Source organism: Caballeronia udeis (assembly GCF_001544555.2).
GTDB classification, from domain to species: Bacteria; Pseudomonadota; Gammaproteobacteria; order Burkholderiales; family Burkholderiaceae; genus Caballeronia; species Caballeronia udeis.
The window spans coordinates 1-57,671 of sequence record NZ_FCOK02000018.1; the positions used below are offsets into that span (position 1 = coordinate 1).

Genomic DNA, 57,671 nt, shown 5'->3' on the forward strand with positions numbered 1-57,671 from the left:
GCGCCGCACCAGCGCTTCTTTTCTTTCTGCTGAGTAGGTTTTCATTCACTCTGATTTTACCGCCCCCGGACCATGTCGATAAGAATCAGATAACACGACAAGTAGTCTGACGCCGGGGGGTTACGGATCCGATAAACTTCATGTACGGTAACTTTGGAACCGGCAAACTAGACTTGATGGTGAATGTTTGGGGTCCAAGCACTGTGTCAGGTGCGTGGACGTTGACCAATGACCGCACATTCCGAATTTTCTTGCACAAGTAGCACTTTTAAGGTTCAGCCCGGCAATTGCCGGGCTTTCATCGTGTGCAGATCGTTTGCTGAAGCGGCGACGTGATCGCCACATTGAAAGAGACCACTTCAAAGTACGTCGTCTGAACTTGCACGTCACCAGGCCATCGCGCCAGACACCCATCAGGCTCAAGCGAATATCCACCGCCCGTCAGCCTGGTTTTAGGGGTTCGATGTGCTGAGTAATGTTGCTCTGCCAGTATCATTGGCTGACGCTGCCAACGACAGTCCGACTATGGCCGAGCCGGCGTTGACTCAGATCAAGGTAGATCTGCGCGGGAAATGGCACAAGCGTGAATATCGATGAGCTTATCTCTCGCCTGCGCCAGGCACCGCATAAGATGGCGATTCACGAGCTAGTTCGCGCAAGCAGGGTTGACGCATCGAGAATCCTCAGCGGCTTATGGTTGATGCAAGTCAAAGATGCGGTTTTGCGTGGGGCATAGGATTAAATCAAACAGGACGTGTCGACGCTGGAGAATCCGGCAATTCTCGATCAACTCCGCCAAGCCCGATTCGGGCACGAGTTTTGTGATCACGGAGTTTCGCCGCGGATTGCCCGCAGCTTTCCGATATCTTCAGGAGGCTGACAATGAACAATGCAATAGCGCAAAGGAAACTAGCGAATCCGGCGCCGCTGGGTCTCGCTGGGTTCGCGCTGACGACATGGTTGTTGAGTGTGATCAACGCAGGCTGGTTTTCAAGTGATTCAACAGGACTGGTACTCGCGTGCGCACTCTGCTTTTGCGGTACCGCGCAAGCCATAGAAGGTGTGATGGACCTACCGCGAGGCAACACGTTTGGCGTGACGGCGTTTTTGGCCTATGGAGCGTTCTGGTGGTCATTTGCCCTGTTCGTCCTGTTTCTCCATGGCAAGGTACCGGCCGCGTTCGTTGGCTGGTATCTGTTCCTATGGGGCGTGTTCACCTTCTATATGTGGCTCGCTACGTTTCGTTCACCGCGTGCACTACAGCTGATTTTCCTGACGCTCTGGATCACGTTCGTCCTGCTTGCCGGCGGTGAGTGGACGGGTTCGACCGCGCTGCGTGCTGCCGGTGGTTATGGCGGCCTTCTGACTGCGGTGTTCGCGTTTTACCTGTCTGCGGCCGACGTGATCAACGAAGTCTACGACCGGATCGTATTGCCCATCGGCGAGGCGAAAGCCTTCAATACCACGGCCGTCTTATGAAGGTTCATGCTGAACGCGGGTAAGGAAACATGGCGGACGTCGCCGTCCGTTGTATCGCTTAATCAATAGTCCAAGGGAGATTTATCATGGCAACAGCTTTTAATCCGATCGCCGACTTCAGCAAGATGCTGGAGAGTTTCAACTTTCCCGGCGTCGATAAGACGTCGCTGATCGATGCACGACGCAAAGACCTCGAGGCGCTCGGGGAAGCTAACAGGCTAGCGTTCGAAGGAATGCAGGCTGTGGTGCAAAAGCAGGCAGAAATGTTGAGTGCGAGCGTGCGGGAGATTCAGGCCGCCGCACAGCAAATGACCGGTGGCAGCCCGACGGACGTGATGGCGAAGCAGGGGGAATTCGTCCAGCACTCGCTAAAGAAGGCTGTCGACAACATGCGAGAAATCGCCGAGGTCGCACAAAAATCACAGGCCGATGCATTGGCGGCGATCACCAAGCGTGCAGAGCAAAGCATTGAGGAGGCTAAGACGTTATTGCCACGCACGTGAGTGCTGCTCAAGCGCTCGTTGTTAATAACACCACGCCAAATCGTTGCGAATCATATTGATGATCGCCGTCGCGAGTCCCGGCTTACTTGAATTCGGTGAAATCCCAGATTCCGGATCCGCCTGAATGTCGAATGTCGGCCAGGAGGTTTCGCGGCGTCATTTCCTGCCCAAGGTGCCTCCGGCACACGCGCATGGGCGTTTTTGTCATTTCCACGATTCGACGCAAAAAATAAGGTCTTTAAAAAGAATTACCTTTGCGTGCGTGATTTGTGTTCCCCTAAAGGAGTTACCGGCTGCGCCGATATCAGTCGCGGGTGCTGGTCTTGCAGCTCGCCATTTATACGGGGCGTTCCCGTTTTCTTCCCAACCCCTTGATCGATGTTCTCCGGGCGCCGGGGAACGCCGGCCATAGGGCGTCGTAGTTTTCACCAGGTTCAAACGCTCACGTCGACTTTGACGTGCGATGCGCGAGGAATGCGTTGTCGCTTGCCTCTTGCATCCCCGAATCCATTCCCCACGCCAGCTACGCAGCTTCGCGCACCATGCCGATAGTTCGCCAGTCTGCAATTTTGGACAATGATGGCCTTTTCCCGTTCGTATTTACCGCCCAAACTTGATTCGCTTCTGGGGGCGTTGGCCCGATGGAAGACCGCATCTCGCCGCTTGCCGCAAGAACCCGCGCTGCGTGCCGAGCTGTTCAGCGCGGACCAGATGGAACTGCACGGGGTGCGGCTTGCGGCGCAGCATCGGTTAAGCACAGGTGCAGGGCTGGATCATCTGCTGCCACGGCTCACGAATAATGAAGCGACGCTGCTGAGCGCGTACGAACGTCTCACGAAAGCAACGCTCAACAGCTACCGGGTAACGCCTGCCGCCGAGTGGCTGCTCGACAACTACTACCTGATCGCCGAACAGATCCGGATCGCGCGGCACCATCTCCCGAAGGGTTATAGCCGCGAACTACCGCGTCTCGCCGATGGCCCGTCCCACGAATTGCCGCGCGTGTATGGCATTGCACTGGAGACAATCTCGCACGGCGACGGCCGCGTCAATACCGAAAGCCTGACTCGCTTCATCACGGCCTATCAGACCGTTACGCCGCTCACGCTGGGCGAGCTTTGGGCAATTCCCATCATGTTGCGGCTCGCATTGATCGAGAATCTGCGGCGCGTGGCAAGCCGCGTGACGACCGATCTCGACGATCGCAACCTTGCTGGGCAGTGGGCCGACCGCATGACCGAGACCGCTGGGCACGACCCTAAAAGCGTGGTGCTGACGGTGGCTGACATGGCGCGCTCGAACCCGCCGATGGCCAGTTCCTTCGTAGCCGAGCTGGCTCGACGCCTGCAGGGCCAGAGCGCAACGCTGGCACTGCCGCTGACGTGGATCGAACAATTGTTGTCTGAGTCGGGTCTGAGCATCGAGCGAATGGTGCAACTGGAGGCGCAGCAGCAGGCCGCGGACCAGGTGTCGATCAGCAACAGCATCAGTAGCCTGCGCCTGCTCTCGGCGACCGACTGGCGTGATTTCGTCGAAAGCACTAGCATCGTGGAACATATCCTGGGCGAAGATCCGGCCGATATCTACCAGGCGATGGATTTTGCCACGCGGGACCGTTACCGGCACAGCGTTGAACGGCTCGCGCGTGCGAGCCGGCGCCCGGAAGAGACGGTGGCGCGCGCCGCGATCGATCTCGCCAGGAGTGCGGTTGAATCGGACACGGGCCGGGGTGTTGAACATCACGTCGGCTTTTATCTGTTGCGCGATGGTGTTGACGGGCTTGAGCGGCACGTCGAGGCGAAGGTGAATGCGCTCGAAGCGTGGCGGCGCATCTTGCGCCGTGCGCCATTGCCCATCTATCTGGTACTGGCGGCGCTGATCACGATCCTGTTCGGATGGCCCTTCCTCGACGCAGCGCGTCACCACGGATGGCCGGGCGGTTTGCTGGTTGTGCTCGCTGTACCGGTGCTGCTGATGACCAGCCGCGTTGCCGTCGACTTTGTCAACTGGTTCATCACGCTAACGGTGCAACCCGACTGGCTGCCACGCCTCGACTTCAGCAGGGGCATTCCGGCGCAGATGCGCACGCTCGTTGTGATCCCGTCGCTGATCGGTGACGCACAAGACGTGGACGACCTGGCCGAAGGACTTGAAGTACGCTTCCTTGCGAATCGCGATCCGCATCTGCATTTCAGCTTGCTGACCGACTTCATGGATTCGGCCTCCGAGAGCTGCGACGAAGACGCCGGATTGATGTTGCGCGCGCGGCTGAGCATTGAAGTCTTGAATGAAAAATATCCCGATACCCAGGGCGACCGTTTCTTCCTGTTTCATCGCCCGCGACGCTGGAACGCCGTCGAAAAGATCTGGATGGGGCATGAGAGAAAGCGCGGCAAGATTGCCGAACTCGATGCGCTGCTGCGCGGCACGGGACGCGATCGTTTCTCTCTGATCGTGGGGGACATCGCGGCGTTGCCACGCGTGCGGTATGTGATTACGCTCGATACGGACACCCAGCTCCCGCGCGATGCCGCCAGCCAATTTATTGGTGCAATCGCTCATCCGCTGAATGCGGCCGTCTACGACGCGGACAAACAGCGCGTAAGTTCGGGGCATGCGATCCTTCAGCCGCGCGTGGGGATCAGTCTTCCGAGCACGGCACGCTCGGCATATGCACGCCTCTTTGGCGGCGATGCCGGTATTGATCCCTATACAAGAGCCGCTTCGGACGTCTATCAGGATCTGTTCCACGAAGGGTCATTCATCGGCAAGGGAATCTACGAACTCGATGCGTTCGAGCAGGCAGTGGAGGGGCGTTTTCCTGACAACCGTATCCTGAGCCATGACCTTATAGAAGGTTGTTACGCACGAGCGGGCCTCCTGAGTGACGTGTACCTGTACGAGGAGTATCCGGCCCGCTACAGCGCCGACGTCAACCGGCGGCACCGGTGGATCCGCGGCGACTGGCAACTGCTGCCGTGGATCTTTCCCTGGGCGCCGACTGAACATGGCGGCCTGGCGCGCAATCCTCTTTCCTGGCTGTCGCGCTGGAAACTGTTCGACAACCTGCGCCGCAGCGCCTCGCCTGTCGCTCTACTCGCCATGGTGTTGATGGGGTGGATAAGCGGATGGCAGCCTCTCGCCTGGACCATCGGCGTCATGGCGTTGACGTTGAGCATGCCGCTCGCAGCAGGCCTGATCGAGCTCCTTCAGAAGCCGCACGATATGCCGCTGCGCCGGCACATGGCGCTCACCGCTCAATCGGCCGGCCGTCATCTGGTGCGTGCGCTGGCGGCGCTTGCATGGCTGCCTCACGAGGCGCAGTACAGCCTGGACGCCATCGTGCGCACACTCTGGCGCATCGGGTTCGGCAAGCACAAGTTGCTTCAATGGAACGCGTCCCGCGAAGTGGAGCGGGTGGCAACCAACGATCCGAAGGCGCTGTACCGGCTCATGTGGATCGGCCCGCTGCTCGGTGCAGGTCTTGCCTTGTCGTTCATCAGGATGCCCGGCACATTCGTGGTGCTCGCGCCGTTCGCACTTCTGTGGATTCTGTCTCCGCTGCTTGCGTGGTGGATCAGTCGGCCTCCTGTCCAGGACCGGGGTGCCCTGGCTATCGGCGAGGCGCGTTTTTTGCGCGGACTTGCCCGTAAGACTTGGGCATTTTTCGACGACTATGTCGGACCACAAGACCACTGGCTGCCGCCCGACAATATTCAGGAGGTACCCACCACGGGCGCCATGATCGTGGCGCGTCGCACGTCTCCGACCAACATGGGCATGGGCCTGCTCGCGCACCTGGCCGCTTTCGATTTTGGTTATCTGAGCGCCGGGCGAATGCTCGCGCGCATCGGCGAGACACTCGCGACCATGGATGGCCTTGAGCGTTATCGCAATCACTTCTTCAACTGGTACGACACGGGCACATTGCAGACGCTCGCGCCGCGTTATGTATCGACGGTCGATAGCGGCAATCTCGCCGGCCATCTGATGACCTTGAGCCGCGGGTTGCTGGAGGTGGCGGACGAACCGGTGTTCAGTCCGCGCATGTTCGCCGGTCTCGCCGATACCCTCGACGCTTATCGCGCGGTGGCACACGTAGCAGGGTTCGGCCTCGATACATTTGCACCGCTCGAGACTCAATTGAGCGCAGCGTCGGCAAGCCCGCCGCGCACTTCAGCCGAAGCAGTTGCAATCATGCGGCAGGTATCGGCCTTGGCCGCAACCCTCGCGCATGAGATCAAAGGTCCCGCGGATAGCGATCTTTTCTTCTGGTCACAAGCACTGTCGGCGCAATGCCGTGACGTCGCCGATGAGCTCGGCCGTTTCGACCTGCGGCCAGCCGTCGATGCCCCCCCGGGTTTGCCGACGTTCCGGCAGCTTGCGCTGCTCGACGTGAACCTGTGGCCCGACTCGGCCACGGCACGTGCCATCGAAGTACGCAGCGCGGCGATCGATCGCATCGCGCAAATCAACCGGCTGGCAGAGCTCTCCGGGGATATGGCGGCAATGGATTTCAGGTTCCTCTACGACGTCAATCGCGAGTTGCTAAGCATTGGCTACAACGTGGACGAGCGGCGCCTTGATGCCGGCTTCTATGACCTGCTCGCGTCCGAGGCGCGCTTGACCAACTTCGTGGCGATCGCGCAGGGCCAGTTGCCGCAGGAGAGCTGGTTCACACTGGGACGTCTGCTCACGAGTACGGGCGGTGTTCCGGTCCTGCTCTCGTGGACCGGTTCGATGTTCGAATACCTGATGCCCATGCTGGTCATGCCTAGCTACGAAGGTACCTTGCTCGACCAGACCTGCCGCGCGGCGGTCGCCCGGCAGATCGAGTACGGCCATCAACTGGGCGTGCCATGGGGCGTGTCCGAGTCGGGCTACAACGTGCTCGACGCCCAGCTGAACTACCAGTACCGTGCGTTTGGCGTTCCAGGTCTCGGCCTGAAGCGCGGACTCGGTGACGACGTTGTCATCGCGCCGTACGCCACGGCGCTCGCGTTGATGGTAGCGCCGCAAGCCGCTTGCCGTAACCTGCAGCGTCTGGCAACAACGGGGGCAGCCGGTCGCTACGGCCTGTACGAAGCCATCGATCACACTCAGGCGCGCGTGCCGCGCGGCCAGACCTCGGTGGTGATCCAGTCATACATGGCGCATCACCAGGGCATGAGCTTGTTGTCCATGGCGAGCTGCCTGCTCGGGCAACCCATGCAGCGCCGCTTCGAATCCGACCCGCAGTTCAAGGCCACGACCCTGCTGCTGCAGGAACGCATTCCGAAGACCGCGACCGAATATCTGCCGACGCCGGGCCTGCCTGTCGTCGATGCAGCCGCGCTCATTGCGGAGAGCAAGCTGCGTATCTTCACTGACCCCGACCGCCCGAGGCCTGCCGTGCAACTGCTGTCGAACGGCCGCTATCACGTAATGGTCAGCAGCGCGGGCGGCGGCTACAGCCTCTGCGGTGATTTATCAGTTACACGCTGGCGCGAGGACATCACGTCCGACAATTGGGGCATGTTCTGTTACCTGCGCGATGTGGCAAGTGGTGAGTTCTGGTCGAGTGCGCACCAGCCAACACTCAAGCGTCCCGATCTTTACGAAGCTATTTTCTCTGACGCACGGGCCGAGTTCCGCGTGCGTGAACGCGACTTCGACTCGCATACCGAGATCGTGGTGTCGCCGGAAGACGATATCGAGTTACGCCGCCTGCGCATCACGAATCGCGCGCGGGTGCGGCGCACGATCGAGCTGACCAGCTATGGCGAGGTGGTGTTGGCGCCAGCGGCGGCTGACGCTGCGCATCGCACCTTCAGCAACCTGTTCGTGCAGACCGAACTGCTGGAGCCGTTGCAAGCTATTCTATGCACGCGACGCGCTCGTTCGAGCAAGGAAGCTGTGCCGTGGATGTGTCATCTGCTGGCGGCGCACGGTGTGGATATCGACGCGATTTCCTACGAGACCGACCGGGCGCGGTTTATCGGCCGGGGGCGGACCGTGGTTCATCCCGCCGCGATGGATGACGGCTCCGACACCCAGGGCCGGCTCTCGAACAGCGTCGGGTCGGTGCTTGATCCCATTGTTTCAATTCGCTGCCGGATCACGCTCAATCCCGGGCAGTCGGCGACGATCGACTTCGTCACCGGCGTAAGTGACAGCCGCGACGGCTGCTTGCACCTGATCAACAAATACCGCGACCGGCAACTCGCCGACCGTGTATTCGACCTGGCCTGGACGCATAGCCAGGTCTCGCTGCGGCAGATGAACGCCACGATGTCCGATGCGCGGCTCTACGAGCAGATGGCTGCATCGATCGTCTACGCAAACGCGTCGTTGCGTGCCGAGGCTGGAGTATTGGCCGCCAACCGGCGCAACCAGTCCGGCTTATGGGGCCAGTCGATCTCTGGTGACCTGCCTATCGTCCTGCTGCAGATCACCGACATGGCCAACATCGAACTGGTCCGGCAGATGGTGCAGGCGCATGCCTACTGGCGCCAGAAAGGGCTCGCCGTCGATCTGGTCATCTGGAACGAGGACCATGCCGGCTACCGGCAGAATCTGCAGGACCTGATCATGGGCCTGATCGCCTCCGGAACGGAAGCGAACCTGATAGACCGGCCCGGCGGAATCTTCGTTCGGCCAGCGCAGCAATTGTCACGCGAGGACCGTGACCTGATGCAGGCGGTGGCGCGCATCATTGTCGCCGACACCCGTGGCAGCCTCGCCGAGCAAGTCGAGCGCCGACGCCCGGATTCAACCGCCGCCCCGTTCGAGCCGGTGAGCGCCCATGTCGCCATCCGCTTGCCCGAAGCGCACGCACGGCCGCGGGCGGACGCGTTGATTCTGCAGAACCCGTACGGTGGTTTTTCGGCAGATGGCACCGAGTACGTCATCAAGCTGGAGCCAGGTCACACGACCCCCGCTCCATGGGCCAACGTGCTTGCTAACCCGGGCTTCGGCACAGTCGTCTCGGAGAGCGGAGGGGCCTATACGTGGAGCGAGAATGCACACGAGTTCAGACTGACTCCGTGGGCGAACGACCCGGTCGGCGACACCAGCGGCGAAGCCTTATACCTGCGTGACGAGGAGAGCGGACATTGCTGGTCGCCCACTCCGTTGCCCCGGCGCGGCAGCGGTACATACACCATCCGCCACGGCTTTGGCTACAGCGTATTCGAGCACGAGGAAGACGGCATCCGTTCCGAGCTGTGGGTGTACGTCGCGCTACACGCATCCGTTAAATTTTCGGTGCTCAAGATCCGCAATGTTTCGGGACGCGCGCGACGTCTTTCAGCCACCGGCTTCGTCGAGTGGACGCTTGGCGATCTGCGCGAGAAGTCCGCCATGCACATAGTCACCGAGGCCGATCCGCTTAGCGGGGCGCTCTTCGCCCGCAACGACTATTCGATGGAGTTCGGTGGCCGCGTTGCGTTCTTCGCGATTGACGACACAGTGGCGGGCTTCACCTGCGATCGCCGCGAATTTATCGGTCGCAACGGTAGTCTGCGCGCGCCCGCTGCCATGCGCCAGGCACGCCTGTCAGGACGCGCGGGCGCCGGGCTCGACCCGTGCGCGGCGCTCAAGGCCGACTTCGATCTGGCCGATGGCGACAGTCATGAGGTCGTTTTCCGGATGGGTGCGGCGCATGACGCGATGTCGGTGCGCGGCATCGCGAAAGAGTTTCGCGGCGCGGCTGCGGCCGCCAACGCGCTCGATGCGGTGCGCAAGCACTGGCAGGCAACGCTCGGCCGCGTACAGGTCAGGACGCCAGAACCGGCAGTTGACGTGCTGGTGAACGGCTGGCTGATGTATCAGGTCATAGCCTGCCGGTTCTGGGCACGCAGCGGTTATTACCAGTCTGGCGGCGCGTTTGGTTTCCGGGACCAGTTGCAGGATTCCATGGCGATGATCCATGCCATGCCGCACCTTGCCCGCGAGCATCTCTTGCTCTGCGCAGCCCACCAGTTTTCAGAGGGCGACGTGCAGCACTGGTGGCATCCGCCGCTCGGCCGCGGCGTGCGTACCAATTGCTCCGACGACTATCTGTGGCTGCCGGTAGCAACCAGCCGCTACGTGAGCATCACTGGCGACATCAGCGTGCTCGATGAACGCGTCGGTTATATCGAAGGGCGGCCGGTCAATCCGGGCGAGGACTCTTATTACGACTTGCCGGAACCTTCGGCCCTGGTCGAAACCCTTTACGAACATTGCGTGCGAGCGATCGAACATGGTCTGACGCAGGGTGCGCACGGGCTGCCCCTGATCGGCTGCGGCGACTGGAATGACGGCATGAACCGCGTGGGGGCACAGGGTCGCGGTGAAAGCGTGTGGCTTGGCTTCTTCCTCTACGACGTTTTGCTCAGATTCGCCGACACGGCAAAGGCTCGCGACGATACCGTCTTCGCAAGCCATTGCCAGAACCACGCGGTTGTCCTGCGAACCAACCTTGAATCCCATGGCTGGGATGGCGAATGGTATCGCCGTGCGTATTTCGACGACGGCACCCCGCTCGGATCAGCCAGTAATGAAGAATGCAAGATTGATTCGATTGCGCAAAGCTGGTCGGTGCTGTCGGGAGCGGGTTCAGACGAACGACAGCTTGAGGCGATGGCTTCGCTCGATCGCTATCTCGTCAAGCGTGACGCCGGGCTGATCCAGCTCCTCGATCCTCCTTTCGACCGCTCGGCCCTCGATCCAGGCTATATCAAGGGATACGTCCCGGGCGTGCGCGAAAACGGCGGTCAATATACGCACGCGGCAATCTGGGCGACGATGGCTTTCGCCGCGCTGGGCGACCGTGAGCGCGCCTGGGAACTGCTGCGGATGATCAACCCTGTCCTGCACGGCAACGACGGGCCCGCGATCGAGCAATACAAGGTCGAACCGTATGTGATGACAGCGGATGTATACGGCGTAAGCCCGCATGAGGGCAGGGGCGGGTGGAGCTGGTACACGGGTTCGGCGGCCTGGATGTACCGGCTGCTGGTTGAATCTTTGCTTGGGCTGCAGGTCAGGGGCGATCGCTTGAGTGTCACGCCGCTGCTGCCGGCCAGCTGGGAGTCGTTTGAGATGAGCTACCGCTTTGGCAAGACGCTCTTTCGCGTGTCAGTCAACCAGTCCACAGACGATGGCCTGCAGCGCGTCGTTCTCGATGGCGTGCCGCAACCCAACGGAGGAATACACCTGATCGACGATGGGCGCGAGCACAGCGTCGCAATCGAGATCCCACGGATAGCGAGCGCAGTTTCGTCGACTCTCGCCTGATGATTCACGCGAGGGGGTCTTGGCTGTTCAAATGCGCCAAGGCAGTCCCTCTTGAGATCAAGAGTAGATTGTGTGATGTGCATAATGAGTTTGTTTTACGTATCCCGGACGTCGAACTTGTGGAAATGTCTCGCTGATCACGCCAGCGAGAACCGCAGTTCCTCCCGGCTCCAGCACCAGCTGGAGATGCTATCCACCGGGAGTCCAATTCGCAGTATCTCGATGGACGCCATTGCTACCAGGTGATCCGTCATTTTGTCCTCGAGACCTTTTGAATTACCTGCTACCCAAATACCCTGTGCTCACGAAAACAACACCACAATTGGCCACAAAAAAATATTCGTAAATGATGGACAGGTCGCCGAACGGTTGCAAGAACTGCTTGTATGTGCGGTGGCCCGTATACGGCATTAGTTACTGAAATATAAAGCAACAATTAAATGTAAAACAAGCTAGTCTCAGTCAACCGGCCGCAAAGAACTGTGCGAAATCAGGTCTGACCCGATAGTAGTCACTCTATAAGCGAACGCAGGCCAATTGGTATCCTTTCCCTCAATACGAATTAGACCAAGTCGATTTGAAATCCGTATAAAAACGAACACCACGAATAGTGGAACCCGGTTAAGGGCAGGGGAAAGCTGCTTGCGCGATATGGCGAAAAATCGGTGGCTCTCGCCCCTGGAGAATCAATGGATAGCCTTCGTAAATGACTCAGAACTCGACGGTATCCACAGCCAGAATAAGAGGGGCGTTGGAATCGTTTTATGCGAAACGGCCGGGAATATCAAAGTTAATGGAGGTGGCGTATGAGGATGAACATTGCTGTTCGTGAAGCGCCTCCCGCGATCTGGCGGCTGCTAAAAGTCTATACGCAACTGTTGCTGATCGGGTTTGCGCTAGTCCCCGCTTGTCTGATCGCCTATCTGTATTTCGCACAAGATCCGACTCTCAAATTCGAGAATCACATATTCCATGAAATCGCCATCGCGGCCGCCACGCTTGAGGGCTTTTTCGTCACCTATGTGACATGGACGTGCTACCGGTCCTCGGGTGAGCCCCTGCTACGCTGGCTCACATTGGGTTTTCTCGGCTTCGTATTGATCTATGCATTGCATGGCGCATTCACCGGCCTGGCGCATCACAATATGTGGCTGTTTCTACTCTATGGACCGGCTTCCCGCCTCGTGATGTCGATCCTGCTGTTTGTCGGACTGCTCTCGTACCATCGTCCGCCCGAGCGGGTCGAGAAACGCTCGAACGCTCGCGACTGGATGATGTGGGTCGGGTTCTTCGTGCTGGTTGATATCGCGGTCGCTTACGTGGCGAACTCGGCCGTCGCCAGCAGCCCGATGGTGCGTCTATCAATGGAAGGGGGTGCGCTGGTTTTTTCCATATTGAACGTGACGACGTTGATGTTGCGCCGGATTCGGTCGCCGCTCATGGTGATCTATGGCATTTCGATCGTATGGTTCGCGCTATCTTCACTCGCATTCATTCTTGGGCGACCGTGGAATCATATGTGGTGGCTTGCGCACGCCATCTTCGCCGCGGGGTTTTTTCTGCTCAGCTATGGCGTTGTGGAGGCTTTCCGCACCACACGCTCATTCTCGACCATTTACAGCCAGGAGGAATTGACTGCCCGGCTGGCCGAGGCAATGGCCCGTACCGAAAGCGCGTTGCAGGAACTGCAGCACACTAACCAAAAGCTCGAGCGTCTTGCCGGCACCGACCCCTTGACCGGCGCTGCGAATCGACGTCAGTTCATCGAAAGCGTCGAGGCCGAGATCGGGCGGACCAAACGAGGCGGCGCTCCCTTTTCCCTGCTGGCACTTGACCTCGATAACTTCAAGGCGATCAATGACTCGTACGGCCACCAGATCGGCGACGAGGTCTTGCGGCGCTTCGTACAGACGTGCCTTGAGGCGATCCGCCCTTACGACGGTTTCGCTCGCGTAGGTGGAGAGGAATTCATGGTGCTGCTTCCACAGTCGCTGCTCGAAGCGGCTCGCACAATCGGCGAGCGTGTTCGAGTGGCCATCGCACGCAGTACATTCGAGGCCGGGATCGGGCACCTGGTCGAGGTCACCGTCAGCATTGGAGTCTCGCAGTTCGGGCACGATGGCGACACGATCGATACGCTTCTTCGTGTCGCTGACGAACGACTCTATCGCGCAAAACACCAGGGCCGCAACTGCGTGGTTGCGGCGTAGGGGCGACGCCCGTCAAACCGCCCATAAGACTCCCGCAGAAGCAAGAAGTAGCGGGGGGCATACCGAGCTCCTCAAAAAGGAGCCAATCCGTTAAAGAGAGTTGAATGTTTGCGGCTTCTGACCATTGCGTTTAAACCTCCCTGTCAACGCAAGCGTTATGCGGCATCCATTTAAGGGGAGCACGGTCATGAGCGGTATCTATAACCCTTTACTGGTTTTTCTTTCACTCATCGTCGCGTTCCTCGCCTCCTATACGGCATTGGAACTATCAGGGTGGATCTTTTCGTTGCAGCAGGAACGGCAACGTGTGCACTGGCTGCTCGGCGGTGCAATCGCAATGGGAATCGGTATCTGGTCGATGCACTTTATCGGCATGATGGCTTTCGCGCTGCCCATCCTGGTTGGATACGATCTTTCCTTCACAGCAGCTTCGTTTCTACTGGCTGCCGTGGTTTCGCTCCTCGCCCTATCCACTGTGACCCGGGGAAAACTCTCCTCCGTGCGCATCGCCTTCGCCGGCACCGTCATGGGGTTGGGGATCGCGGGCATGCATTACACCGGGATGGCTGCGCTGCAGATGTCTCCGCCAATTCGGTATACCTGGTGGATCGTGATTGCGTCGATTGCCATTGCGATTGCAGCATCGATTGCCTCGCTGTGGCTCGCCTTCACGCTGCGCACGTCCGCGCGGCAAAGCATCATCGCCAAGCGTCTTGGTGCCGCGATCATCATGGCGCTGGCAATCACAGGCATGCACTACGCCGGTATGGGCGCGGCCAACTTCGCGACGGGAAGCATCTGCCTTTCTGTCAACAAACTCGACACGAACTGGTTCGCGCTGGCGGTGTCGGCGAGTTCGTTGACAGTGCTGATTGGAACACTCGCTTTCCTCGGATTGCATACAAGCAGCCTGTCCAACTCCCTGCGGCGTGCAAACAGCCAGTTGGACCATCTCGGCACGCACGACACGCTGACGGACCTGCCCAATCGGCTCTGGCTCACAGCCCACATCGAGCGAGCGATGGAGGCCTGCGCCCGGAGAGGTTCGATGATCGCTGTGCTGCTTGTCAACCTCGATGGTTTCAAGACCATCAATGATTCGCTTGGCCATGCCGTTGGGGACGATTTCCTCAAGACCTGCGCGAGCCGGCTGGGCCAGAACTTGCGGCACGACGATATGGTCGCCCGTATCGGCGGGGACGAATTCGTGATTGTCGTGGGCGGATTGCTCGACCCGTCAGTCGCCGGACAGATCACCGATAACGTGCTGCGCGAGCTCTGCCGCGAAATAGTCATCAATGGCGTACGGCTACGGGTGAGCGCGAGTATTGGAATCGCGGTGTTTCCGCGCGACGGTGATGACGTCGCTACGTTGTTGCACAACGCGGATGCAGCGATGTACGACGCCAAGCAGAGTGGCCGCAATACCTTCCGTTATTTCGAGCCTGCCATGAGTACTACCGCGCTCAGCACGCTGATCCTGCAGCGTGACCTGCAACGCGCTTTCGAGCAGGGGCAACTGAGCCTGTCTTTTCAGCCGAAATTCAAGATTGCCAACTTGTCCCTGAGCGGGGCTGAAGCGTTGATTCGATGGCAGCATCCGGAAATCGGCGACATTCCTCCCCTGGAATTCATTCCTGCTGCCGAGCGCTCCGGGCAGATCGTCCAGATCGGCAATTGGGTCATTGCAGAAACGTGCCGCCTGATCGGCAGGTGGGACGCGTTAGGATTGCCGGCGGTCCAGATCGCGATCAACCTGTCGCCGGTGCAGTTCAACGTACCGGACCTGGTCGACCATATCGACGCCATAGTACGGAGCGCGGGCGTCGCGCCCGAGCGCGTGATGTTCGAAATCACCGAAACCGTCGCGATGCAAAACGCCGACAAAACGACCGCGATCATCCAGAAATTCCAGTCACGCGGCTTTGACATGGCCATCGATGATTTTGGAACAGGCTATTCGAGCCTGGCATACCTGCAAAGGTTTCGAGTCAGACAGATCAAGGTGGATCGTTTTTTCGTCAACGATCTGGATGTTCACGAAAGGCAGGGGAGCGCGCTCTTGTCGGCGATCGTGACACTTGCGCGCGCGCTGAACATGGAGGTGGTGGCAGAAGGTGTCGAAACAATAACCCAGTTGAACAAGCTAGCCTCTCTGAATTGCGATCAGGCGCAGGGCTTCTTGTTGAGCAAGCCGTTACCTGCCGCAGCCTTTCAGCAATTCTTGAACGGCATCGACAGGATGTCGCATGGCAAACCAGAAACGCGAGCTGTCGTTGAGCCTGGTTAGCGGGCTCGGTCAAGCGAAGTGTCGTGGTGGAACACTCTCGCCCGACGGAGCGCGAGTCGCGTGGCAGTCCGTTGCCCTTATCTCGCATGACCGCTAACTTGCAGCTGCAACGTATTTGCCGTCGCCGCCAGAGTTTGCGCCCATGCGTTTTGCACCATAAAACCCCCGGTATCGTGCTTCATTCGCCAACGCGTCTTTGTCATGATGCGAGAATTAATACTTTGCAATGCAGATTGTTTTCCGGAAGACGCATAGGGCATTTTCCCTACATATTGCCGTTACAAATTTTCCTGACAAGCTTGGATTTTTGCCCGGCTATTAAACTTTTCCCTGCAAACGTCGTTATTAGATTAAGGATCACCATCGGGCTCAGCGCGATTGGCGCTTTGAACAATGTGCTTTGCCCGTGAGGCGGTGATCACTGAGTTTGTCGTCGTGTCCTCAGCAACATGCTTTCAATATTGAAAGCAATCCGCACGGCTTTTTGTGGACACCACAACACCGTAGCCTCAGTCCCACAAGACGATGCGGCGGGCGACGGCGAGTTCTAAAAGACAAACACGGACCATTGGTTCGCCGGTTGAACGAGTACGGGTCGAAACTGCTCTTCAAGAAATGCGGCAAGCTTCCGCGCGAAGTGCGGACCCCGCCACAGTGAGGAGAGCGCTCGTCTCCATGCTCGATTCAGTCGGCTATATCAATGAAGTTGAGGCGGCTGCAAGCGTCAAGGTGATGCTGAGTTCACCAGCCGGGCGTCTTCGTCGATAACTTCCGACGGTCCGCGCGCTAGTGACTTGAACAGGAAGGAATAGCGGCCATGCAGAACCGGAGCAGGCATCATGCGTCTCGTTACACGAAACCTGGATAGCACGGGCAGTCGCATCGAATTGACAGGTCAGGGTGTAATGGCCGCTCAGGTCATCCGCCTGCGTCGGTTGGGTGCGAAAGTGCGTCCTGCACTTCGGCGTTTGCTCGAAGCCTACGTGCTGTTCCCGCTATTTGCGGCAATGCTGCTCGTGCTCGCGTGGACGGCCGTCATTCATCTGGTCACTGTGGAACACGCCGTTGCCCGGGGTGCCGCGGTGGAATTGAGCCGCGAACTCGCCGATACCTATGAAGTGCAGATGGTGCGTGATCTCGTCGCCATAGACCAGGCGCTCAAGACGGTCAAGTACGTGTACGAGACGAGGGGCAGTGTGCGGTTGTCGGAGTTGCAGGAGCAGGGCCTGTTGCCCTTCGCGATCGTGTTCAAGGTAGCGATCGCTGGCAGCGACGGCCGTCTTCGTGACGCGACACGGGTGCAGGCGCCCACGACCGTAGTAGACCAGCCGTATTTCACCGTGCAGCGCGATCGCGCCAACGACAGTCCGGTGCCGTTCGTAAGCGGGGTCACTCGCAACGCCACGACCGGCGTCCCGGAAATTATCTTCAGCCGGCGACTGAAGAACGCAGCCGGGGGATTTGCCGGGATCGTCATGCTCTCTGTGAACCCCGGATATTTCACGAGCAACTACGACCACTCGCGCATGGGTAACGAAGGCGTATTGGCGCTGCTCGGCACGGATGGCGTGATGCGTGCCGAGCGAGTGGGCGAACGGTCCTCGTGGGGCGCGGTCCTCTCGAGGACGGCCATGCAAGCCGCCGAAGCATCGTCCGACCTGCCCGCCGTGCAGCCGTGGGATCATGGCGTGCGCCGCTATACGAACCTGCGCCAGTTGCAGGACTTCCCGCTCATCGCGATAGTCGGTCTTGGTCAGGAGGAGCAACTCGCGCAGTTCCGAAGTCACCGGCGTGCTTACCTGCTATGGGCAAGCTCCGGCAGTGCGGTGCTAATCCTGCTGGCAGCTGCACTTAGCCGCTCGAGCTGGCAGCTCGCGGTAAGCCGGCGGCGAGCACGGCGGGCACAGCAGACCTACTACGCCGCGTCAGAAGCGAGTCTCGACGCCTTTTTTGTCCTTCGCAGTCAACTAGACCCGAACGGCAAGATTATCGGCTTCATGGTGCAAGACACCAACCGGCGTGGTGCAGACCTGTCCGGACTACCGCGCGACGGCTTGATCGGCCAGTCACTCGACGTGGCGTTTCCTCGATCCCATAACGACGGCATGCTTGATGAGTTTGCGAGCGTCGCGAGGACGGGCGTGATCGAGGAGCGGGAGTGGGTCCACGAGCGGCGCGATGCATCGTCGGCATGGCTGCAGCGGCAGGTCGTGCGCGTGGAGGGCGGCGTGGTAGTGATGATGCGCGACATCAGTTCCCGAAAACACGCCGAAGTCCGGCGCGAGGAGCAGAATCGGGTACTGGAAATGATCGCCACCAGCACACCATTGGCAGACGTGCTGTCTTCCATGATCCGGCTCCTCGAGTCACAGATCACAGGGGTGGTGTGCACCGCCTTGCTGTGTGATGACGACGGCCGGCACTTGAAGTTGGGCGCTGCGCCCAGCTTGCCAGAACGCTATGGCAAGCAGATGCGCGGCTCGCTGATTGGTCCGGATGCGGGGCCGAGCGGTCGCGCGATCCATTGGCGCCAGCCGGTGTACGTACTGGATGTGACGCAGGATGCGCATCTGGGTGTTCAGATGGAAAGCTGCGGCATGCATGGCTACGGCGCATGCTGGGCGCAACCCATTCTGTCGCATGACGGCAGCGCGCTGGGTGTACTTACGTTGTTCGTACGGCATCCTCATGAGCCGACATCGGACGAGGGACAGGCCATCGCAATGGCGACGCGCATTTCCGGCATCGCGATCGAGCGCAGCCAGGCGGAGCAACGTATCCGGCACATGGCGAACCACGACGCGCTAACCGGCTTGCCCAATCGTACCTTGCTCTCCGATCGTCTGAATCAGGTCTTGCTGCACGCGCAACGCTATCAGCGCGGCGTGACTGTGGTCTTTATCGACCTCGACAATTTCAAGCTGATCAACGACAGCCTCGGTCATCGCGCCGGCGATAACCTGTTGAAGATCGTGGCCGAGCGCATGGCGCGGTGCGTACGGCGCACCGATACCGTGGTGCGGCTCGGTGGTGACGAGTTTGTGGTCGTTCTGTTTGACCAGGTACAGGACGGAGGAAGTTTTACGGAGGTCATCGAAAAGATTCGCGATACGATTCGCGCGCCGGTCGAGCTGAACGACCAGATTTTTCAGATGACGTGCAGCATGGGGCTCGCGAGCTATCCAAACGACGGTGTTGACGCGGAAACACTGCTCATGAACGCTGATGCCGCGATGTATCGCGCAAAAGAAATGGGCCGCAACAACTATCAGTTGTACACGTCCGAGATGAACATCAGGGTGCACGCGAAACTGCGGCTTCAGGAACAGTTGCGGCACGCGCTCGCGAACGAGGAGTTTCGGTTGGTGTATCAGCCGCAGGTCGATTTGCAAACCGAGAAGATCTTTGGCGTGGAAGCGCTGTTACGCTGGGATCATCCGACAGAAGGGCTGGTCTCGCCAAGCACGTTCATTCCGCTTGCGGAGGAAACAGGACTGATTGTGCCGATCGGCGACTGGGTGCTGCATACGGCCTGCCACCAGAACAAGGCGTGGCAGGACGCGGGGATGCCGCCCATGACCATTTCTGTCAACGTCTCGGCGCGGCAGTTCTTGCAGAAGGAATGGGTGGGACGGGTGGCGCATGCGCTGGCCGTGAGCGGGCTCGATGCACAGTATCTCGAGCTCGAGCTCACGGAGAGTCTCATCATGCAGGATCTCGATGGCGCCATTGCTGTCATGACGCTGCTGCAGGCCATGGGCGTGCGCCTGTCTATCGATGACTTCGGCACCGGCTACTCCAGCTTAAGCGCGTTGAAACACTTTCCGATCGTGCGCCTGAAAATAGATCAGTCGTTTGTGCGCGAACTACCTGACGGCGAGGATAACCGCGCCATCGCGCGTGCCGTTATCTCGCTCGGGCGGCAATTGAATCTCAAGGTGATTGCAGAAGGCGTCGAAACGGAGAAGCAACTTAATTTCCTGCGCGACAACGACTGTCACGAAATCCAGGGCTATCACTACAGCAAGCCGGTTACGCCGCGCGAGTTGGAGCAATTGCTGAGGGCACCTTTCGCTTGGCCCTCGGATGAGGTCGCCGAATATGCGTCTCTCCAGCCGTCAAAGCGACCTGAAAGGACGTGAAGCCCTGATGAGAGGTCTTGAGAGGCAGGTCAATTCCAGCGCCAACGCACCGGCTCTTTCGAATTTGGCACGGAACAGCCCTGAGTTCAATGAGATATGCCACGGCGAATCGTTTTTAGTCCACGACAAAACTCAGCTCTAATGCAAATCCCACCCGGCCCACCATATTGGTGTTTCAAGAAGTCCGATGACTTCCTCGAAGCCCGCGCCCAGCGGGCTTAATGAGATGGTCACTCCCACCCTACACGCGAGTTACGCTGCAGGGTGTTTTGTTTCTGGAGACCATCCTGCAAAGTGTGACGCTGGTTGGAATCGATCTGGGTATTGGTGACGGTATCGTTGATTCGCAAGAAGGCGGGAATTTCCTCCCCGCAAGGGTGTAGCCATCGGATTGACAATCGAGTGGGTAACGTCAACTGGAATATCCGACTCGACCATGCGCAAGTTGACGGCATTTGAGTTTGCCAAGTGTCGTCAAACGATGCTCGGCAACAGGCTAAAGGGCTGGTACTTGGTTGCGGATAAACAGATCTAATCTTAATGGCCAATTATTCAGTTATGCGAACCAATTGGTTGGCTCCTGCATCGAGTAGAGTCCAAACTCCAATGAAAGCATGTTAAGTCTGTGAATCACATGACACAGCGGTTCATAAATCACAAGGAGGGTGGCGGTGCCGGGCGGTGAAATCGGCGGAAGCATAGCGCTAGCGTGGAACCCCGAGTGTCGTGGGAGGTGCTGACGTCCGCACGGTGAGAATGCTTCGGATGGTAGCTAGAGATTGTTCGGCCGCCGGACTTGGCGCTTCTCGGCGTGGAATCGAAAACTTTTGACTCCCAAGCGCCTGCAAACGGCGGAGATATAGGGCTTGCCCGGTGTGGCGCATCGTTCGACGGCAAGAGCAATGGCTGCGTCACCGACATGCCGACACAGCCATTCGAGCGTTCGACGGTCTCTCTCGTTGTATAGCCTGACCAAGTGCTCCATTTTTGCTCCTGGAAATACTGTTCAGACATACAGTGCTGGTAATATATACAGCATTATCGAAGATGCAAGCTCGCCACCTGTCGCGTGGTTGTGCCCCCGCGCATCGCGCCACAAGGAACAGCGAGGCAAGATTCTCTCCGCGCTGCGGAGAGAATTGACGATCGGTAAGGCGGGGTTCCGCACCTGCATGGTTTCCGGTAAGGTGGCCCCTCGATCCGTCCGCGTTGCACGCAACTCCTTTGGCTTTTACGTATGACTGATTTGATTTCCGGTTCCTTGCTCGACGACGTTCGACAGCTTATCGATGGCGCACGTGCCCGCGCGGCCGCTGCAGTGAACGCAGAACTCACCCTGCTGTACTGGCAGGTCGGTCGCCGCATTTTTGATGATGTACTGCGAGGAGCGCGAGCCGAGTACGGGCAGCAAATCCTGGCCACGTTGTCTCAGCAACTGACGGCAGAGTATATGTCCGGTGTGCCATGGTGAGACCGACGCATACCCGTCCACTACCGCCTGCAGCGAAAGATCGTAGAGTTCAATGCTGCGAGCGATGTCCCGCTCGATGACCAGCATCAGGTTCCGGGCGTTTTCCTCGGCGTGGTTGCTTGCCCTTGGGGCCGGCTTTTACATCAAAGCTGACCTTCTGGTTCTCCTGCAGCGATTTGAAACCTTCTGTGCGAATTTCGGAGAAGTGCGCGAACAGATCCTCGCCGCCGTCGTCCAACGTAATGAAACCAAAGCCCTTCGCATCGTTGAACCACTTGACCGTGCCGGTTGCCATCTTGAATTCCTGAAAAGTAAAACAACGCGCGAGCGCGATCCGCACAGCGTGACACGCGGAATGTTGGCAAGTCTGACGGTCTGTACCAATCGGTGGCAGATGGCATGCTGGTGATAATTCAAACAAAGATTCAAACAAGCCAACTAGCGTGTTTACCCTTGTTAGGCTCGCACGACAAGGCTCTTAAGGGATTCAAAAATTGGATTCAAACGCAGGTCGCATCAGGCAGGACGGCCGAACAGGAAAATATACAGACAAAATAGCTCGCCACGCGATGTAACAAAAGGGGTTGATTCCTCGTGCTGCACCGCATTACCATGGACCCTTCTGAGAGATGCAGTAAGCAACGCGCGTATGTATCGCAGCATCGGCCGACCGCTGTTGACGGCACCGAATATGCGCGCTTTGCTGCAGCTAAAATATAACGACAAGGACGAGAGAATGCTTAGTCCTCACGAATTCGCTACCCTGATGCTGATCAAGAACGCCTCCCGTCAATTCGACCCGAGTCATGAGGACCTTGATGCGCTGCTGACGCATCAACTCATCGCCCTGGACAAAGACCCGCCTGGCCAGTTGCGCCCTTACGTCACTCGCGACGGCGGGGCGATCCTTCGCGCAGTAGCACGGGCTCGCTAGGAATTCACCCTCCCCAAAAGTAACACCGTTCGCCCTGCCGCATGGCCACGCGGCGGGGGTCACACCTGAGCGTCCCCATTGATACCTCCGACTGGTGGATTAGCGTCATTTATATGATTAGTAATACATATAAATGATCGGAATCAGAACTTTTGTTCGTCGGTTCTGAGCAGGGGATTCAGCGCTCATCGATCAACCCGGTCCATCGCGTCAAGGTTTGCGTCCGATTCCCCGGACACGCGACGGATCATCTTCAGGAGCTGCATCATGAGTTTGTTGTCGCCCGAGCAAATCGCTGCCACGCAAAAAGCCAATCTGGACACGTCGCAGGGTCTGGCCAACACCGCGCTCGAAGGTTTTCAAAAGCTGGTTGGACTTAACCTGCAAGCCGTCAAATCGATGCTCTTCGAAAACCAGGATACGGCGCGCAACGCGCTGTCGGTCAAAGATCCGCAAGAGCTGGCCGTTTTGCAGGCCCGCCTGATGCAGCCGGCTGCCGAGAAGATTCAGTCCTACAGCCGTCAGGCGTTCGCGATTGTGGCGGAGACACAAACCGAGTTCGCGAAGGTCGCCGAGGCGCAATACGAAGCGTATAACCGCCGGGTGCAGGCGCTGATCGACAACCTCGCGCAGAGCGCGCCGGTTGGGTCAGAGGCCACCATTGCCGCGCTGAAGTCGACCATGACGGCGACCGATACGTTCTACGAGACGGTCCAACGCACCACCCGACACGCGGTCGAAGTCACCGAAAGCAACTTCAATGCAGCGGCTGCCGCAGCGTCGAAAGCAACCCAACAGGCCGTCGAGCAAGCGTCACGGGCCGCGAAGAAATAATGAGATGTGCACACCCCGCTTTGTCGTCTCGACCCGGAGGAGTGCATGGATAGCTCCCGCAGCCCGTCTGCATGGTCGGACGGCAGGAGCCGTTGCCCAACATCGTTAATCACTGACCGATAGGAGGAGATTGAGCTATCGCAAAGGAACTGGCCTTGGTGACAGGCGGCATGGGCGAGCTGGGCGAAGCCATTAGCGTCAAGCTCTATGACGCGGGTTATACGGTCGTGGTCACGCATTCGCTGAACAATACGGGCGCCGAGACCTGGCTCGCGCAGATGGCTGCTGATGGCCGACAATTCCACGCCTATGCGCTCGACGTGGGCGACTACGAGACCTGTCAGCAATGTGCGCAGCAAATCAAGAACGAGGTCGGCCCGATCGACATTCTGATCGACAACGCGGGCATTACGCGCGATGCGAGCGTGAAGAAACTGGACAAGCTCAATTGGGACGCGGTGATCCGGACCAATCTCGACTCGGTGTTCAATATGACGAATCCGCTGTGCGAAGGTATGGTCGAGCGTGGTTGGGGCCGCATCGTCAATGTGTCGTCGATCATCGCCTCCAAGGGTGGCTTCGGCCAGACGAACTACGCGGCCGCCAAGGCCGGCATGCATGGCTTCACGAAGTCGCTGGCGCTCGAAGTGGCGAAGAAAGGCGTGACGGTCAACACGATCTCGCCCGGATTCATCGCGACCAAGATGGTGACCGCGGTGCCGCAGGAGGTGCTCGATACCAAGATCATTCCGCAGATCCCGGTCGGCCGGCTCGGGCAGCCCGAGGAGGCGGCGCTCGTGCTGTATTTATGCTCGCGGGAGGCCGCGATTGTGCCCGGGCCAACCTTGCGATTAACGGCGGTCAGCATCTACAGTAAAGCAAACGGGCAGTCGAACACGAGAATAGGAGTTCGCCATGAACATATCCTGGGTGGGCGTGGTGGTCGGTTCATTCGTACTCGCCATGGCGGCGACGTTGATCATTGGTCACTATCGCCGCGAGCATCGGCGCGAGCGGCTACTCCGTCGGATGGACCATCATCACTTTTGGGACGTGATGCGTCGCCGACCTTGACAGCGCCCCTACCCAGGGACGCCGATTCGTAACGCGGGACAAACCGAGCCGCAAGGAACCCTGCGGGATGATGAGCGTGACGTGCGTCGCTCCCTACAGCTTTCTGTCCTGCGTGCGTACGTTGCCCCTATGAGCACCAACAACCCACCGCTGACTCGGTACTAACGTCAATGACAAGTCAATATGAGCATCCGGCTAACCCAGCACTGCCGAGCATCACCGTGCGGGCTGCGACGGGCCAACTGAGAGTCGTTTCCGTCTGGCAGGCGTTTGGACGGTATGCAGTGCAGGCGCAGCGGACGACCGTGCACTGCAAAAGGAAGAGCGGCCTGGAGGAAATGACCGTCGTATTTGAATCGATCTCGCTCGCTGAACTGAGCGAAATCGTCCGTCGTCTGAACGCTTTGTCGTGGGTGAGCGCCGCGTCGCTCCACGTCGCGACGGGCGCGGCCTCCCGGGAGCGAGACCGATCGAGAACTGAGCACCAGTCGCACACACCTGTCGGTGAAGAACAAGAACCTTGAGAGGAGTAACGTATGAGCGTCGATGACTATGCACAACAAGAGCTTGTTCATATTGAGAGAATGATTGTCGAACTCGAGCGACTAACGCAAAACGGCCGAGTCATAGCGGAACAAGACCCCGTCACTCGACCTGAATACTGGCGAAATCGTATTCATGATTTGCTGAATGCCTCGGAGGTGAGCGTTTTCACGACGAAGCATGCTGCTGTTTTATTGGAAAGGCTGACGAGCCTATCGGAGGTGTTGGACCGACATAATCGGCCCGATCGATCAGATCAAATAGGGTCTGTCCAGACAGGGGTACCGTGATAAGGATCCCGTACTGCCTTTGCAACCACGACCGGTCCCAGCTAGGAGAAGCAACTCGGAACCGTCCATCAACACAGCGAGGTTTCACTTGGAAGCGCTTACGCTGGAGCAGCGCATTCGGACACGCGCGGATGAACTTTGGAAGCAGGACGGCAGTCTCGAGGGCTGCGCTGACGAATACTGGCGGCAAGCGCGACAACTCGTTGAACTCGAGGTAGCCAAAGAGTCCGCAGCAACTAGGGACGGGCACGGCGCCAAACATAACAAATCTGACGTTGAGAATAGTCAAAGAAATACTGCTCATAGATGGGTCGTCGCAGAGATGTAAACGCGGGTGTCGCGAAAAGCGAAGGATGAATTCGATATGTTTAGATTGTTTATATAACCAACGGGGGCATCCCTCAGACAACGACGGTCGGGCTGCTGTGCCATTCATCACGCAGTGGGTTGCCGATCAGCGTGTGCCCGCACACCGGTGGCCGTCGCTATCGGTAACGCAATGAAATCCCGCTCCGGAAATCGCGGTGTAGGTCTTCGGAAACGGCAGGTAGAGTTTCGCAATCCAATGTATTGCTCACGGAGGACGTGAGAGACGGTACGCGTCGCTTGTGATGCTCAGGCTTGTGTAACAGGATGAAAAAGTATGCGCAGGGGCAGCCCCGCGCTGGAACACCAACGGGTGGAAAGGGCAACAGCAGTACCTTTTGTTCATAACTGGAGCGCTGGCGATACGCCACGGGAACTCCTTTCCAGCCAACGCGCACACGTTACGGATTGAACCTGCTCCCGCATCCGGTTCCGCGTTTGACAGGAGGGCGACATGAGCATCACCAACGCGCGGGTCGCTGTGGTCGACGACGCACCCGTAGCTATGGCTACCAGCCGACTTCTCCGCTCACATGGCATAGAAGCCGCAGCCTTTGCAGATGGCAGTGTGTTTTTGGATCGCCTATCCGCAACGCCAGCCTACCGTCCCGCATACGTGATGCGGAATCTGAATATGCCTGGACTTAACGGGTTCGATTGACGATATGGGCGTCCGACGGACGGCGTTGGCTGCGGCCGCAATAGCCTGGTTAGACAAACCGTACGACCGGAATTTCCTGGTCAAGACGGTGCGCGAAGCGCTGAGCGCGCAGGAACAGAGAAATAAAAGTTGCCCGCTCGATGAACTGCACCCCAAAAGTTGAACGGGTGTCCAACTTTTGGGGTGCAGTTCAGTCGAACAAGCGGCGGCCGCTGCAGGTTCGTTAGTGGATCAGGCGAAAGCTTTAAAGGCGCACGTCAGATTCTTTAGGATTTCAAACGAAAACATCGCTCATGCTTGATGGGTCTAGTTTTTGCGCGCGCGAGTCTGGTATCGAAAAGACATTGAACAAGAACAATAAGTCGTTGAATTCGCGACCGCGTCCGTTGACGCATTGGACGTGGTCGTTAGCAGCCTGATGAGTCTCTCAGCTCGTCTTTAGCCTTCTTTCAGATAAACATTCGAGAAACAGGAAGAACAATTTTCGCGTCGACCTTCATAATTGCGGGCAATCATTCGATAAAAGATCATGCAGACATTGTCTTTAGCGCCGCCCCTTCAGTTTTCCACTGTCCAATTCTTACTTACCGACATGGACGAGACATTGACCTACAAGGGTCGTCTGGCCGCAGCCACATACATGGCCCTCGAGCGGTTGCAGGCAAGCGGCATTCGAGTGGTACCTGTTACCGCCGCGCCTGCTGGGTGGTGTGATCAGATGGCGCGCATGTGGCCGGTCGATGGCGTGATTGCCGAGAACGGCGGCCTCTTTCTCAGGCATGAGCCAAACGGCCACAGCGTCGAGCAGGTTTACTGGCATCCTCCGGGAAGCATTGCCAACATACAGAAGCAACTTCAGGTGATCGCCGGGGTCGTCGAGGAGGCTGTCCCTGAGGCTCGACAGGCCGACGATCAAGCGCTTCGGCTAACCAGTCTTGCCTACAAAACGTACGGGGACGGACGTGGATGACCGGATTGTCGAAGCACTCGTCGACGCAGGGGCTGATGCGACCATCAATAATCTTTGGGCACTAGGCTGGATTGGCGGCTACGACAAGTTGTCGATGTCGATGTCGATATCGATCCGGGTGCTTGCCGAAACCTTTGGTATTAGTGCTGAGGCCGCTACTGAGTTGGTTGCCTATTCCGGCGACTCAACAAACGATGGGCCGATGTTCGGCTTCTTCAAACATACGGCGGGCGTGAGCACTATTGTCGGTTACTTACCACAATTTCCCGTTCCCCCCGCGTGGGTCACCAGCGGTCCAGGGGTGTTGGCTTCGTCGAATTCGCGGACGCGATCCTTAGAACACGGATTTAATGCGCGCCTGTGGAGTCGTTGGTTAAATGATTCGTCTGTTTCGGGGTGCGCTCACGATTCGGATGAAAACGGAATAGCCGCACCGCACAAACATGTAAATCAACGACCTCGCGCGCTTGTCTTGTCGCAGTCCATACCGCGACTGCATGAGAAGCAGGAAGCCTTACCCATAAAGGTGCCGCGGAACGCAATTGTCGGAGCGGGGTGAGACAAACACCCAAACAGCAACTCTTTGATTTATAGGAATATTTAAATAGGGCCGCCTCGCAAACCCGTGCCAGTGCTAGAGTTCGCTAGCCCGGTAAACTGCCTCAAAATACAGGCGACCCCTGAAAGCATCGCCTGTTGCGCTTGGGTCTTGATCGGCACAAAGCGCATGTGCGGTCGCCTTACCGCCTCGTAGATTGCTTCGGCATCGGCCGCATCGGTCTTGTTGCTGTTTACGTAAGGTCGAAACGAACTGCGGGGCAATCAGGCGCACGGTGTGTCCGAGCTCCGGGAGTTCCCGGCCCCAATAATGCGATGACCCACACGCCTCCATGCCTACTACGCATGGCTCGAGTTTTGCGAAAAACGGCAGTACGTCAGCGCGGCGCAGTTGCTTGCGTACGACGAATTGCCCCTGCGAATCCACTCCATGAACCTGAAACAAGGTTTTTGCCAGATCCAATCCAACGGTCTCTATCTTCATGATGAACGCTCCTCTGCCGTGGAAGTCACGACCTCTCCACTTTGGCATATGCCTACCCCGAGGGGAGGGGGTCGTCCATCACATCACAGCCTTAACGAATCCCGACCGACCCTCGCATTTGCCTTGTGAAGCGGAAAATCCGCATCACGATATTGCGCATGACGATAGCGGTCATGGGAAACAGATAGAACCACGCAATCAGGATGATCGGCCCGCGCATGACGAGGAAAAGCGTGACTAGTGAGGTAATGTAAAGACCGCATTCCAGTCCATAGGGACGGGCCTGGCGAACGCGACTATATATCCGATAGACGCTCCGTGTCAGGCAAAGGTAGCCAAGGTTGTACAGCAGGATCCCGGACATGCCGGAGTCTGAGATCCGGTCAAAAAGGAAATCGAAGTACATCGGCATGCCAACGATCTTTTCGTCGTAGAGAATAGCGGAGACGTCGTAGGTCGGCTTGTTTGGGAAGAGCGCGCGCGGCGTGAACGAACTGATCAGTTGCATGAACCACGAACCGTTATGGTAAAGCTGGTGATCGATGATGTACTGGAGGTATCGGAGATAGTCCGCGGTCGCGTCGCTATGGGCGAAGTAGTTGCTGTTTTCGGCCGCCGCTCCAATGCCGGGAAGTCCGCGGGTATCCGAGGTCATAGCTGTAATGAGTGACATACCCATCTGCTTTTGCCAGTCCGCAAGAAGCGAGATGCCGGCGACCAAGGCTAATAACACAGCGGTCCGGCCTGAGATAACGCGCCAGTTCAAGCTCGGCACCGCGACTAGCACAGCGAGGCAGGTGATGGCGATCGGCGCCAGCATGGTGGTCCGGTTCGCGGCACTCGATGAAAATACTGCGCTTGTATAAATACACATTAACGCAACCGGGCCCCAACGATGACGCTGAGCGTACGACGCCTGGATCGTTGCGAACGTGACCACCATGAACGAACCCAGGACGGAGGCAAGGGGTATATCGGACGACTCGAGTTGCACAATGACGGCGTACGCAAGGCTCACCGAGATGAAAAATAACAGCCTTAGCACACCGATTTTTGTTTCGCGTCCAGCTTTGCATTTCGTGGCTTTCTGAGGTGGGACTCCGACGCCGACTTTATCCGTCCAGAAGAGCAGCACCAACATGGTCGAGAGGACTACGCCGTAACCATACATGGTGAGTGCGCCGGTGTACTGCTGCAACAGCGCGCCTGAATTCTGCGCTAGCAACGCGACTCCATAGCAGTGGTTAAAACCCCATACTGTCATTGAGAACAGATACACGACACGGTAGTCGAGCAGGCCACGATAGCGTGGCATGACGGCCAGCAAAAAGCTTAGCGGAAAAATCAAGCTAAGCTGAGCGCCCCACGCCGGGTCGATCCATAACAGCCAAAGCAGACCCGTTCCAATCAGCATCGGAATCATGGGTACAGGACCAAGTCCCGTTACTCCCGCGGCAGGTGTCATAGGTAAAGATGCCGGCGTAGGCGTGTCAGTCCAGAATCGGTTCATGTCAGGTTCCGCGCTTCCTACGTTGGCAGACCGTCCGCGAGGCGCTCATCGCTGTTGGTGCTTCGGCCCGGCATCTCACTCGGGAAGTTCGCTCGGGTAACTTCAACGCGTGCCCGAGCGCGGAATGCTGTCGGTGACATGTTGAGTCGTTTGCGAAAGACCTTGGCTAACCGTGCACCGCTGCCCATCCCGCTGCGACGGGCGATCTTGTCAATCGGCAGATTGCTTTCCTTGAGCAACTGGCAAGTACGGTTCAATCTCGCGCACAGCAAGTACTCTGAGGGTGTCACACCCATCTCCTCCCGAAACCGTCGCAGAAAGTTGCGCTTGCTCATTGCCACGGCCCGGGCGGCATCGGCAACTGAGATCAGCCGGTCACAGTTCGTTGCCAGCCATTTTGTGGACGCAAGAATCTTCTCGTTGCCTCTTGACGCAGCAACTTGGGATTTCAGATGAGTCTTCCCGGTTCCATCATTGAACTGGAAGCGCGCGGTCCATGGTCGAGCAGGCGCAGAGTCGACGTGAGCGCTGGTTGCGGGCGATGCGCTTGTTGGTGCTTCACGCTGTTCCAGGCCGTATTGCGTGACGATCGGCGCGTGAGGACCGGTTCGAGGTGTGAGCAATAGCCGCACGTTATAGATACGGCCATCTGCTCCCTCCAGCGACGGCATCTCATTGATCACGTGCAACACGCAGTTGATTGTGTCCGACACGTTGTCCGAGGCGCCATGCTCGGAGTCCAGGAAAAATACGATGCCGACTTGCGCAGTCACATCGTTCCAGTTAAAAATTGGCGCACCCGCGTCGAGACCCAACAGTTGCAGATTGCGTTCAGCGTCGCGCATACAACCTCCTTAATAGGAAGGATTGCTTTCCTTCGTAGCGGTGGGAACCTGCCGCGCCGCACCCAAACACGATCTATTGGCCTTGGCTGATTTTTCTATTTCCATAATGGACTGACGTATATCGGCCATGGGGAGGCGGGATATTTTCTTATCAAAAGACAATTGATCTAATTTTCTTTAAATCGCCATTTTATTGATTGAGAATTAAAAACAGCAAGTGCTCACTACCACCCGCAATCGTTATCTTCGCCGATGCAGATGCTGAATCAAAACAAGATCGGCCGTAAATTTCTCTATAAAAACAAGAAACTATTTATCAATTTTCAACTGTTCGGTATCGCACATTACATTGGACTTTTCTCCTTATACCTGGTTTTCTGCATTTTCCAGACATTCTCCGACGACACAAACATAAACGTTCGCACGGACTCGTTTCGGCTCCGCCGGATTGGGTAAGTCGTCGCATGATGGTAGTGAGGCTGAGTGAGGCTGCCCTCAGGCCCGGAACATACTTTCACTGCTGTGTCTCATACGATCACGGAAACGCGAGACGCCCAGGACCTACAATCGGGATAGTTTGACGTGGCCACATCTCAAACCACTGCGTGGTCAAACGAGGTGATAAAACTGAAAGCATTGAGCGCCCCGCCATTCCATCCAATAGTACATCTTTAAAACTATGTCATGCCAAGTTAATGAAATTTAACAACATTTAATATGTTATTAAAACAAAACTTCCAATTTATTTTTGCGCTGAATCTTAATAAAATTAAGAAAGCAATGATGATATGGACTTGGGAATGAGGAATGAGGAATGAGGGATGAGGAGGAGTGTCGCGGTAGATGGGGCATTGAGACTGGTCAGCTCTTGGTCTTCAAGCAGGTGAAGCACGTGACACAGCAAGCCAGTCCACCTCCGGCACATTCGCGTTGCTGCTCGTCGCTCTTATCCAGCCGAGCACGCCCTCGCCATTGCCTGGCACCGGCCGGCCATGCCTCGACGCTGAGTTCCATACGAAGTCGCCCTGTGTCCACGTGCCGAGAGCCGGCATGGACGGAGCCGAGAAGGTCGGCAAGGCGACCACGGGCGCAATATAGAGGGCGCCCGAAGGGCCAAAGAGGACGTTGCCAAGCGCCGCCGCCAGGTATTGTCTGGAAGACGGGCGAGCAGTCAGTTCAACACGGGCGAAGGCGGCTCTTGCCGGCGGCACAATATGTTGTGAGTAGATCGTGGTCGTGCGCCCATTCTGGATAAAGCCATAACCGTTAGTGGGCACTACTCCACCGAGCAGGAAAACGCCGGCGTTCACGCCTTCGCCAAGGCGGAGTTTGCTTGCATCATGAAACGTGACCTGCACGCCGACATCGCCGCCGCCCGGCACCGCGTTAGCTCTCAACTGCACGAATACGTCTGCGGAAAAATCGTAGCAAGTGGCCGGGTCGACCGCAATGAACCACGCAATGGAGTTCGCTGTGTCGAGCGATGCGCCATAAAGCCATCGTCCGCCGCGCTGAACGGGCGACGCGAAACCGATAAGGCTCTCAGCATCAAAGGAATCGTCCGACATGTATGAAACAGGAAGGCGCCGCACTCCGATCGCCGCAGCGTAATCAGACACCAGACTAGTCGCACATTCCGTGCGCGCGGAGAGTGCAAACGTTTCATGTCCACATCCCACCGCCGCCACACCGGTAATATTCCGAAGGCTATAGAGACGATGATCGAATGCCGCGCTGGTGTTAGCCGCCGGGTTGGTTGTCGCGTCGAGCTGCTGCTGCGCAGAGCTGAGTGTAAGTTGCTTATCGAAGCGTCCACGCCCGATGTCCAGTCCATCGATATCAATTGTAGTACCCAGTCCACCGATGTTGATCAAATCGACAACGCCCTTATAGGCGACATCGGCGACCACGTTTTCGCCGTTGCATTTTCGAATGCGCAAGATCCCCTGCGTAGTGTTTAGCTTGGCGATCCCGCCCATCAGATAGCAATGGTCCAGGTAGATGTTGGAACCTCCTGAGTCGCACTGTTCGTGAATGGCATAAGTGTGCTGCTGCGCGACCGACGGAGCCGATAGAAGTGAGTTGCTGAACTGGATGTCGCCGGCGTTGGTAAGTTGCAGGGTGTAAAGCGCATGGTCGTTTGCATTTTCGAACGAGCACGTGTCGAATTCAACGTTGACGCTTTGCTGCCTGGCGGCCTCGAATGCGAAGCACTGGCTCAGCAACCTCCGCCCGCTGCTGTCAAGCACCGCTAGGGGATCAAGGCTTCCGTCTGAGAATTCGATAACCTCCGAGCGAAATACGCAATTGCGCAATTGCATCTGCGCAAAGTCCACGGTCATGGTGGTTCCGCCGGACGGTGGATCGATCTCGAAGCCGTGTTTCCCCGACCTTGAGAACCGAGAAGCTACGCCGCCTGAAAAGCAAACGCCCACATATCGGATATCGACTTCCTCCAAAACGTTCCGCCAGAACGTCCCGTTACCGACTACACCATAGAACGGCGTATGGTAAGCATCCCCGAGATACTTCCGGCCACCCACCAGTGCGAGTCGCCTGAGACTAACAAAGCCCTGAAGAAATATCATGGGTTTTTTTGCGCTCGACATTGGCACCCGGCTGGCCCAGAGGAGGTACGTGGAGTGCGGGCCGTCACCGGTCAACGTGATGGCGGTCACGTTGTTTGCAAGGTCCTTTTCGTTAGGGCTGTACTTGTGCGATAGCTCCAGCGTTTCCGCTATCAGGTAGCAGCCGGCAGGAGCGTAGACGCTCCTGCCTGTATCGAACGCGTGCGAGATGGCCGCTCTGAAGGCTGCGGTATCGTCCGCATGACCATCCCCCCTGGCACCGAACTGCATGACATTGATGTGCTCTTTGGCTTGAATGCAAAGCACTTCGGCAGGTGTTGGAGGAAACGGCTGAGCGTTGATTTTCTCCAAGGGCAGCACTGGCCTGCGTGTGCCGAGCGTGTCATTTGTCGGAAAACGATTGGGCCTCGCTTGCTTCGTGGGTGCCTGGGCCGTGCTTGTCATGCTAAGCGCGCAGCCTGCGAGGCATGCCCTTATGGCGTCTCTTCTCGATGGCAACTAAGGATCTCCGTTAAGTCTTTCGATAAAAATGATTTAGCAAAACGAATCAAAATTGAATGCGATAGATTTCCCTTCGGAACGTGTTTGGTTGCTTCGGTGACGCCCAAGCATATCGCTTAAGCCGGTTGCTATCGAGATGACAATAGTACCGGCTGTTCCTCACGCGCCAACATGTTGTCCGCATCGGTCAAGCCGGTTGCGCCATCAGTTCCGCTGCGTATGATCGGAAGCGTCAAGCGGTTCTAAAGGATTCGAATCTAATAGATGCCCGTGCATGCTGGCGCACGCATTGCGTCAGCGATCAGTAGTCCGCATTGGAAAAGTCATGCAGGAACGAACGTGGGAAATGATCCTATGAATCAGGCTTCAGAAAGCATTCCAATGGATTCGACGAATGATGACAACTTTCGTGTCGGTGACTACGTTGCTTTCGTGCTTCGCAACTGGCGGATCATAGCTGCAATAACGTGCGCGGTATTGGTAGTGGGTTTCGCCTACGCTTGCTTTGCGCCGCCCGTCTATCGCGCAGATGCAAGTATCCAGGTGGAAGCGGACGGACCGGATAATCACGAGCAGGTCGGCCAATTGCAGGAGATCTTCGACTCAAGGGCCAAGACAACCGCCGACACGGAAATGGAGTTGATGCGTTCGCGTCTCGTCATCACGGCAGCCGTGCGCAAGTTGAATCTTGATATTCAAGCCGCTCCGCGCTATTTTCCCGTGATCGGTGCGTGGTGGGCTTTGCATCATCCGGTAGACCAGCCGGCAGCTCCGGTGTTCGGACTGTCGCAGTACTCGTGGGGTGGCGCAAAAATAAACGTATCGCATTTTGATGTTCCGCCCGCTCTTGAGGGGAAAGAATTTTTCGTCGTTGCGGGAAATAACGGATCGTTTGAGCTCGTAGATCCGGACGGTGGCGTGCTCGCCCGCGGTAAAGTGGGTGAGAACGTTTCGGCCATGAGCGCCAGCGGACGCGTTGAACTAAACGTGAGTCAGCTTCGGGCACGACCCGATACGGAATTCAAATTGACCCGCGCGTCTGAATTGCAGGCGATCACGGACCTCCAGGAGACGCTGTTCATTACCGAAAGAAGCAAGCAGTCCGGTCTCGTATCGGTTTCGCTTGATGGACACGATCCGAAGCGCCTTGCGCGGATCGTCAATGCGGTGGCTAACGAATATGTAGCCCAAAACGTCAACAGGATGTCGGCGGAGGCTGAGCACTCGTTAGCGTTCCTCGAGCAGCAGTTACCCGTGCTGCGCGACGAGTTGGAAGCGTCTGAACAGCGATATAACGCGTTCCGAAATGAAAAAGGCACCGTCGACCTTAGCGAAGAAGGACGTTTGTTACTGCAGCAAATAGTCGATAACAAGTCTAGGACAATGTTGCTCGAACAGCGGCGCGCCGATGCGGCGCAACGTTTCCAGCCGTCGCATGAAGCGGTCGGCACGTTCGATGCCCAAATAGCATTGCTCACCCAGGAGTTGGGCGTGTTGACCAAGCGTGTGGCTGCGCTCCCGGACACGGAGCAGACCGCGCTGCGCTTGTCGCGCGACGTTCGAGTCAATACGGAACTCTATACGAACCTGCTGAATAGTGCGCAGCAGCTAAGGGTTATCAAGGCCGGGCGGATCGGTGGCGTGCGGCTGGTCGACAGCGCGGTGGTGCCCGAAAAACCGGTCGCACCAAACCGGCGGTTCGTGATGTCTGCCACGGTTTTGCTCGGGGTGGTACTTGGTATTGCCGTGGCGCGGGTGCGTACAGCGATCAACCAACATGTAGAGAGGTCGGTAGAAATAGAGAGGGTCTCCGGTATTCCAGTTTATGCCGTGGTGCCTCACAGCGATCGGCAGTTGCATATGCAGCGGCGCTTGCGGCGCGGCCGGGACGGTGCACGCGTGCTGGCGCTCGAAGCGCCCCAGGACGTAGCGGTAGAGAGCCTGCGGGTGCTCCGGACCGCGCTGCAGGGGCAATCTATCAGCGCCGGCAACAATATGGTAATGATCACCGGGACGCGCCCCGATGCGGGCAAGTCGTTCCTGTCAGTCAACTTCGCAGCGGTCTCGGCGGTCGCGGGACGGCGAGTGTTGTTGGTCGACGCGGACATGCGATGCGGCAACCTGCACACCTATTTCGGACGTGGTTGCGAAACCGGCTTCGCCAACGCGCTTGCAGGCACGGATGCAACGGGACTGGTCATGCACGACGTGATGCCCGGCGTGGATTTCTTGTCAAGAGGGGTGCCTATCGTGGCACCTGATGAACTGTTATTGGGCCACCGCGCTCAGGACATCCTGGCGCAATTCTCCCGTGAGTACGACATAGTGATTGTCGATACACCGCCGTTGCTTGCGGTAACCGACACCGCACTACTGTGCAAATGCGCGTCCACTACCTTGCTGGTCGTGAGGTATGGACAGCATTCGGCCGAAGAAATCGCGGAAGCGGGCAAGCGCTTGGGGCACGTAGGCGCGGCACTAAGCGGCATTCTTGTGACGGATGTTCCGAACGGAGCGTTCGCGTACAAGTCCGGTTACAGCAAGTATTACAAATGGGACAACGCGCATGAGGCTTAGCCGCACCCGACCATACCCCCTTTCATCCGAAACATTGCTCGCAAGAGGTTTTCAATGAATAGAACGGTTGCCTTGATCACGGGCATTACCGGCCAGGACGGCTCATATCTCGCTCAACTTCTGCTCGACAAAGGGTATGAGGTTCACGGGATCAAACGCCGCACCTCGCTGTTCAATACCGATCGGATCGATCACCTCTACCAGGGGCCCCATGCAGTGGATCGTCGGCTCGTCTTGCATCACGGCGACATGACGGATTCGATGAGCCTTTTGAGCATCATCCAGCGTGTGCAGCCGGACGAAATCTACAATCTTGCGGCTCAGAGTCACGTTGCAGTGTCGTTCGATGAGCCTGAATGGACGGCGAATGTAGACGGAGTGGGTACCTTGCGCATTCTCGAGGCCATCCGCACGCTTGGAATGCAGGGCAAGACACGCTTTTATCAGGCGTCGAGTTCGCAGCTGTTTGGTCTGGTCGAGGAGACGCCACAAAGCGAAACTACGCGGTTTTATCCGAGAAGCCCGTACGCCGTAGCAAAGTTGTATGCCTACTGGATTACGGTGAACTATCGGGAAGCGTACGGGATCTTCGCGTGCAACGGTATCCTATTCAATCACGAATCACCCGTGCGCGGTGAGACCTTTGTTACCCGCAAGATTACACGCGCGCTAGCGCGGATTGCGGTCGGAAGCCAGGACTGCCTGCATCTCGGGAACTTATCGGTTTTGCGGGATTGGGGGCACGCGAAGGACTATGTAGAGATGCAATGGCTGATGTTGCAACAGCCTGAGGCGCAGGACTTCGTAATTGCCACAGGCATTCAGTACAGCGTTCGGGAGTTCGTGTCGGCTGCGGCGGCTGAGCTTGGCATCACCATCCGGTTCGAGAAAAGCGGTTCCGACGAGGTAGGGGTTGTCGAGAAGGTCTCGGGAAAGCAGTTGCGCGTTCAGCGCGGCGACGTGATCGTGCGCGTTGACCCGGCCTACTTCCGGCCGACCGAAGTCGAAAACCTGATGGGCGACGCGACCAAAGCGCATATGCAGCTAGGTTGGTCGCCAACCACGTCGTTCGACGCGCTCGTCAAAGAAATGGTGCAATACGACTATCAGGTAGCAAAGAGGGATGCGCTTGTTACGCTCGCCGGATTCAAGGCGTTCGCTTACAACGAATGAAATCGGGGTCTTTTTTTAGCATGTGCTCGCCGCGTGAAAACGTGAACGGCGGTTCGTCATGCGGACCGCGCCCGCAGCCGGAAAGACACTCGGTCAAGTGACGGACTGTCCTCCCGTCTAATCGATGGTGCCTTGAGAACATGAGTCGAACGCTTCATAGAATTTCGCTCGGCCTGGGGGCGAATGCTTTCGGGCAGGTTGTTACCATCGCCATCCAGTTGATCTCGCTACCGGCGTTCCTGCATTTCTGGCCCCTCTCGCGTTACGGCGAGTGGCTGTTGCTTGCCGCGATTCCGGCGTATCTGTCGGCCGTGGACATCGGCATCCTGTCGGTCGGCATGAATCGTATGGCGATCCTCGCAGCAATGGGTGACATCAAGGCTGCAGAACGGATTTTCCAGAGCCTTCTATGCTTCGCAACAGCCGTGATCCTGGTAGTGGCTTGTGTGGTACTTCCGGCTATATGGTTCATCCATGTCGGCGATTGGGGCGCGAGCTTTGAGCACAGATTGACGCTGTCCCTGCTGGTAATTGCAGATCTTGCGTGCATTTACACGGGCCTGTTCGAAGCGGTGTTTCGCGTATGCGACCGCTATGCGCTGGGCGTCGTGGCCCTGAATTTCGCGCGACTCGCGGAGTGGCTTGGCAGCCTCGTCGGACTGATGGTGGGAGGCACGCTCGTCGATGTTGGATTGGGGTTGCTGGCCGGACGCCTGATTGCGACGGCGTCTACATGCATCTACCAGATATGCTGCTACCCGAATTACCGGTGGAGCTTTCGTGGCGCAAGCAGAGCTGAACTGCTCAGCATGGTCGCTCCTGGCCTGTCGTTCCTGGCTTTACCGGCAGCAAATGCACTGAGCATCCAAGGCATGGTGATCCTGATTGGTACCATGTTCGGAACACCGGCCTTGGCTGTGTTCAGCGCTTATCGGACGCTATCGAGGATCGCCTTTCAGTTAATCAACATGCTTAGTCGAGTTCTCTGGCCGGAGTTCTCCAGGCGATACGGAGAAAAGGCTTACGGGACCATGCACGAGTTGTATCGCTACGGTACGCTCGCGACGGTGGTGGCTTCGTTAGGTGGCGCGGCCGTGCTCTATTTTATCGGGCCGTTTTTGCTGCATTGGTGGACGCACGCGAAGATCGCCTACATTCCCGGACTTTTCAATCTTCTCTTGGTTGTCACCGCGTTCTCAGGGTCCTATCAGGTTGGTTTGATCCTGCTCGCTGCGGTCAACAAGCTTGCCGGCCTGTCCATCGTCTATATCAGTGCGTCCTTACTCAGTGTCGGCGCGTCGTATCTCGCCGGCAAGCATTTTGGGATCGACGGAGCAACCGCCGCCATGATGCTTACGGAGGTTGTGATGATCTGCACATGCTACTACTACGTCAGGGAATTCTTCGATGAACACACTCCCAGGCGAGCATCATCACTAGCCCCGCAGTGAACGAAAGGGCGATGTGTGAACAGACAATCCCGATTCCCATGCAGGGTCGATATGCTGGAGTCCGCGATGTATAAGGTGATCATTTCGAATGGCGTCTTCCGCTTCCACCTTGTGACGGCTGCCGTCGAGGCCGTCAGACGCGGGACGCTGGCGCTTTTCCTGACTGGCGCCTATCCGAAGGGTTGGCTTGCGAAAGCAGTGGAAAAGAAGATTGGGCTTGCGTCGCCGGGGATGCTGCGCTTCATGGACAGAGCGAACCCGGAGTTGGAAGAGCGCCAGGTCAAGCCGCTTTGGATTCCGGAGCTTCTTATTCAGGCCGGGGTGGCCTCAGTTCGGGCTCTTCGTCTGCATCGGGTCAATGAATGGATGCAAGGTATGGGGTTGTGGGCCTACGGCTGGCTAGCGTGCCGTTCGATCAAGAGCAGTGACGCCGATATCTACCACTACAGAGCTGGCTACGGTGGATGGTCAGTAAAACTTGCAAAAAGACGAGGAATGTTGTGTCTGTGCGATCACTCGGTCGTGAGCCCGCTTGTGTTTGATTTCATGGTCCATAACCAGGGGCGAATTCCGGGGTGCGATGTGATCGCCGGGACGCGGCTTTCACCTGCCTGGAAACATGTGTTGGCGGATATAGAGGCCGCCGATCACATTCTCGCCAACTCCGAACTGGTCAAGACGACATTGATATGTCACCAGATAGAGCGCGAGCGTGTCAGCGTGATCTATCAGGGTCTTGACGAGAAATTTGCAGAAAGTATCCCTTCCGGGCCGCATACGGGATCCCGTGCCGCGAATCATATCCTTTTTGCGGGTGAGGTTTCCCGAAGAAAGGGTTTTGATCTCGTCATTCAAGCTCTCGAATCTATTCCTCAGTCTGATTGGGTGCTAACAGTTGCCGGCAATATCGACGAAGTCACGGCAAAGGACTACGAACTGTTCATGAAGAGAGACAACGTTCACCAAGTGGGATTTGTTTCTAGAAAAATGTTAGCAGTACTTATGAAAAAGATTCCAATATTTCTTTTTCCGTCACTTGCAGAAGGGTCGGCCCGGGTGGTGTTCGAGGCGCTTGCTTGCGGTTGTTACGTGATTACAACGCCGAACGCCGGGAGCGTGGTCGAGGATGGACGCCACGGCGCCGTGGTGCCGCCGGGCAACTCGGAAGCGCTGCGGGCTGCGATTGAGTCGGCGTTGAGAAATCCTGAACTTGTATCAGAGACGGGGATGCGAAACCGGGAATTCGTGCGCCTTCAGTACAGCCAGTCTGCGTACGGCGACCAGCTCGACGCACTGTATCGAGGACTCCTGATGAATCGTACGCCTTCAACATTCCGAAGTGATGAGAGCGCGGTTCCGCATCAAGGCCCTTTATCAAGCGGCCCGGTCTGATTCGGAATTCGGTCATTTTTTTGGCGGTGTTTTTTGGGTTCTCAAGAGAAAGGAGGGGGACGTGAGCAAGATATCGGTCGTGACCATTTCTTATAACCAGGGAAAATATCTTCGTCGATGCATCGACTCTGTGCTTTCTCAACGAGATGTCGACGTGGAGATGATTGTTGTCGACCCGGGGAGTGCAGACGAGAGCCGTTCAATCATAAATTCATATGGAGACCACGTGATTCCCGTGTTCGAGGCCGATACCGGTCCCGCGGACGGCTTGAACCACGGTTTTAGTCGAGCGACTGGGCAGATTTACTATTTTGTCAATGCCGATGACTTCCTGCTTCCAGATGCATTGAGTTTTGTCGACAACTTCTTTAGTCGCGAGCGCGAGGTCGACGTGTTGCATGGGGGCGGATATGTGGCTGACCAGCACGACAAACTGGTCAGACGCTATTATCCGTCGCTGTTCGGAATACGGCTTTTTGCATACGGCGCAATCAATCTCTTCCAGCAGGGATTTTTCTTCCGTTCACGTGTCTATCGTGCCTCGGGAGGCTTCAACGAAAATAACAGGGTGTGCTGGGACGGAGAGCTATTCCTGCAATTCAAATTGCACGGCTCGCGCTTTTATGGCGTGTCACGGCCGCTGGCGGCATTTCGTCGCTACCAGGAAACGATCACGGGTGGCGCGTCTTACAGACGTAACCTGGATGTTGAGTACAGCAGACTGTTCGCGGATGCAATGGGCCGCGCGAGGAAACCCTACGACAGAAGGTTGGGTCAGGCGCTATGGGGTGCAAAGCAATTTACGATAATTTTTATTCTGCTGCGCTCGTGGGTTCGCGGTTACGCCTAGTACCGGAAGTTTGCTTTCAGAGGCGTTGAGGCCCATCTTCATGAACACAGGCGGATAGATGCGGGTTTTAGACGGATGTTACGGCGTCTTACGGAATATCATCTGGTTAACATTGGCTAACGACACGGTCTGACGCACCGCGCGAGCTAGGAGTCCGGCTTTATGCCCAAGTCGTGCTCATGTCTTTGAGCCGCTTGCTTGTTTCATCCCGGTGCAGGTTGGAGGAGACCGATCCGGGTCTCGTCGGGAGCACAGGCGGGATCGGTTGCGATGAAGCAAGGCGGAGCTTGCGTTTGAGATGTCGATGCGGATTTTCCTTGCGGAAATGCCTTATGAAAATTGCATATGTGACGCCATATGACTCAAACGACCTAAACGCGTGGTCTGGCGCCGGCTACCAGATACCGAGAGCGCTTGCGGACGCCGGTGCGGAAATTGTCTACATAGGGGGCTTGCGCAAGATGCCAAGTGCGGCTGGGCTGGCAAGGGGTGTCGCCGCAAAAATGGTCGGTAGACTTCACCAACTCGAACGCGAGCCGTCCGTCATGAGAAGCTATTCGGCGCAGATTGGCCGACGCCTGCAAGGGATGCAGGTCGACGCGGTCGTATCGCCCGGCACGATAGCGGTCGCATTTTTGGAGACGACCGTTCCCAAGATAGTCTGGACTGATGCGACCTTCGGCGCGATTGTCGATTATTACCCCGAGTTTAGGAAGATGACGCGCCGAAACCGGCAGGACGGAGACGCGCTTGAACGTCAGGCATTGAGTTCATGCGATCTCGCGGTTTACAACTCTGAGTGGGCCGCAGAGTCCGCCATATCCCGTTACGGTGTGAGCCCATCGCGGGTCAAAACAATTCCCTTCGGTTCCAATTTCCATAGCGGGCTCGTTGCGTCGGACATCGGTGAGCTGGCGTCGAAAAGACAAGCAGCTAAATCTGTTAACTTGCTCTTCGTTGGGACTGCGTGGTTTCGCAAGGGTGGCGACTTCGCGTTGGCGGTGACCGAAAAGCTGATCGAACGAGGGGTTGCCGCGCATCTGTCCATTATTGGTGCGACTCCCGGCGCTAATAGGCGATGGGCTACCGAACACGGCTTTCTCTCGCAGGCCAGCGAACCGGAGGCAAGGGTCATCAGAGATTGCTTCACGAATGCAGCTTTCCTTGTTCACCCGGCGATTGCGGAGTGCAATGCGAACGTGTTTTCCGAGGCCTGTTCTTTTGGCGTTCCTGTCCTGGCTAACAGGACCGGTGGAATACCGACATCTATTCGTTGCGGGGAAAACGGCCATCTGTTTGATCTCGGTGATTCGCCTGAGAGGTGGGCTGGTTATATTGCAGATACTTTGCGAGATCGGGAGCGCTATGCCAGCTTATGTGCGGGCGCGTTCCAGCAATTCAGCACACGCCTGCGGTGGCCTGTTGCCGGTGCCAGCATGCTTAGGGAGATCGAAGTCGTCGTCAGGTCGCGCAGGCATCAAGATGAATACTTCGGAGAGTACGCCGCGATGGGGCGCTGACGCCACGTTGTCTTCAACAAAATCAAATTAATACCACGCTCGCAGGCGGGAGCGAACGAGTGAGTATCGGGGTCGTGCACACCTTAGTGTGGACATTCTCGTCTTGCGGAGTGACGTGTTTGTTCGGCAAAGCCATGAGGGAGAAGCGAAACAGAACCATCTGCTCTCGCGTGTGGATATGTAACACGCCCGATTGTGCACCCGGCGTTGAATCCACTACGGCTCCACTCAGGCAGGTGCCCTGCAACGCTTGATCTTGAAGACGAGGGACGACCGGTCCAATGCCGCGATGTATTGTTTTCGTTAGAGGTGGTTCATGCGAAGTGAACGTTATCCGCTGGCACTTAGAGCGTGGATGCTGATCGAGCAAAAGATCTCGAAGCGCGTGAGTGAGGCTTCGCTAGTCGCGATACCCGCGCAGGAGAATTTACACGTTTTATACAACGGCAAGTCAGGAATAGCGGCGCTTTGGAAGATCCTGATGGTGGGTGCTACCCCGCACATTCAGGTTGTTTGGTTGTCCCCGCAGGATAGACAAATCTGCTTGCTAAGCGAATCGCGTGTAGCGATTCCCGACAAATTATTCTTTTGTGCCTCTCTACACCTGTGCATCGGCCGGCGAGAGAGTCTGCTTTCCAGAGCGCGAGAGCGCCTGAAAGACATGAGCTCGATATCAGCGGCACCGCAGGATATTGTGATGGAACGCGGAACGGTCTCCGCAGGCAATGTGATCGGTTTTGCTGTTCGTCACCTAAGCTACCGGGCGGTCAGGAAAGTGTCGGGGCTGTTTTATAGAAAAGACCATTGGATGATCGCGGTGATCGATTGCACAAACGCCGGCAATGCAGTCGATACGGTACGACCATCATGGTGCGAGCTGCCGGGTTCTGCAGATCGCTTTCGGGCCGATCCGTTCGTGTGGCGCGACCGGGAGGGACAGTACCACCTGTTCTTTGAAGAGTTGTCCTATAGCGAAAACCGCGGGGTGATCAGTCACGTCATGATCGATGGGGCAACTCACCGTTGGACGGGTGAGCTGCAAGTCGTCTTGAGCCGGCCTTATCACCTTTCGTATCCGTTCATATTCGAATACGAAGGCGACATGTACATGATTCCAGAAACATCGGAAAACAGGACGATAGAGGTGTACAAAGCCTGTCCATTTCCGGACTGTTGGGCGCTTCATAAAACGATCATGACAGACGTCATTGCCGCCGACACGACGCTTTATCATGACGGGAAAACCTGGTGGATGTGGACGAGTCTCGCTCGCGAGGGTGAACCGAACTACGACGAGCTGTCCGTCTACTTCGCGGCTAGTCCCTTCGGACCCTGGACTAGTCATCCGATGAATCCGGTTGTGTCGGATTGCCGATGTGCGCGCATGGCGGGTAGGCCTTTCATAGATAAGGAAAAAAAATTGATTAGACCCGCACAGAATTGTGAAAAAGAGTATGGGGCTTCATTGCTTTTTTGCGAAGTAATCAAATTGACCAAAACAATCTATTCAGAGCGCGTGGTCGGTACCTGCACCCCTCCAACGGGATATCAGGGCACGCACACGTGGAACGCGATGGGGGATATTGCTGTGATGGATTTGAGACGCCGTGTCCACCGATGGATAGGGATGGATCGGCTCGGGAGGCAAATTGGAGGAACAAGGAATGAAGATCGCGATCTTGTGCTTCGGGCGACCGGGCAGAGGTGGGATGGAGACAGTGATACGGCGCGTAGTCGTGGAGATGACCCGGCAGGGACATGAGGCAAAGCTGTTCCTGATAGGCGGATCCCAGCACGAAGAGTGGCTTGCCGGGTTGCCCCATCGTTCGATAGGACGTCCGACGGACCAGAGGTGGCATCGGCATCTCAAGTACGTAACGCTCTTCCCGGCGTCGGTATTGAGCTTTAAGCCGGATGTATTGATCTGCGCCGATGGTGCGGCGCTTCGGCTTGCGTGGCTCATCAGACGGCCGTTCCTGTCCGCAACGCCTATCGGGTCGTGGTTTCACCAGCTGGTATCGAAGTCGCATGACCGTTCATTGCGGTTGGCGGATTTTCATCTTTGCATCAATGGTGCGAATCATGCGCACCTTATAGGTAACGCCAATTTTAGGCGGCGTAATTCATATCTTGTGTATAACCCCGTGGAGACCGAACACAGAGAGCCGCTTATAGCGAGGCCAGATGGGCGGGCTCACTTCATGTACCTGGGTCGTCTGATCTACGATGGTCCAAAGAGCGTACGCGAGTTCATCTGCGCGCTGGGTGACGTTCCCGGAAACTGGGTCGCATCGATCATCGGTGACGGAGAGGATCGGGAAAGGCTGTTGACGCTCGCGAAGGATTTGTCGATCGATGACAGAATCACTTGGGCGGGATGGCAGGACCACCCTTGGGAATCGATTGAACCAGTTTCCGCCCTGGTACTTACATCGGAGTCCGAGGGATTTCCGACGGTCCTCACTGAGGCTATGTCGAGGGGTGTCGCGTGCGTCAGCTCTGACTGTCAAGGGGTGCTGGATATCATGCAGGACGGTGTGAATGGGTGGGTCTATCCCGTTGGCAATACCGGCGCTTTGTCCGACATTCTCGCGGAGATCGTGAGCGGAGAACGGCAGTTGCCTGATGCGACGGTTGTACGAGCGTCGGTGTCGCGCTTCGCGTCTGGCTGCGTGGTCAGGTCGATCACCAACGCGTGCGAGGCCGAGGTTGTGCGTCGAGGAGGGGCGCCCATACGCGCGATCGGCACCAATCCAAGATAAATGAAACGCGGCTCTTGTTCGGCGGGGAGCGCGCTCGGGTGACATCTACTGCGTCTCGTTTTATTGTAAACAGCGCGCTGAACGCTTTGTCGCGAGGCAGCGCTTTACTGAGTTAAACCAGAATCTGCCCGCTTTCTAAGAAAGTTCGGATCTACGTACCCATCCCTTTAACCTTTCGACCATGGCTATGCGCTGGTGGTCGTTCAGGAGGCGCCAGTGGTCGGTACCGACCTCGAGCTTTACGTAGGCATTAAATGCGTCGTCGGTATCCTGATCGACCTGGCCGGCCAGTGCGAGCGTATGCCACAAGGCACGCGCCTCAGTGTATAGGGGATCGTGAGAATCATCTTGATCTACGTGCTTGGGTCTAGAAACGATCTTCTTAAGACACTCGATGAAGCGGTGGAGTTGGTTATCGTTCAAATCTCGGGCCGAGCGCTGGCCGGTTACCGACTTCATCAAGTCGCGGTAAGCGTGTTCAGAAAGATTCAATTCACGACGCGCCGCTCGAATCAACTGGATATCGCGAGCGCGTTGGGCGGTGGTCTGGAGCTTCATTGCTTCGGTCCGTTCAGATGGGTAACGAGGAGCACGCCAAAAAATAAGCCCCACAGTTAGTGCCACGAGTGCGCACAAACGCAGCAATTCCGGTAGCGACAGGGAGCCGATAAAGGCGAGCATGTTAAGCCCCGACAAGCATGGCATGGGACATCGCAGAGCCAGCCGCGAGACGAAATTGCGGGGCATGGCCACTCTGACGACTGTCGCTCTGCTTGGCGCCGCACAGGGCCAGCCCCGAGATGCGATCGTGCACCTTCTCGACGCCTATACCGGGATATTTGTGCTTCAGACCGGCCTCTATCGCAGCTTCAGGACGTGGCTGTGCTGCGAGTGCCTCCAGCAACCCTTCGTCGCCTCCGCCATTGTCCTGGGCGATCACATCGCCGTGCGCGGTCTTCGTGCGAATGAGATGTGCTACTGCTTTCTCACATTGACGCTTAGGCGCTTCGGGGGTGTACGCGACGAAGTCCTGACACCCGTTGGCCCCGATGAACAGAAGATTTCTAATGCACACCACATTTCGACCAATGTTCAGTTGCGCGTGTGCGCTCGTCAAGAAGTCACAGTCAAACGCCGCGCCTTGACTAGCAACCCCACCAAGGGTGCCGAGATCGTGCAGGAAGGTGTATGGCGAGGTACTGACAACGGCGTGAAACCGGCCGTTATCAGGCTTCGTGAAGTTGCCGACCACCAGACCGCCTGCATTAACGTTCCTGGCGGAGGCGATCTTACTTCCGACAGTGTTGATCAGGGTGATCACGACGAACGTCACTAATACACCGATACGCTGCCGTCGCCTGATGGATAGGAAGCCCATTGCGGCACCCTCATAGAATTGATGTTTGTTTTACTCCAGCTGCTGCGCAGCCGGCGTCTGCCGCGACAAACTCCTCACGCGCCGCGGAGTTGCATGCCGTATACCCGTGGCCTCGACATCGTTCGAACCCCTGGTGAGCGCCCCGATATTTATACATGGGTATCCTAATAATAGAGCGACCTCCCGCTTCAAGTCAGATAAAACAGGATAATGCGAACGGCGCGCCCGTGAGACGGGCTTCGTCCCAGTGAGAGCGGCACCGAGGCCATCCTTGCTCGACGTGAATCAGAGGGTGAATAAGCGGGTTATTAAAAAATGAAAGGGATTGAGTTTGGCTGGAAAGGACCAATGCTCATCGATCATTTTTATTGAGGATAGTGCGGCACTCGCTGACAAAGCAAGCCGTTTTGTGAAAAAGCAGGAGATCCGTTGGGGCCAATGCGGGGTTGTGTCGCAATAAGCATGCGCAATGATGTTCTGGACAACCTGAAGGCCTGAGAGTTTGGTGAAATTGCTGAATCCAACCGTCGCACGCGTGCTCAAACGCCTGCACTATCCGCTTGATGTCATGTTGATGTGTGTGCGCTGGTATGTGGCCTACGGGCTGAGTGTGCGAAATGTGGAAGAGATGATGGCCGAGCGTGGCATCCAGGTCGATCATTCGGCCGTGCATCGTTGGACCATCAAACTGTTTCCGGTGCTGGAGAAGGCGTTCCGGCATCACAAACGCCCAGTTGGCAGGAGCTGGCGTGTCGATGAGAGTGTGTCACGAACACAAGCGAAAGCTTGTGGTGCTGTACTGAAGATGGGAGTAGGCCTCCCGAAGCCGGCTTGCAGGAGCAGGCTTCAAACCGCCCGGTGCTGCTGCGTTCAAAAGGCGTGGTGGTGAGCGACCGTGGAAAAGTCATTCATGAGGATGGCAGGTACGTGTTGAGAAGATGAGCGCAAGCAAACCGTTCGATGATGCGTCGTTAATTCGTTAAAGCGCTGTCAAAACTGGGGTCATTCCGTCGCTCCAGGATCAGTCAGGACGAGACCTGTTTACGGACCTGACGGCAGCCGGCGTAGAGGCGGCATGAGCTCAACACAGGCTTTGGTATGGAACGTGAGAACCTTGTTGCGGATGTGAAGGGAAATGACATCGCGCCAGGGAAAGCGTGGGAAAGGAGGAAGTGAAAGCGGAAACCTTTCGTTGGAGTCCAGAGGGTTCGACTCCCTCCCGGCAAAGGCTAACCACCAGCCGGAAGCAAGTCTTGCATGGGGGACGGTAACGTACTTCGTGAAGCGTAGACAGCGGGTGCTGAAGCCGCGTGATTGAGTCTCGAAATACCTTTGTCGCTGGTGTCTTCGCCTTTGTTATAGCGGGGGCAGTACTGTGCTGACCGTTACGGTGAGGTCAGTCGGGCCGGCCGGGATCTGAGAGCGGGGCAAAGGCATGGGATGGATTCCCCAGGAACCTGGGAGATCCTGCGTACGACCAGTTCAAGACGCCGAAGGCAACAGGCGATAAACGGGCCAGGTCCGGGCGGAAGTCTCCGCCGCACGGGAGCGAACCAGGAGACAAGGACTGGAGCGAAGAAGCGAATCCATAAGCGACTTCGTATTCGGCGCAGGAAGTCTTAGCGCCTTGATAGTACTGATGACGCCGGGGAACACTGCTCGGGTGGACCCGGTCGAGGAAAGCGAGGCGTCGTTGTAACAGAATCGCTCGTGAGAAACACGGAGGTGCCTTGAAACCTGAAAGCGTGTCAACGAAACAGGAGCGAATTGCCGAACTGGCGCGGATGAACCCGGCGATGGCATTCACCTCCCTGAATCAGTATCTCGACTATGCATGGCTGTACTACGCCTGGGTGCAAACGCGCAAGGATGGCGCAGTCGGTGTGGATGGTCAGACGGCGGAAGAGTATGCAGCTAACCTGGAGCAGAATCTCCTGAGCCTGATCGACCGCATCAAATCCGGCCGCTACCAGGCGCCGCCAGTGCGAAGGCACTATATCGCCAAGAGCGATGGCGGGCAGCGTGGCCTCGGCATACCGTGCTTTGAGAACAAGGTAGCGCAAAGGGCCGTCTCGATGCTGCTGGAGCCGATCTACGAGCAGGACTTTATGGACTGCTCATATGGGTTCCGGCCAAGGCGCAATGCATATCAGGCGGTGCAAGCTGTGCATAACGGGATCATGAAACAGGGAGGGCGATGGGTGCTGGATGTTGATGTTCGGAAATACTTCGACAGCATTCCGTTTGCCGAACTGCGGTCCATCCTCGCCAAGCGAGTCAAGGATGGTGTAGTCAGAAGGATGATTGACAAGTGGTTGAAAGCTAGCGTGCTGGACGAGGGACAGCTGCTCTACCCCGAGATCGGTACACCCCAGGGTGGTGTGCTCTCGCCGATCCTCAGTAATGTCTACCTTCACCACGTGCTGGACGTTTGGTTTGCGGAGCAGGTGCAACCGCGCCTGCGCGGACCAAGCACGCTGGTTCGTTATTGCGACGATTTTGTCATGCTGTTCGCATACCAGGACGACGCAGATCGCGTGCTGACGGCGCTCGGGAAACGGCTGGGTAAGTGCGGGCTGCAACTGCACCCGGATAAAACCCGCATGGTGGACTTCCGTCACCGACCCGCGCATCGCTCGGCAGAAGGCGGCGAGCCATTTGCAACGACTTTCAACTTTCTCGGGTTCACCCATAACCTCCTCGTCTACTCGGAAATGGCAGACACCATGAGGAAGAATACCGATGCCGGAGTGAGGGGCGGAGCTGCTTGTAGTAGCGTCGAAGCCTTTGTAATGAAGGTGGTAGCGCCAAGGTAAGCTTGGTAGCGGGAAAAGTCGAAGCAGACGGAAACCGTTAGTTGGAGTTCAGGGGGTTCGAATCCCTCCCGGTAACGCCTAGCCAGCAGCCGGAACCGAGTCTTGCATGCGAATGGGGTAACCCATTACTTGAAGCGTAGACAGGGTGCACTAAGGCCGTGTGATTGAGCTTCGAGATCATTTAAGCGCTGGTGTCCTCATATTCCAATAAGTGGGGGCAGCACTGAGCTGGCCATCAAGGCGAGGCCAGCCAGACCGGCCGGGGTCTGAGAGCAGGGCAAAGGCGCAGGAAGGATTCCCCAGGAACTTGGGAGGTCCTGTGTGCGACCAATTCTGTGGAGCTGATGGTGCCGGGCTAAGAAGCGGGACCGGGCCTCCTGGGATGTCATCGCCAGAGGGGAGCGAACAGGATGACGAAGAATTGGAACCGGGAAGCGAATCAATAAGCGACCCGATATTCGGCACAGGAAGTCTTAGCGCCCTCGTAGTACTGATGACGCCGGGGAACGCTGTTCTGGCGGACCCGGTCGAGGAAAGGGGGGCGTCGTTGTATGGAATCGTTCATGTGAAACACGGAGGAATATTGAAGCCTGAAAGCGTGTCAACGAAACAGGAACGAATAGCCGAGCTGGCAAGGAATAATCCGGCGATGGCATTGACCACCTTGGCTCACCATATTGATTATGAGTGGGTGAAGTACGCGTACGATTGCACGCGCAAGGATGGCGCGGTAGGAGTCGATGGTCAGACCGGAGAAGATTATGCTGCCAATCTGGAGGGTTGTGGTGCAATTCGGATGCTTCGGTCTGTTACGCTCAAGCTTTTGATGAGCACGGGCCAATGGGTAAGTTGAAAGGCATCGACAGATCGTTCAACGGGCGCCACTTCGACCGCGAAATTATCGTCCTTTGCGTGCGTTGGTACTTGCGTTACAAGCTCAGCTTTCGAGACCTCACTGAAATGATGGCCGAGCGCGGTCTGTCGCTGGCGCACACTACGATCATGCGCTGGGTGAAGCATTTCACGCCAGAGTTCGTCAAACGTTGGAATCGCCTGGCCATGGCAGCCGGACAGTCGTGGCGCGTCGATGAGACCTACGTGAAGATCCGTGGCAAATGGGCCTATCTTTACCGCGCAGTTGACCGGGCAGGAAAAACGGTTGATTTCCGGCTCAGCACCAGGCGAGATGTGGCTGCAGCAAAGGCGTTCTTCGCGAAGGCGATCAGAACTCAGGGGCATACGCCAGGAACAATTACGCTGGACGGTTATGCGGCGTCACACCGCGCGGTGCGCGAGATGAAGACCGACGGGTTGCTGCCCAGACACACGAGAGTGCGCTCGTCGAAGTACCTGAACAACGTGATCGAGCAAGATCATCGCCACATCAAATCGAGGGTGAACGTGATGCTCGGGTTCAAACGCTTCCGAAATGCGGCTGTCACAATCTCAGGTATCGAGCTGATGCATCGCATTCGCAAAGGTCAGTTCGATCTCACGGCAGCACATTTCAAAGATACTTCTGCGCCCTCGATTTGGATGACGGTTCTTTCAGATCGTTAAGAGCGCCAAGGAACGTGCTCTTCTCGTTTGCCTGCGCTATTTGCACCACAACCCTTAATACTTTGGTCGTCTGTGCGCCGCCGCTGGATCGTCATTGCAGGACTTTCGAGTTCCACGCCAGTCGTCGCTCGTGACAAGTCTTCCTTTCCCTGCTGGTGTGTTCCACCAAATAACACGCAGGAGAGGCGCGTTTTGCGCGATCTCGATAGCCTGAATGGGATCGCTTTCAACAAAATGAGTACACCCGAGCCGAAGGGCTGCTTGCGCCTTATATGCCGCTACGCAGGATGGCGAATCGTCGCAGATATCAGGATTTCGCATCACAAGCGGAAGAGAGCCAAAACCGTGAGTCTTCAGCCATGCTTCGGTGCGAATTCGATCGGTCTCTGGTCGGCCGGTAACAACGCCTTTGATTTGAGAAATGTCGAATGGTGGCATTGTGATGAAAGGTAGGAGTTCGTCGCGCTCGTGCAAGGCACACTCGAGGTTAGCCTTGTATCGTTCAGGTGGCAGATCAGGCAGAAGGATGCCGTCGAGATCAATACCGATGGCCTGGAACTCGTGATCTTCTCCTATGTCACCGCTGCGTCCGGCGTCGGTGCGCGTCCATCTTTCTCGATATCCGTCGGTATAAGCGTGTCTTTCCCAGGGGAAAAGTAGGAAGTATCCGCGACCATCGATTCCATAGTCTGGGTGGATACGACTCAAATCGTCAAACCCAGCGGTTAGAGTCTTAACGATCAACCCACGCGCGCGAAGGAACTCGACGCAATCGACCAGTGTATCGCCCGCACCGGCAAGATCCTCACAAACTAATACCTTAGCACCGGCAGGTGGTACGGGGAGCGACGAATCCCAAATGACCGTTCTCGTCGCCCTTTCATAGCGCAGAAAAGCTACCGGGATTCCCACGGTATGCGAAACCATCAGGGCGAGGGTACCTCCTCCACGCAAGACGCCCAAGGCGCATTGGAATCCTTCACCGGCTAGAGCGGACTGTAAAGAGTGAACCCACTGGTCCAGGCGCTCATATGTAATCGCAAGTATTGGCTTTTCCATCTGGTTTCCTAATGGCATTGCGATCGAGTCGAGACACGCATCACGTCAGCGTCGCGGAGGTTGCAAAGTGGCTACGAGGCAGTTGGCTCTGCCTCGAGGTGGGATCGATCGCAATACAAGCGTTGGCTCGATTTGAGGCTCGTGCTCCCAAGTGATTGGCTCTTACCCTTCGATCAGAAGTCGTCGCTCTTGGTCGTTCGTTCAAGGACGGGCTAACCACGGTTGCCTCTCCCCTTCCGCTGAGAACGTGGCTGGCCAGCCGGCTGTGAGGCGCCTTGTTCCCGGCGTCGAAAGGAGCAAACCGCGCGGTTATACCGTCGGCCATGCATTTGCCGGCTACCTAAAAACGAGCGTCCAGGAGCGAGGACTGGGTGAGGTATATGCCACTGCCCGGGAGTTGACGAAAAGCATGTATGCGCGAGGCTGCCAGCTATCGTACTTTTCGTCGTGGGCATAGGGTATGTACCAAATAAAAACGGACTTATCGTCAGTTATTATAGTTTGAAAATGCGAAAAGCAACGCGGTAACAACGAAATTAAGGCGGGAAATGGCTATGAAAAAGACGAAGGTTTATCTGCTTGATGGCGGTAGCATGGCCTTGGATCGGTCATACTTGTACCTAAATGCCGGGCTCACAGGCGACGAACGTTTTCCAGTGTACGGCGTGCTCATTGACCATCCTGAGGGGCGGTTCATTTTCGATACCGGGTTTGATTTCGGCCACACCTGCGAAACTGTGCCATTTACGAAGCCTTCGCAAACGCCCGTTCAGACGATCCCCGGTCAGCTCGACTTGTTGAGGGTGCGTCCTTCGGAGATTACTCACGTGATCAATTCCCACTACCACATAGACCATTGCGGCGGGAACAAGCATTGTTCGCACGCGACAACGATTTGCCACAAATGCGAACTCGAAGCGTTTCGTTTTCCACAGGAGTCCGAAAAACTCGGGTACTCCGACACGAGCTTTGCGCCACATCTTCGAGATCAGCCCGCTGATGACGCACTGGGGAGTGGTGAACTCGATATTTTCACTCCGCGATTTGAGACGCTGACGGGAGATCAAGAAATTGCGAAGGGTGTCTACCTGTTCGAAACGCTGGGGCATACTGCGGGACACTACAGCCTCATGGTGAAACTGGCACATCGCCGACCGATGCTATTTACCGCCGACGCGTGTTATTCACAGAAGAATCTTGACATGATGTGCATCCAGGCTGGAAATCGCGACGAGGACCAAACAAGAGCGTCCATGCAGCGTTTGAAGGACCTAGCGGAACTACATGACGCAGACCTCTTTTTCTCGCACGATGCTGAAAGCTACGCGAACTATCAAAAGGCTCCTTACGCATACACTTAAGTTCAGCGCGCCGAAGGGAATAGTGTTCGGGTGCTTATGATGTTTCCGACGTCAGTAAACATCCTCCAAACCATTCTCTGACAACTCGGCAGGCGAACGCATCGTTTATCTGAGCGTGACGCATTTGGGGGAGAGTAGACGGCCTTCTTGCGTACGACTCCTACTGCAGGCGTCCACGGACGTGTTACCGAATGTATTGCGGAGGGCCCTCCGTCAACCGGTCTTCGGTGAACACCAAAAACCGAAAGGACGCGGCATGAGATCAAACTTGCAGAGACGCCTCCTGGCAAAGCTGACTTGATTAGATGGCCCGGCGATGCGGGGGGTAGCGACGATGCGGCCGAGACCACGACGATTCGTTCGTGTGAATCAGTGCACGAATGATTTGGGTTTTTCGTAGCGTGAATTTATCGGATCGATCGACACAACGCGGTACGCGCCAACCGCCCCTAAACATAGCGTGACGGTACTTTGATTTTCGAATGGCCAATGGAGGCAACGCATACGATGATCGATAGAACCGACCGTCAAGCCAGGGTGCCACGAATCGCTTTTTCACGGGCGACGTGGAACTAAACGGCGTGTTATTTCGCAAGGGCGACAACGTGATTCTGTCGATGCCGTTGAGCAATCTGGATGAACGCGTCTTTGATCATCCTTTGGACGTGAACATCGACCGAGCACCGAGCGCTCATGTTGAGTTTGGCGCCGATCCGCATCGTTGTATCGGCTCCAACATCGCTCGTCAACAATTGCGTATTACCTACGAGGAATGGCTGAAGCGGATTCCGGATTCTCGTATCCCACAACGCGCAAAGGTGCACGCGATTGCCAGTGAAGCGTTGGTACTTTCCACACTCCCGATTTGCTGGTATGCCGCAATGCAATAGTCACTGGATATCGAGCATGTTGCCGCGCGACTCGTGCGGCGTGCATACCGCACCATTGAGTGAACGATGTCCGACAAGGTCGCCCATTGCAACTGTCAAAGCAGTCAATTGAGGAAACGATGAACATCAGTCCAGCGTCTACAAGCGCAGAACCGTCAGGCAAGCTGAAACGCCATGACCTACATATCGGCGGCAGTATCAGTCCGCCTGTAGGTGGAGAATATATTCTCACGGACAATCCCTATACCGGAAAGGTTTGGGGCGAAATTGCGCGCGGTACCAGCGCCGATGTCGACCGGGCTGTCGCTGCGGCCAAAGCCGCTCTTCCGGTCTGGAATGCACTGAAACCCGCCGAACGTGGCCGCGCGCTGTTCAGGTTGGCCGACCTGATTGAAGTCCACGCGGAGTCGCTCGCGGCTGCGGAAGTTCGCGACAATGGCAAGCTATACACGGAAATGCTCCCGCAGATGCGGCTTATGTCCGACTGGTATCGCTACTACGCGGGCCTGAGCGACAAGATCGAGGGATCTGTCATTCCAACTGGCAGGGCCAACATGTTCGCCTTTACTCGCTATGAGCCGTTAGGCGTTGTCGCGCTAATCACACCGTGGAATTCACCGCTCCTTCTGTTGACGCACAAGCTGGCCACCGCATTGGCCGCCGGTAACGTCGCTGTCATCAAGCCATCCGAGTTCACCTCAGCCTCGACGCTTCAGTTCGCGGAGCTTTTCGCACAGGCCGGGTTCCCAGCCGGCGTAGTCAACGTCGTTACCGGCTATGGGCACGAGGCTGGAGCAGCACTGGTCGCGCATCCGGACATAGCGAAAATCGCCATGACCGGATCGGAGGCTGGCGGCCGTGTCATCAATGAGGCAGCGGCGCGCGATTTTAAGCACGTGGCACTGGAGCTCGGCGGCAAGTCCCCGAATATCGTGTTCGAAGACGCGGATCTTGACGCCGCCGTGGTCGGTGCCATCGCTGGAATTTTCGCTGCCAGCGGCCAGACCTGCATCGCCGGCTCCCGGCTTTTGCTCCAGCGTTCGATTCACGATCAGTTCGTCGATCGTTTGACGCAGACGGCCGGGGCCGCGCGTATTGGCGATCCGATGCATCCGGACACTCATGTCGGTCCGATCGCGACACAGCAGCAATACGAGAAAGTACTTCGCTACATCGACATCGCTAAACAGGAAGGCGCAAATTGCGTGTTGGGTGGGGGGCCGTACAGCGGGCCCGGCGCGGAGGGAGGCCGCTTCATCGAGCCGACGATTTTCACCAACGTGCATAACGGCATGCGCATCGCGCGCGAGGAAGTGTTCGGGCCCGTGCTTTCGATCATTCCGTTCGAAACGGAGGAAGATGCCTACCAGATCGCGAACGATACGCCTTACGGCCTTGCCGCTGGCGTCTGGACATCGGACATGGGGCGGGCAATGCGTGCATCTGAGCTTCTGCAAGCAGGCACTGTCTGGGTCAATACCTATCGGGTCGGCGGCTGCGCCACACCTTTCGGAGGCTATAAGCGCAGCGGGTTCGGCAGAGAAGGAGGAGTTGAGGCAATCCACGAATGGTTGCAAACCAAGACCGTGTGGATCTGTGGCAAGCCAGACACCAATCAGCCGTTCGTCATGCGGCACTAGTCTGAGATGGAGAAAATATGGAAATCAAGCAGAAGGGCTGCGTCGTCACAGGCGCAGGCAGTGGCATCGGCCGAGGCATCGCGTTGGCCCTGGCTGACGCCGGCGCCAGCGGGATCATAATCGCCGACGTGCAGCTCGAACGAGCCGAGGCAGTGTGCGTGGAAATCGAGGCGAAGGGGGGCGTGGCCCGCCCCTTCCGATGTGACGTGCGCCAATCCCAATCGGTCGAGAGGCTAGCGGACTTTGCGTGGGACACATTGGGACACGTAGAAATCCTCTGCAACAACGCTGGCGTCATTGCAACTGGACCGGGATTCGACACAACCGACGAGGATTTGCGGTGGCAGTTCGAGGTGAACGTGTATGGCGTGTTCAACGGTTGCCGAGTGTTCGGCAGGCGTTTTCTTTCTAATGGCACCAAAGCATGGATTTGCAACACCGCCTCGCATCATGCTGTGGGCACACCGACCGCGGGCGTCGCGACCTACGTCGCCACCAAGCATGCAGTACTCGGTTTCGCCGACGCGTTTCGCCTTGAATACGGGGAAAGCATCGGTTTCAGTGTGTTGTGCCCTGGAATCATCAACACAGAGCTCTGGGATGCCGGGCGTAACCGCCCGGAGGAACTCGGCAACGCGTTCAAAGGCAGCGAGCAGAACCACGCGGCCCTTGAAGCGTATGGTATGAGCCCCGAGTTCGTTGGGAACCTTGTGGCGCAAGGAATCAAGACGGAGGAGTTTTTCATATGGACGCATCCGTATTCCATTGAGCTGATCGAAAAACGCTATCTCGAAGGTGTCGAATCGATTCGCCGGCAATGGCCCGATGGACCTCTCCCGATACACAAGCGCACGCCGGGCAAAGTTTGAATTCGTACATTGCACAACAGGAACTCACGTGAAAGATCTTGAGAACAAGGTGGCTATCGTCCTCGGTGCATCGACGCCGGGGGGCATGGGTGAGGCCATGGCCCGTCGTTTGACGGCTGAAGGCGCGCGGGTGGTCGTGTCCGGATTGGGCGCCGAACACCTGCGCGCCCTCGCCGAAGAGCTGGGTGGTTCCGCTCTCGAGGCTGACATCACAGACCAGCAGAAAATCACCGATCTCGTTGCTTATACAAAGACAACCTACGGCCGGCTCGACATCGCGGTGAATGCGGCTGGATTTGCACCCCGCGTGCCATTTAAGGAACTTACAGAAGAGCATCTGATGCATATGGCAAAGATGCACTTTATCGGACCAGCAATGTTCATCAAGCATGTCGCGGAGACCATCGTTGACGGTGGCGCAATCGTGAACATATCTTCTCTTTCTGCCTACGACCCGCTTTCTGGGATTGTTGGTTACGCCGCATCAAAGCGTGCTGGCGATCGGGTGATCCAAGGAGCAGCGCTGGAATATCGCCAAAAACGCTTGCGAATTAATGGCATCATCCCATCCCTCGTGCCCACGGAACTTTCGCGTAAAGGGGTGCGCGCCTTTGGAATGGATCCAGACGCCTTCGAGAAGAGCTTCGTGGATCTGACACCGCTTGGCCGCATCACGCGCCCTGAAGACATCGCGGCCATGACGTATATGTTGGTGCGCGATGAATTTTTCGAGACCGGGCAGATTTTTAACTACAGTGGCGGCAATTCCCTTCTGGGTCACCCTAGGTTTCTGGCCTGAACCGCAGCCGTTCGCTCCAGGCGTCAGAAAAAGCACCGGCTGCTCTGACTAATATGTCGG

The 57,671-nt window shown here is 57.1% G+C and carries 36 protein-coding genes and 5 pseudogenes; 33 read left to right on the forward strand and 8 right to left on the reverse strand.

Annotated features, from left to right (window positions below):
- The first annotated feature begins 882 nt into the window (after positions 1-882).
- From AWB69_RS14950 to AWB69_RS45770, 7 genes and pseudogenes are all read left to right on the forward strand, one after another.
- Entirely contained in the window at positions 883-1,479 is a 597-nt protein-coding gene (locus AWB69_RS14950) for an acetate uptake transporter (protein WP_062085950.1), read from the forward strand.
- 86 nt (positions 1,480-1,565) lie between these two features.
- The gene (locus AWB69_RS14955) at positions 1,566-1,982 is read left to right on the forward strand and encodes a phasin family protein (protein WP_062085952.1); all 417 of its coding nucleotides are present in this window, start codon (positions 1,566-1,568) and stop codon (positions 1,980-1,982) included.
- 663 nt (positions 1,983-2,645) lie between these two features.
- Complete coding sequence (locus tag AWB69_RS14960) at positions 2,646-11,243, forward strand: GH36-type glycosyl hydrolase domain-containing protein (RefSeq protein WP_231937114.1); 8,598 nt, start codon at positions 2,646-2,648, stop codon at positions 11,241-11,243.
- 806 nt (positions 11,244-12,049) lie between these two features.
- Positions 12,050-13,453 (forward strand): GGDEF domain-containing protein, encoded by a 1,404-nt coding sequence (locus AWB69_RS14965; protein ID WP_062085956.1) that lies wholly within the window; start codon positions 12,050-12,052, stop codon positions 13,451-13,453.
- Positions 13,454-13,640: 187 nt separating this feature from the next.
- Complete coding sequence (locus AWB69_RS14970; protein WP_062085959.1) at positions 13,641-15,743, forward strand: putative bifunctional diguanylate cyclase/phosphodiesterase; 2,103 nt, start codon at positions 13,641-13,643, stop codon at positions 15,741-15,743.
- Between the two features lie 839 nt (positions 15,744-16,582).
- The gene (locus AWB69_RS49355; RefSeq protein WP_062085961.1) at positions 16,583-19,885 is read left to right on the forward strand and encodes a bifunctional diguanylate cyclase/phosphodiesterase; all 3,303 of its coding nucleotides are present in this window, start codon (positions 16,583-16,585) and stop codon (positions 19,883-19,885) included.
- A gap of 1,237 nt (positions 19,886-21,122) precedes the next feature.
- Positions 21,123-21,344, forward strand: a pseudogene (locus tag AWB69_RS45770) (DUF1016 N-terminal domain-containing protein); the annotation flags it as partial.
- 61 nt (positions 21,345-21,405) lie between these two features.
- Here the strand turns inward: AWB69_RS45770 and AWB69_RS14985 are convergent.
- Positions 21,406-21,651: a cold-shock protein gene (locus AWB69_RS14985; RefSeq protein ID WP_156528856.1), complete on the reverse strand. Its 246-nt coding sequence runs from the start codon at positions 21,649-21,651 to the stop codon at positions 21,406-21,408.
- Between the two features lie 354 nt (positions 21,652-22,005).
- Here AWB69_RS14985 and AWB69_RS14990 point away from each other — a divergent pair, with 354 nt between their 5' ends.
- From AWB69_RS14990 to AWB69_RS49370, 9 genes and pseudogenes are all read left to right on the forward strand, one after another.
- The gene (locus AWB69_RS14990) at positions 22,006-22,290 is read left to right on the forward strand and encodes a hypothetical protein (RefSeq protein ID WP_331712673.1); all 285 of its coding nucleotides are present in this window, start codon (positions 22,006-22,008) and stop codon (positions 22,288-22,290) included.
- A 267-nt stretch (positions 22,291-22,557) separates the two neighbouring features.
- The gene (gene phaP, locus AWB69_RS14995; protein ID WP_062085965.1) at positions 22,558-23,124 is read left to right on the forward strand and encodes a phasin family protein; all 567 of its coding nucleotides are present in this window, start codon (positions 22,558-22,560) and stop codon (positions 23,122-23,124) included.
- 170 nt (positions 23,125-23,294) lie between these two features.
- Positions 23,295-24,001: pseudogene (gene phbB / locus AWB69_RS15000) on the forward strand (acetoacetyl-CoA reductase).
- 38 nt (positions 24,002-24,039) lie between these two features.
- Positions 24,040-24,198, forward strand: a complete 159-nt coding sequence (locus AWB69_RS47705) for a hypothetical protein (RefSeq protein ID WP_156528857.1) — start codon at positions 24,040-24,042, stop codon at positions 24,196-24,198.
- Between the two features lie 536 nt (positions 24,199-24,734).
- On the forward strand, positions 24,735-25,031 hold the full coding sequence (locus tag AWB69_RS15010; protein ID WP_062085969.1) for a hypothetical protein: 297 nt from the start codon (positions 24,735-24,737) through the stop codon (positions 25,029-25,031).
- A gap of 88 nt (positions 25,032-25,119) precedes the next feature.
- Complete coding sequence (locus AWB69_RS15015) at positions 25,120-25,359, forward strand: DUF2934 domain-containing protein (RefSeq protein WP_062085971.1); 240 nt, start codon at positions 25,120-25,122, stop codon at positions 25,357-25,359.
- 492 nt (positions 25,360-25,851) lie between these two features.
- Positions 25,852-26,058, forward strand: a complete 207-nt coding sequence (locus AWB69_RS48665) for a response regulator (RefSeq protein WP_062085973.1) — start codon at positions 25,852-25,854, stop codon at positions 26,056-26,058.
- 529 nt (positions 26,059-26,587) lie between these two features.
- Positions 26,588-27,028: an HAD family hydrolase gene (locus tag AWB69_RS49365; RefSeq protein WP_231937115.1), complete on the forward strand. Its 441-nt coding sequence runs from the start codon at positions 26,588-26,590 to the stop codon at positions 27,026-27,028.
- Positions 27,021-27,587, forward strand: coding sequence for a hypothetical protein (locus AWB69_RS49370; RefSeq protein WP_231937116.1), 567 nt, complete (start codon positions 27,021-27,023; stop codon positions 27,585-27,587). The genes AWB69_RS49365 and AWB69_RS49370 overlap by 8 nt, the downstream gene beginning before the upstream one ends.
- Before the next feature lie 122 nt (positions 27,588-27,709).
- Here the strand turns inward: AWB69_RS49370 and AWB69_RS15030 are convergent.
- The 4 genes and pseudogenes from AWB69_RS15030 to AWB69_RS15050 all read right to left on the reverse strand — a co-directional run.
- Positions 27,710-28,070, reverse strand: a pseudogene (locus AWB69_RS15030) (IS110 family transposase); the annotation flags it as partial.
- A gap of 91 nt (positions 28,071-28,161) precedes the next feature.
- Positions 28,162-29,580: a hypothetical protein gene (locus tag AWB69_RS15035; RefSeq protein ID WP_156528858.1), complete on the reverse strand. Its 1,419-nt coding sequence runs from the start codon at positions 29,578-29,580 to the stop codon at positions 28,162-28,164.
- 17 nt (positions 29,581-29,597) lie between these two features.
- Complete coding sequence (locus tag AWB69_RS15040) at positions 29,598-30,425, reverse strand: AraC family transcriptional regulator (RefSeq protein WP_062085978.1); 828 nt, start codon at positions 30,423-30,425, stop codon at positions 29,598-29,600.
- A gap of 875 nt (positions 30,426-31,300) precedes the next feature.
- Positions 31,301-33,364: a glycoside hydrolase family 55 protein gene (locus AWB69_RS15050; RefSeq protein ID WP_231937117.1), complete on the reverse strand. Its 2,064-nt coding sequence runs from the start codon at positions 33,362-33,364 to the stop codon at positions 31,301-31,303.
- A gap of 504 nt (positions 33,365-33,868) precedes the next feature.
- Between AWB69_RS15050 and AWB69_RS15055 the strand changes: the two genes are divergently transcribed.
- The 8 genes from AWB69_RS15055 to AWB69_RS15090 all read left to right on the forward strand — a co-directional run bounded on the left by AWB69_RS15055 (position 33,869) and on the right by AWB69_RS15090 (position 45,239).
- A complete protein-coding gene (locus tag AWB69_RS15055) occupies positions 33,869-36,091 on the forward strand; it encodes a GNVR domain-containing protein (RefSeq protein ID WP_062085981.1) in 2,223 nt (740 codons plus the stop codon).
- 54 nt (positions 36,092-36,145) lie between these two features.
- Positions 36,146-37,264: a GDP-mannose 4,6-dehydratase gene (gmd, locus tag AWB69_RS15060; RefSeq protein WP_062085987.1), complete on the forward strand. Its 1,119-nt coding sequence runs from the start codon at positions 36,146-36,148 to the stop codon at positions 37,262-37,264.
- Positions 37,265-37,404: 140 nt separating this feature from the next.
- Positions 37,405-38,715, forward strand: coding sequence for a lipopolysaccharide biosynthesis protein (locus tag AWB69_RS15065; RefSeq protein ID WP_062085988.1), 1,311 nt, complete (start codon positions 37,405-37,407; stop codon positions 38,713-38,715).
- A 66-nt stretch (positions 38,716-38,781) separates the two neighbouring features.
- Entirely contained in the window at positions 38,782-40,107 is a 1,326-nt protein-coding gene (locus tag AWB69_RS15070) for a glycosyltransferase (RefSeq protein WP_062085990.1), read from the forward strand.
- 61 nt (positions 40,108-40,168) lie between these two features.
- Positions 40,169-40,957, forward strand: coding sequence for a glycosyltransferase family 2 protein (locus AWB69_RS15075; RefSeq protein ID WP_197500237.1), 789 nt, complete (start codon positions 40,169-40,171; stop codon positions 40,955-40,957).
- A 332-nt stretch (positions 40,958-41,289) separates the two neighbouring features.
- Positions 41,290-42,477 (forward strand): glycosyltransferase family 4 protein, encoded by a 1,188-nt coding sequence (locus AWB69_RS15080; RefSeq protein ID WP_062085994.1) that lies wholly within the window; start codon positions 41,290-41,292, stop codon positions 42,475-42,477.
- Between the two features lie 355 nt (positions 42,478-42,832).
- Positions 42,833-44,239 (forward strand): glucosamine inositolphosphorylceramide transferase family protein, encoded by a 1,407-nt coding sequence (locus tag AWB69_RS15085; RefSeq protein ID WP_062085996.1) that lies wholly within the window; start codon positions 42,833-42,835, stop codon positions 44,237-44,239.
- On the forward strand, positions 44,187-45,239 hold the full coding sequence (locus AWB69_RS15090) for a glycosyltransferase (protein ID WP_075643920.1): 1,053 nt from the start codon (positions 44,187-44,189) through the stop codon (positions 45,237-45,239). The genes AWB69_RS15085 and AWB69_RS15090 overlap by 53 nt, the downstream gene beginning before the upstream one ends.
- Positions 45,240-45,374: 135 nt before the next feature.
- Here AWB69_RS15090 and AWB69_RS15095 read toward each other — a convergent pair whose 3' ends face one another.
- Complete coding sequence (locus tag AWB69_RS15095; protein WP_197500238.1) at positions 45,375-45,920, reverse strand: regulatory protein GemA; 546 nt, start codon at positions 45,918-45,920, stop codon at positions 45,375-45,377.
- Between the two features lies 1 nt (position 45,921).
- Positions 45,922-46,617, reverse strand: a complete 696-nt coding sequence (locus AWB69_RS15100) for a hypothetical protein (RefSeq protein ID WP_062086002.1) — start codon at positions 46,615-46,617, stop codon at positions 45,922-45,924.
- Positions 46,618-47,122: 505 nt separating this feature from the next.
- Between AWB69_RS15100 and AWB69_RS15105 the strand changes: the two are divergent.
- The 4 genes and pseudogenes from AWB69_RS15105 to AWB69_RS15120 all read left to right on the forward strand — a co-directional run.
- Positions 47,123-47,380 (forward strand): annotated as a pseudogene (locus tag AWB69_RS15105) (IS6 family transposase); the annotation flags it as partial.
- 967 nt (positions 47,381-48,347) lie between these two features.
- The gene (gene ltrA, locus AWB69_RS15110) at positions 48,348-49,433 is read left to right on the forward strand and encodes a group II intron reverse transcriptase/maturase (protein WP_197500239.1); all 1,086 of its coding nucleotides are present in this window, start codon (positions 48,348-48,350) and stop codon (positions 49,431-49,433) included.
- 382 nt (positions 49,434-49,815) lie between these two features.
- Positions 49,816-50,286, forward strand: coding sequence for a hypothetical protein (locus AWB69_RS48670; RefSeq protein WP_197500240.1), 471 nt, complete (start codon positions 49,816-49,818; stop codon positions 50,284-50,286).
- Positions 50,274-50,993, forward strand: a complete 720-nt coding sequence (locus AWB69_RS15120; protein ID WP_062086008.1) for an IS6 family transposase — start codon at positions 50,274-50,276, stop codon at positions 50,991-50,993. The genes AWB69_RS48670 and AWB69_RS15120 overlap by 13 nt, the downstream gene beginning before the upstream one ends.
- Before the next feature lie 54 nt (positions 50,994-51,047).
- Here the strand turns inward: AWB69_RS15120 and AWB69_RS15125 are convergent, their stop codons facing one another.
- Positions 51,048-52,052 carry a phosphoribosyltransferase gene (locus AWB69_RS15125; RefSeq protein WP_062086010.1) on the reverse strand — a complete coding sequence of 335 codons (1,005 nt, stop codon included), beginning with the start codon at positions 52,050-52,052 and terminating at the stop codon, positions 51,048-51,050.
- Between the two features lie 554 nt (positions 52,053-52,606).
- Here AWB69_RS15125 and pldA point away from each other — a divergent pair.
- From pldA to AWB69_RS15150, 5 genes and pseudogenes are all read left to right on the forward strand, one after another.
- Positions 52,607-53,413 carry a 4-pyridoxolactonase gene (gene pldA, locus AWB69_RS15130; RefSeq protein WP_063977817.1) on the forward strand — a complete coding sequence of 269 codons (807 nt, stop codon included), beginning with the start codon at positions 52,607-52,609 and terminating at the stop codon, positions 53,411-53,413.
- 551 nt (positions 53,414-53,964) lie between these two features.
- A pseudogene (locus AWB69_RS15135) lies at positions 53,965-54,303 on the forward strand (cytochrome P450); the annotation flags it as partial.
- A gap of 119 nt (positions 54,304-54,422) precedes the next feature.
- Entirely contained in the window at positions 54,423-55,943 is a 1,521-nt protein-coding gene (locus AWB69_RS15140) for an aldehyde dehydrogenase (protein WP_156528859.1), read from the forward strand.
- 17 nt (positions 55,944-55,960) lie between these two features.
- Positions 55,961-56,812 (forward strand): SDR family NAD(P)-dependent oxidoreductase, encoded by an 852-nt coding sequence (locus tag AWB69_RS15145; RefSeq protein ID WP_062086016.1) that lies wholly within the window; start codon positions 55,961-55,963, stop codon positions 56,810-56,812.
- 28 nt (positions 56,813-56,840) lie between these two features.
- A complete protein-coding gene (locus tag AWB69_RS15150; protein ID WP_062086018.1) occupies positions 56,841-57,611 on the forward strand; it encodes an SDR family NAD(P)-dependent oxidoreductase in 771 nt (256 codons plus the stop codon).
- Positions 57,612-57,671 lie beyond the last annotated feature (60 nt).

Excerpts from the sequence above, each read along its gene's own strand:
- AWB69_RS15120 (WP_062086008.1), top strand. The coding sequence starts at position 50,274 with ATGGGTAAGTTGAAAGGCATCGACAGATCGTTCAACGGGCGCCACTTC.
- AWB69_RS15145 (WP_062086016.1), top strand. The coding sequence starts at position 55,961 with ATGGAAATCAAGCAGAAGGGCTGCGTCGTCACAGGCGCAGGCAGTGGC.
- AWB69_RS14970 (WP_062085959.1), top strand. The coding sequence starts at position 13,641 with ATGAGCGGTATCTATAACCCTTTACTGGTTTTTCTTTCACTCATCGTC.
- AWB69_RS15040 (WP_062085978.1), bottom strand. The coding sequence starts at position 30,425 with ATGCGCGACGCTGAACGCAATCTGCAACTGTTGGGTCTCGACGCGGGT.
- AWB69_RS14990 (WP_331712673.1), top strand. The coding sequence starts at position 22,006 with ATGTATCGCAGCATCGGCCGACCGCTGTTGACGGCACCGAATATGCGC.
- AWB69_RS47705 (WP_156528857.1), top strand. The coding sequence starts at position 24,040 with ATGAACATATCCTGGGTGGGCGTGGTGGTCGGTTCATTCGTACTCGCC.
- AWB69_RS15080 (WP_062085994.1), top strand. The coding sequence starts at position 41,290 with ATGAAAATTGCATATGTGACGCCATATGACTCAAACGACCTAAACGCG.
- AWB69_RS15065 (WP_062085988.1), top strand. The coding sequence starts at position 37,405 with ATGAGTCGAACGCTTCATAGAATTTCGCTCGGCCTGGGGGCGAATGCT.
- AWB69_RS15125 (WP_062086010.1), bottom strand. The coding sequence starts at position 52,052 with ATGGAAAAGCCAATACTTGCGATTACATATGAGCGCCTGGACCAGTGG.
- AWB69_RS15085 (WP_062085996.1), top strand. The coding sequence starts at position 42,833 with ATGCTGATCGAGCAAAAGATCTCGAAGCGCGTGAGTGAGGCTTCGCTA.
- AWB69_RS14985 (WP_156528856.1), bottom strand. The coding sequence starts at position 21,651 with ATGGCAACCGGCACGGTCAAGTGGTTCAACGATGCGAAGGGCTTTGGT.
- AWB69_RS14950 (WP_062085950.1), top strand. The coding sequence starts at position 883 with ATGAACAATGCAATAGCGCAAAGGAAACTAGCGAATCCGGCGCCGCTG.
- AWB69_RS15035 (WP_156528858.1), bottom strand. The coding sequence starts at position 29,580 with ATGAACCGATTCTGGACTGACACGCCTACGCCGGCATCTTTACCTATG.
- phaP (WP_062085965.1), top strand. The coding sequence starts at position 22,558 with ATGAGTTTGTTGTCGCCCGAGCAAATCGCTGCCACGCAAAAAGCCAAT.
- AWB69_RS49355 (WP_062085961.1), top strand. The coding sequence starts at position 16,583 with ATGCGTCTCGTTACACGAAACCTGGATAGCACGGGCAGTCGCATCGAA.
- AWB69_RS49365 (WP_231937115.1), top strand. The coding sequence starts at position 26,588 with ATGCAGACATTGTCTTTAGCGCCGCCCCTTCAGTTTTCCACTGTCCAA.
- AWB69_RS15090 (WP_075643920.1), top strand. The coding sequence starts at position 44,187 with ATGGAGACAGTGATACGGCGCGTAGTCGTGGAGATGACCCGGCAGGGA.
- AWB69_RS15055 (WP_062085981.1), top strand. The coding sequence starts at position 33,869 with ATGAATCAGGCTTCAGAAAGCATTCCAATGGATTCGACGAATGATGAC.
- AWB69_RS15100 (WP_062086002.1), bottom strand. The coding sequence starts at position 46,617 with ATGGGCTTCCTATCCATCAGGCGACGGCAGCGTATCGGTGTATTAGTG.
- AWB69_RS14965 (WP_062085956.1), top strand. The coding sequence starts at position 12,050 with ATGAGGATGAACATTGCTGTTCGTGAAGCGCCTCCCGCGATCTGGCGG.
- AWB69_RS15010 (WP_062085969.1), top strand. The coding sequence starts at position 24,735 with ATGAGCGTCGATGACTATGCACAACAAGAGCTTGTTCATATTGAGAGA.
- AWB69_RS48670 (WP_197500240.1), top strand. The coding sequence starts at position 49,816 with ATGTCATCGCCAGAGGGGAGCGAACAGGATGACGAAGAATTGGAACCG.
- AWB69_RS48665 (WP_062085973.1), top strand. The coding sequence starts at position 25,852 with ATGAGCATCACCAACGCGCGGGTCGCTGTGGTCGACGACGCACCCGTA.
- AWB69_RS15095 (WP_197500238.1), bottom strand. The coding sequence starts at position 45,920 with ATGCTCGCCTTTATCGGCTCCCTGTCGCTACCGGAATTGCTGCGTTTG.
- pldA (WP_063977817.1), top strand. The coding sequence starts at position 52,607 with ATGAAAAAGACGAAGGTTTATCTGCTTGATGGCGGTAGCATGGCCTTG.
- gmd (WP_062085987.1), top strand. The coding sequence starts at position 36,146 with ATGAATAGAACGGTTGCCTTGATCACGGGCATTACCGGCCAGGACGGC.
- AWB69_RS15140 (WP_156528859.1), top strand. The coding sequence starts at position 54,423 with ATGAACATCAGTCCAGCGTCTACAAGCGCAGAACCGTCAGGCAAGCTG.
- AWB69_RS15070 (WP_062085990.1), top strand. The coding sequence starts at position 38,782 with ATGTATAAGGTGATCATTTCGAATGGCGTCTTCCGCTTCCACCTTGTG.
- AWB69_RS14955 (WP_062085952.1), top strand. The coding sequence starts at position 1,566 with ATGGCAACAGCTTTTAATCCGATCGCCGACTTCAGCAAGATGCTGGAG.